The 57,671-nt window shown below is 47.7% G+C and carries 51 protein-coding genes and 1 other annotated feature (1 of these 52 running past the window's edge); of the genes, 7 read left to right on the forward strand and 44 right to left on the reverse strand.

Annotated elements, in window-relative coordinates; genetic code table 11:
* The 7 genes from GPK49_RS12910 to GPK49_RS03220 all read right to left on the reverse strand — a co-directional run.
* Positions 1 to 690, reverse strand: a 690-nt coding sequence (locus tag GPK49_RS12910) for an alanine:cation symporter family protein (protein WP_318283829.1), incomplete at its 3' end; no start/stop codon positions are given.
* 702 nt (positions 691 to 1,392) lie between these two features.
* Entirely contained in the window at positions 1,393 to 2,787 is a 1,395-nt protein-coding gene (locus tag GPK49_RS03195; RefSeq protein WP_215676728.1) for an alanine/glycine:cation symporter family protein, read from the reverse strand.
* A gap of 562 nt (positions 2,788 to 3,349) precedes the next feature.
* A complete protein-coding gene (locus GPK49_RS03200; RefSeq protein ID WP_118582859.1) occupies positions 3,350 to 3,751 on the reverse strand; it encodes a NifB/NifX family molybdenum-iron cluster-binding protein in 402 nt (133 codons plus the stop codon).
* Between the two features lie 22 nt (positions 3,752 to 3,773).
* A complete protein-coding gene (locus GPK49_RS03205) occupies positions 3,774 to 4,601 on the reverse strand; it encodes an Mrp/NBP35 family ATP-binding protein (RefSeq protein ID WP_016407757.1) in 828 nt (275 codons plus the stop codon).
* Positions 4,594 to 4,986: a DUF134 domain-containing protein gene (locus GPK49_RS03210; RefSeq protein ID WP_016407758.1), complete on the reverse strand. Its 393-nt coding sequence runs from the start codon at positions 4,984 to 4,986 to the stop codon at positions 4,594 to 4,596. Before GPK49_RS03210 ends, GPK49_RS03205 begins: the two co-directional genes overlap by 8 nt.
* Positions 4,987 to 5,118: 132 nt before the next feature.
* On the reverse strand, positions 5,119 to 6,480 hold the full coding sequence (locus tag GPK49_RS03215) for an APC family permease (RefSeq protein ID WP_016407759.1): 1,362 nt from the start codon (positions 6,478 to 6,480) through the stop codon (positions 5,119 to 5,121).
* Positions 6,481 to 6,689: 209 nt separating this feature from the next.
* A complete protein-coding gene (locus GPK49_RS03220) occupies positions 6,690 to 7,712 on the reverse strand; it encodes an alpha-hydroxy-acid oxidizing protein (protein ID WP_215676729.1) in 1,023 nt (340 codons plus the stop codon).
* A 166-nt stretch (positions 7,713 to 7,878) separates the two neighbouring features.
* Between GPK49_RS03220 and GPK49_RS03225 the strand changes: the two genes are divergently transcribed.
* On the forward strand, positions 7,879 to 8,181 hold the full coding sequence (locus tag GPK49_RS03225; protein WP_118582856.1) for a hypothetical protein: 303 nt from the start codon (positions 7,879 to 7,881) through the stop codon (positions 8,179 to 8,181).
* A 231-nt stretch (positions 8,182 to 8,412) separates the two neighbouring features.
* Here GPK49_RS03225 and GPK49_RS03230 read toward each other — a convergent pair whose 3' ends face one another.
* From GPK49_RS03230 to GPK49_RS03270, 10 genes are all read right to left on the reverse strand, one after another.
* Entirely contained in the window at positions 8,413 to 9,810 is a 1,398-nt protein-coding gene (locus tag GPK49_RS03230; RefSeq protein WP_444876931.1) for an aldehyde dehydrogenase, read from the reverse strand.
* On the reverse strand, positions 9,779 to 10,990 hold the full coding sequence (locus GPK49_RS03235; protein ID WP_016407763.1) for an iron-containing alcohol dehydrogenase: 1,212 nt from the start codon (positions 10,988 to 10,990) through the stop codon (positions 9,779 to 9,781). The genes GPK49_RS03230 and GPK49_RS03235 overlap by 32 nt, the downstream gene beginning before the upstream one ends.
* Positions 10,991 to 11,076: 86 nt before the next feature.
* Positions 11,077 to 12,765 (reverse strand): recombinase family protein, encoded by a 1,689-nt coding sequence (locus GPK49_RS03240; protein WP_215676730.1) that lies wholly within the window; start codon positions 12,763 to 12,765, stop codon positions 11,077 to 11,079.
* 20 nt (positions 12,766 to 12,785) lie between these two features.
* Positions 12,786 to 13,790 (reverse strand): virulence RhuM family protein, encoded by a 1,005-nt coding sequence (locus GPK49_RS03245; RefSeq protein WP_215676731.1) that lies wholly within the window; start codon positions 13,788 to 13,790, stop codon positions 12,786 to 12,788.
* 83 nt (positions 13,791 to 13,873) lie between these two features.
* Complete coding sequence (locus GPK49_RS03250) at positions 13,874 to 14,050, reverse strand: hypothetical protein (protein WP_154667594.1); 177 nt, start codon at positions 14,048 to 14,050, stop codon at positions 13,874 to 13,876.
* Positions 14,040 to 15,017: a MobV family relaxase gene (gene mobV / locus GPK49_RS03255; protein WP_215676732.1), complete on the reverse strand. Its 978-nt coding sequence runs from the start codon at positions 15,015 to 15,017 to the stop codon at positions 14,040 to 14,042. The genes GPK49_RS03250 and mobV overlap by 11 nt, the downstream gene beginning before the upstream one ends.
* Positions 15,014 to 15,232 (reverse strand): LLM class flavin-dependent oxidoreductase, encoded by a 219-nt coding sequence (locus tag GPK49_RS03260; protein ID WP_118285490.1) that lies wholly within the window; start codon positions 15,230 to 15,232, stop codon positions 15,014 to 15,016. The genes mobV and GPK49_RS03260 overlap by 4 nt, the downstream gene beginning before the upstream one ends.
* A gap of 395 nt (positions 15,233 to 15,627) precedes the next feature.
* Complete coding sequence (locus tag GPK49_RS03265) at positions 15,628 to 17,001, reverse strand: phage/plasmid primase, P4 family (protein ID WP_215676733.1); 1,374 nt, start codon at positions 16,999 to 17,001, stop codon at positions 15,628 to 15,630.
* The gene (locus GPK49_RS13130) at positions 16,973 to 17,143 is read right to left on the reverse strand and encodes a hypothetical protein (protein WP_444876932.1); all 171 of its coding nucleotides are present in this window, start codon (positions 17,141 to 17,143) and stop codon (positions 16,973 to 16,975) included. Before GPK49_RS13130 ends, GPK49_RS03265 begins: the two co-directional genes overlap by 29 nt.
* The gene (locus GPK49_RS03270) at positions 17,119 to 17,592 is read right to left on the reverse strand and encodes a CHC2 zinc finger domain-containing protein (RefSeq protein ID WP_444876933.1); all 474 of its coding nucleotides are present in this window, start codon (positions 17,590 to 17,592) and stop codon (positions 17,119 to 17,121) included. The genes GPK49_RS13130 and GPK49_RS03270 overlap by 25 nt, the downstream gene beginning before the upstream one ends.
* A 316-nt stretch (positions 17,593 to 17,908) precedes the next feature.
* Here GPK49_RS03270 and GPK49_RS03275 point away from each other — a divergent pair, with 316 nt between their 5' ends.
* The gene (locus GPK49_RS03275; RefSeq protein WP_215676734.1) at positions 17,909 to 18,751 is read left to right on the forward strand and encodes a helix-turn-helix domain-containing protein; all 843 of its coding nucleotides are present in this window, start codon (positions 17,909 to 17,911) and stop codon (positions 18,749 to 18,751) included.
* A 518-nt stretch (positions 18,752 to 19,269) separates the two neighbouring features.
* Here GPK49_RS03275 and GPK49_RS03280 read toward each other — a convergent pair.
* The 9 genes from GPK49_RS03280 to rlmD all read right to left on the reverse strand — a co-directional run bounded on the left by GPK49_RS03280 (position 19,270) and on the right by rlmD (position 30,108).
* Positions 19,270 to 22,647, reverse strand: coding sequence for a DEAD/DEAH box helicase family protein (locus GPK49_RS03280; protein ID WP_215676735.1), 3,378 nt, complete (start codon positions 22,645 to 22,647; stop codon positions 19,270 to 19,272).
* Positions 22,648 to 22,651: 4 nt separating this feature from the next.
* A complete protein-coding gene (locus tag GPK49_RS03285) occupies positions 22,652 to 23,638 on the reverse strand; it encodes a DUF4238 domain-containing protein (protein WP_215676736.1) in 987 nt (328 codons plus the stop codon).
* Positions 23,639 to 23,722: 84 nt separating this feature from the next.
* Positions 23,723 to 24,397, reverse strand: a complete 675-nt coding sequence (locus GPK49_RS03290) for a DUF6602 domain-containing protein (RefSeq protein ID WP_118285496.1) — start codon at positions 24,395 to 24,397, stop codon at positions 23,723 to 23,725.
* Between the two features lie 18 nt (positions 24,398 to 24,415).
* Entirely contained in the window at positions 24,416 to 25,183 is a 768-nt protein-coding gene (locus GPK49_RS03295) for a hypothetical protein (RefSeq protein WP_118578221.1), read from the reverse strand.
* A gap of 9 nt (positions 25,184 to 25,192) precedes the next feature.
* Positions 25,193 to 25,384: a hypothetical protein gene (locus GPK49_RS03300; protein ID WP_118301701.1), complete on the reverse strand. Its 192-nt coding sequence runs from the start codon at positions 25,382 to 25,384 to the stop codon at positions 25,193 to 25,195.
* Between the two features lie 9 nt (positions 25,385 to 25,393).
* Positions 25,394 to 26,557: a restriction endonuclease subunit S gene (locus GPK49_RS03305; RefSeq protein WP_215676737.1), complete on the reverse strand. Its 1,164-nt coding sequence runs from the start codon at positions 26,555 to 26,557 to the stop codon at positions 25,394 to 25,396.
* Positions 26,557 to 28,089 carry an HsdM family class I SAM-dependent methyltransferase gene (locus GPK49_RS03310; RefSeq protein ID WP_215676738.1) on the reverse strand — a complete coding sequence of 511 codons (1,533 nt, stop codon included), beginning with the start codon at positions 28,087 to 28,089 and terminating at the stop codon, positions 26,557 to 26,559. The genes GPK49_RS03305 and GPK49_RS03310 overlap by 1 nt, the downstream gene beginning before the upstream one ends.
* Complete coding sequence (locus tag GPK49_RS03315; RefSeq protein WP_015564904.1) at positions 28,086 to 28,313, reverse strand: helix-turn-helix domain-containing protein; 228 nt, start codon at positions 28,311 to 28,313, stop codon at positions 28,086 to 28,088. The genes GPK49_RS03310 and GPK49_RS03315 overlap by 4 nt, the downstream gene beginning before the upstream one ends.
* A 157-nt stretch (positions 28,314 to 28,470) precedes the next feature.
* Positions 28,471 to 30,108 carry a 23S rRNA (uracil(1939)-C(5))-methyltransferase RlmD gene (gene rlmD / locus GPK49_RS03320; protein ID WP_215676739.1) on the reverse strand — a complete coding sequence of 546 codons (1,638 nt, stop codon included), beginning with the start codon at positions 30,106 to 30,108 and terminating at the stop codon, positions 28,471 to 28,473.
* A 133-nt stretch (positions 30,109 to 30,241) separates the two neighbouring features.
* On the opposite strand from rlmD, the gene GPK49_RS03325 reads away from it, so the two are divergent.
* On the forward strand, positions 30,242 to 30,694 hold the full coding sequence (locus GPK49_RS03325; protein ID WP_215676740.1) for a S1 RNA-binding domain-containing protein: 453 nt from the start codon (positions 30,242 to 30,244) through the stop codon (positions 30,692 to 30,694).
* An 83-nt stretch (positions 30,695 to 30,777) separates the two neighbouring features.
* Positions 30,778 to 31,074: a hypothetical protein gene (locus tag GPK49_RS03330; RefSeq protein WP_215676741.1), complete on the forward strand. Its 297-nt coding sequence runs from the start codon at positions 30,778 to 30,780 to the stop codon at positions 31,072 to 31,074.
* A 113-nt stretch (positions 31,075 to 31,187) separates the two neighbouring features.
* On the opposite strand, the gene GPK49_RS03335 is transcribed toward GPK49_RS03330, so the two are convergent.
* From GPK49_RS03335 to GPK49_RS03355, 5 genes are all read right to left on the reverse strand, one after another.
* Positions 31,188 to 31,868: a phosphoribosylaminoimidazolesuccinocarboxamide synthase gene (locus GPK49_RS03335; RefSeq protein WP_016407767.1), complete on the reverse strand. Its 681-nt coding sequence runs from the start codon at positions 31,866 to 31,868 to the stop codon at positions 31,188 to 31,190.
* On the reverse strand, positions 31,789 to 32,070 hold the full coding sequence (locus GPK49_RS03340; protein WP_147365490.1) for a hypothetical protein: 282 nt from the start codon (positions 32,068 to 32,070) through the stop codon (positions 31,789 to 31,791). The genes GPK49_RS03335 and GPK49_RS03340 overlap by 80 nt, the downstream gene beginning before the upstream one ends.
* 88 nt (positions 32,071 to 32,158) lie before the next feature.
* Positions 32,159 to 32,491: a ribosome silencing factor gene (gene rsfS / locus GPK49_RS03345; protein WP_016407768.1), complete on the reverse strand. Its 333-nt coding sequence runs from the start codon at positions 32,489 to 32,491 to the stop codon at positions 32,159 to 32,161.
* Positions 32,488 to 33,741, reverse strand: coding sequence for a nicotinate-nucleotide adenylyltransferase (gene nadD / locus GPK49_RS03350; protein WP_016407769.1), 1,254 nt, complete (start codon positions 33,739 to 33,741; stop codon positions 32,488 to 32,490). Before nadD ends, rsfS begins: the two co-directional genes overlap by 4 nt.
* Before the next feature lie 37 nt (positions 33,742 to 33,778).
* Positions 33,779 to 34,078, reverse strand: a complete 300-nt coding sequence (locus GPK49_RS03355) for a YhbY family RNA-binding protein (RefSeq protein ID WP_215676742.1) — start codon at positions 34,076 to 34,078, stop codon at positions 33,779 to 33,781.
* 208 nt (positions 34,079 to 34,286) lie between these two features.
* On the opposite strand from GPK49_RS03355, the gene GPK49_RS03360 reads away from it, so the two are divergent.
* On the forward strand, positions 34,287 to 34,838 hold the full coding sequence (locus tag GPK49_RS03360) for a cupin domain-containing protein (protein WP_016407771.1): 552 nt from the start codon (positions 34,287 to 34,289) through the stop codon (positions 34,836 to 34,838).
* 60 nt (positions 34,839 to 34,898) lie between these two features.
* On the opposite strand, the gene GPK49_RS03365 is transcribed toward GPK49_RS03360, so the two are convergent.
* From GPK49_RS03365 to GPK49_RS03395, 7 genes are all read right to left on the reverse strand, one after another.
* Positions 34,899 to 35,870, reverse strand: coding sequence for a dipeptidase (locus tag GPK49_RS03365; RefSeq protein WP_016407772.1), 972 nt, complete (start codon positions 35,868 to 35,870; stop codon positions 34,899 to 34,901).
* Positions 35,871 to 35,969: 99 nt separating this feature from the next.
* A complete protein-coding gene (locus tag GPK49_RS03370) occupies positions 35,970 to 36,941 on the reverse strand; it encodes a dipeptidase (RefSeq protein WP_016407773.1) in 972 nt (323 codons plus the stop codon).
* Positions 36,942 to 37,002: 61 nt separating this feature from the next.
* Positions 37,003 to 38,220 (reverse strand): DUF819 family protein, encoded by a 1,218-nt coding sequence (locus tag GPK49_RS03375; RefSeq protein WP_215676743.1) that lies wholly within the window; start codon positions 38,218 to 38,220, stop codon positions 37,003 to 37,005.
* Positions 38,221 to 38,588: 368 nt separating this feature from the next.
* Positions 38,589 to 40,349: a pyruvate kinase gene (pyk, locus tag GPK49_RS03380; RefSeq protein WP_215676744.1), complete on the reverse strand. Its 1,761-nt coding sequence runs from the start codon at positions 40,347 to 40,349 to the stop codon at positions 38,589 to 38,591.
* 54 nt (positions 40,350 to 40,403) lie between these two features.
* Positions 40,404 to 41,369 (reverse strand): ATP-dependent 6-phosphofructokinase, encoded by a 966-nt coding sequence (locus tag GPK49_RS03385; RefSeq protein WP_444876935.1) that lies wholly within the window; start codon positions 41,367 to 41,369, stop codon positions 40,404 to 40,406.
* Between the two features lie 81 nt (positions 41,370 to 41,450).
* Positions 41,451 to 41,699 (reverse strand): trp RNA-binding attenuation protein MtrB, encoded by a 249-nt coding sequence (gene mtrB, locus GPK49_RS03390; RefSeq protein WP_016407777.1) that lies wholly within the window; start codon positions 41,697 to 41,699, stop codon positions 41,451 to 41,453.
* Positions 41,700 to 41,711: 12 nt separating this feature from the next.
* Positions 41,712 to 45,185 carry a DNA polymerase III subunit alpha gene (locus GPK49_RS03395; RefSeq protein WP_215676760.1) on the reverse strand — a complete coding sequence of 1,158 codons (3,474 nt, stop codon included), beginning with the start codon at positions 45,183 to 45,185 and terminating at the stop codon, positions 41,712 to 41,714.
* A gap of 173 nt (positions 45,186 to 45,358) precedes the next feature.
* Positions 45,359 to 45,602 (forward strand) — a binding site (T-box leader).
* Positions 45,603 to 45,703: 101 nt separating this feature from the next.
* On the opposite strand from GPK49_RS03395, the gene GPK49_RS03400 reads away from it, so the two are divergent.
* Positions 45,704 to 46,990: an O-acetylhomoserine aminocarboxypropyltransferase/cysteine synthase family protein gene (locus GPK49_RS03400; protein ID WP_016407779.1), complete on the forward strand. Its 1,287-nt coding sequence runs from the start codon at positions 45,704 to 45,706 to the stop codon at positions 46,988 to 46,990.
* Positions 46,991 to 47,018: 28 nt separating this feature from the next.
* Complete coding sequence (metA, locus tag GPK49_RS03405; protein WP_016407780.1) at positions 47,019 to 47,945, forward strand: homoserine O-acetyltransferase MetA; 927 nt, start codon at positions 47,019 to 47,021, stop codon at positions 47,943 to 47,945.
* A gap of 202 nt (positions 47,946 to 48,147) precedes the next feature.
* Here metA and nifJ read toward each other — a convergent pair whose 3' ends face one another.
* From nifJ to GPK49_RS03435, 6 genes are all read right to left on the reverse strand, one after another.
* Positions 48,148 to 51,678, reverse strand: a complete 3,531-nt coding sequence (gene nifJ, locus GPK49_RS03410) for a pyruvate:ferredoxin (flavodoxin) oxidoreductase (RefSeq protein WP_016407781.1) — start codon at positions 51,676 to 51,678, stop codon at positions 48,148 to 48,150.
* A 619-nt stretch (positions 51,679 to 52,297) separates the two neighbouring features.
* Complete coding sequence (locus tag GPK49_RS03415) at positions 52,298 to 53,314, reverse strand: copper amine oxidase N-terminal domain-containing protein (RefSeq protein ID WP_215676745.1); 1,017 nt, start codon at positions 53,312 to 53,314, stop codon at positions 52,298 to 52,300.
* Between the two features lie 38 nt (positions 53,315 to 53,352).
* Positions 53,353 to 54,366 (reverse strand): L,D-transpeptidase, encoded by a 1,014-nt coding sequence (locus GPK49_RS03420; protein ID WP_215676746.1) that lies wholly within the window; start codon positions 54,364 to 54,366, stop codon positions 53,353 to 53,355.
* 177 nt (positions 54,367 to 54,543) lie between these two features.
* On the reverse strand, positions 54,544 to 56,067 hold the full coding sequence (xylB, locus tag GPK49_RS03425) for a xylulokinase (RefSeq protein WP_215676747.1): 1,524 nt from the start codon (positions 56,065 to 56,067) through the stop codon (positions 54,544 to 54,546).
* 28 nt (positions 56,068 to 56,095) lie between these two features.
* The gene (locus tag GPK49_RS03430; protein ID WP_016407785.1) at positions 56,096 to 57,130 is read right to left on the reverse strand and encodes an NAD(P)-dependent alcohol dehydrogenase; all 1,035 of its coding nucleotides are present in this window, start codon (positions 57,128 to 57,130) and stop codon (positions 56,096 to 56,098) included.
* Between the two features lie 233 nt (positions 57,131 to 57,363).
* Positions 57,364 to 57,671, reverse strand: partial view of a sugar ABC transporter substrate-binding protein gene (locus GPK49_RS03435; RefSeq protein WP_215676748.1) — the final stretch only. Its footprint extends 673 nt past the window's final position; 308 of the gene's 981 nt are visible here — the last part of the coding sequence; its start codon lies off the right edge, out of view; it ends in the stop codon at positions 57,364 to 57,366.

The following is a 57,671-nucleotide window of genomic DNA, read 5'->3' on the forward strand; positions in this document are numbered from 1 at the left end:
TGCACCATTTACGATACAGATTACGATACAACCTACAATGTACAGACCAGCCATTATGGGAATCAGCTTCTCACATACCTTGGAGATAGACTTAACGCCGCCCAGAATAACCAGACCTGTGATAACCATCAGAACGATACCTGTTGCGATTTTAGGAATGCCGAATGTACCGTTCATGGATTCTGCGATGGAGTTTGCCTGTGTCATGTTACCGATACCGAAGCAAGCGATACCTGTAAAGATTGCGAACAAGACACCCAGCCATTTATGACCCAGACCTCTTTCCAGAGCGTACATGGGACCACCGATGAAAGAGCCATCGGCTGCTTTTACACGGTATTTAACTGCCAGAGTTGCTTCACCGAATTTTGTTGCCATACCCAACAGACCTGTGAACCACATCCAGAATACAGCACCGGGGCCACCAATACCGATTGCAGTTGCAACACCTACGATATTACCGGTACCGATAGTAGCTGCAAGAGCTGTTGCCAGAGCTGCGAAGCCGCCGATATCACCGGATGCCTCTGCATCGGGTGTTACGGAAAGTTTGATACCTGTAAAGGTCTTTCTCTGAATGACTTTTGTTCTGATTGTTAACAGCACATGTGTACCAATCAGCAGACACAGCATAATAGGTCCCCACAAGAAATCCTTGATGGACAGCACCACATTGTTAAAAGCTTCCATATAATTCCCTCCCTAAATAATGAATTATAATATTAGAATAATCACGCGGCCTGAATTTTTATTCAGTTTCTTCATAAAAGCTTTTTCAAAGTTTTTTCCTATCCCCACGAATACAAAAAACAGAAAAATCCTTGCTCAAACGGCTCTGAAAAAACTGTATTCAAACTTCAAAACCTGATATTATTTTACCGCATCTCACGCAAAAAACAAGCACTTTTTTCCAGTGAAGCGTGGGGCACATTTTGTCTTTGTGTGCATTTTGCATATCAAAACCACAAAATCGCACGATTTTATATAACAATTTTACAACACCCAAAAACACGCAGCAGACAAATGTCCTTTCCATAAAACAATGCAGTTTGACGCAAACAGTCCCTTCGGATATTGATTCCACCTGTTAAATTGCACAAAAAAACTGCATCTTCCATCGACTTTTGACATTTTTTCTTTTTTTCTAAATTTGTAATTTTTTTCCAATTACCAATTTGTGCAAAATAAACAACAAATCCTCTTCCATATTTCTATCAGAAATGTTATTTTCTTCCAGTTTATGCATTATAATATTCATGCTAATAAACTATTTTTTATCGCATGCATCTGTCCACAAGCAAAAGAACACCCCCTGCGCTTTCGCACAGAGGGTGTGAATTTTATACGTGGGTCATGCTCAATATGAAATCGGATTCTTTTCTGAAAGGAAGATTATTTGTCCAGCTGAGGAGCAACGTCATCCATCCATTTCATCAGACCGCCCATTTCTGCATTCTTATCCCATACATATTTCTTTGTTTCGGAAGCGATAACACCGCTCAGACCAATCAAAGCTACGCAGTTGGGGAATGCCATACAAGCGTTCAGTACGTCAGCAATGTTCCAAACTACATCCAGTGCAGCTACACAGCCTACCAGTACAACAAATGTCCAAACAACACGGAAAGGCATGATGGACTTAACGCCGCACAGGTATACCCAACATCTTTCACCATAGTAGGACCAGCCCAGAATTGTGGACCAAGCGAATGTCAGCAGACCGAATGTCAGAACTGCGGGGCCAACAATGGGGATAGCGTTGAACGCACCTGCTGTCATGTTCGCACCTACCAGACCTTCCATACCTACGGGGTCTTTAATGATAGAGGATACCAGAACCAGACCTGTCAGCAAGCAAACTACAATTGTATCCCAGAATACACCGGACATGGAAATCAGCGCCTGTCTTGCAGGGTTTCTTGTTGCCGCACATGCGTCAACGATAGGAGCAGAGCCCAGACCGGATTCGTTTGTGAACAGACCACGGGATACGCCGGCACGGATACAAGCTACTACTGTTGCACCAACAAAGCCGCCGCCTGCTGCTGCAGGGTTGAATGCGCCTTGTACGATTGCTGCGAAAGCTGCGGGAATATGAGCACCATTGATTACGCAGATTACGATACAACCTACGATGTACAGACCTGCCATCAGAGGAATCAGCTTTTCACATACCTTGGAGATGGACTTAACGCCGCCCAGAATAACCAGACCTGTGATAATCATCAGAACGATACCTGTTGCAATCTTAGGTACGCCGAATGTACCATTCATGGATTCTGCGATGGAGTTTGCCTGTGTCATGTTACCGATACCGAAGCAAGCGATACCTGTAAAGATTGCGAACAGGACACCCAGCCATTTATGACCCAGACCTCTTTCCAGAGCGTACATGGGACCACCGATGAAAGAGCCGTCTTTTGCTTTTACACGGTATTTAACTGCCAGTGTTGCTTCACCATATTTGGTTGCCATACCCAGCAGACCTGTGAACCACATCCAGAATACAGCACCGGGGCCACCAATGCCGATTGCAGTTGCAACACCTACGATATTACCGGTACCGATAGTAGCTGCAAGAGCTGTTGCCAGAGCAGCGAAGCCGCCGATATCACCGGATGCTTCCTTATCCGGTGTTACAGACAGTTTTACGCCTGTGAAGGTTTTCCTCTGAATCCCTTTTGTTCTGATTGTTAACAGCACATGTGTACCAATCAGCAGACACAGCATAATAGGTCCCCACAAGAAATCCTTGATGGACAGCACTACGTTGTTAAAAGTTTCCATTTACAATTCCCTCCCAAAAAATGTAATTGATTATAAGTGCAATAAAATTGCTATTGAAATCTTAACAGTTTCTTTATTCTATCTTAACGTATTCTTTATATCATGGCTAAAAAAATTTTCCGTCCCCACGAAAACGGATACTACGTTGCAATTGAATCTATGAAACCTGTCTTTCGATTTCTGCTTTTTCAGTGTACGCGATTTTCCCTGTAAATTCAAGCATTTTTTTATATCGCAAAAATTAGAAAAAAGCTTCATTTTATTGATTTTACACAGAACCTTCGACAAATTATCACAAAAAAATCATGGAAAACGCACTGTGCTATTGCTCAGTGACAAATGTACTTTTTAACTATATCTTAACAACATCTTTACACCTTTTTGCGATACCCATCGGTAAATCTGCATAAAAAATCATCATTTTTTTAAATTTTTGCAGTATTTTCTCCATTTTTAATTAGTTTACATAACGCAATAATTGTATTTTGTCATTTTGTACAAAAAAAGAGACACTAAAATAGTGTCTCTCCGCCTGCAAAATTCTGTTTTCAGCTTAAACTATTCAGTGGCAGTGACCGCCGCAGTGATGGTCATGCTCGCTACAGTTTTCATGATCGTGGTCATGGTGATGGGTACATTCTACCGCTGCATTGTATTCCAATGTACCGTCCACATACGCCTGCGCCTTCTCATCCGCATTGCCGCTCACACCGCCGCGCAGTTCGATGCCCTTCTGCGCCAGTGCAGCCTTTGCACCGCCGCCGATACCGCCGCAGATGAGCACAGTTACACCATTCAGCAGCAGAAAATCCGCCAGCATGCTGTGTCCACTGCCCATTGTGGGAACAATCTCGCTGTCCACAATCTTTTTATCCTCTACGGTGTAGAATTTAAATTCCTTTGTATGCCCAAAGTGCTGGAATACTTCGCCATTTTCGTAGGTCACTGCAATTTTTGTTTTCATTTTATTCTCTCCCCTGTTTTTATTATCTCATTTTTTCCAGAAAATCTACCATAGGATCCAGCCATTCGCCTTCGTATTCCTCTGCCGCACCTCTGTCGCATTTTGCTGCAATCGCAGGGTCAATGGGCAGCTTGCAGACAACGGGAATATTGTGCTTTGCCGCAATCGCTTCAATCTGGCTTTCCCCAAAAATATGATGGATACCGCCGCAATCGGGACATTTAAAGTAGGACATATTTTCCACGATACCCAGAATGGGCACATTCATCATTTCCGCCATTTTTACAGCCTTATCTACAATCATGCCAACCAGCTCCTGCGGAGAAGTTACAATAATAATGCCATCAATCGCGATAGACTGGAAAACAGTCAGCGGAACATCTCCTGTGCCGGGTGGCATATCGATGAACATATAGTCCACATCCCCCCAAACAACATCCTTCCAAAACTGCTTTACGGTTTCCGCAATAACCGGCCCTCTCCAGACTACGGGGTCTGTGTCATTATCCAAAAGCAGATTAACAGACATCATCTCAATGCCCTTTTTGGATTCGCAGGGCAGAATCCCCATCTGTGTGCCATACGCCTTTTCTGTCACACCAAATGCCTTAGGGATGGAAGGACCTGTGATATCCGCATCCAGAATAGCTGTTTTTTTGCCCCTTCTGTTTGTCAGAACCGCCATAGTAGAGGTTACCATGGATTTCCCAACGCCGCCTTTCCCGCTGACAACAGCAATCACCTTTTTGATTTTGCTGTGTTCATTGGGGGGTACCAAAAAATCCGCCGGTTTTCTGCTGCTGCAGTCAGAAGAACAGCTGCCGCAGTTGTGAGAACAATTTTCACTCATCAAATTCATCTCCTAAATTTCTCTTATTCTTTTCATCCTTCATTTCCTTCCGGCAAAGCTGTCCGCATTTTCGTCCGCAGCCAGCATTTTCCCGTTCGCAAATGTCAATATCTCCGCCTTCGATAAAAAGCATCTTCCCATTTACCAACGCATCCGCCAGCTTCCGCCGTGCATCGTTATAAATGCCCTGCACCGTGGTTCTGGCAATGCCCATCTGCGCGGCACATTCCTCCTGCGTATAGCCTGCCAAATCAATCAGACGGATCGTCTCGTATTCATCCACCGCCATGATGATGCGTTCCTCGCAAAGCTGGCTGCCCATAGGCGCAAAGCTGTTTGTTCGGGGCATCCCACAGACGCGTCTGCACTTTCTTGGTCTTGCCATAGAAACGCCTCCTTATTTTTGACATATACCGCTTTCTCCAGTATACACTTATTCTGACATATGTCAATATTATAATTAAAAAAGTCGTATGTATCTTTTTACATACGACCTTCTCTCTTTTTCTGATCCGCTTTATTCTTCCTCGTGTCCGTAATTTTTCAGCAAAAGCCCGATTCCCATAAGCACCGCAAACAAAATCAGATAGTAAAGCACTGCCTTTCTGAGAGATACAATCGCCGCCAGAACCATAAAGGCACTCGCAATTACCCCCAAAGCAGGCACCACTACGCGATAAAAGAAGCCAAGCTCCTGTTCTTTTTTCATCTGCATCACGAAAATGGGAATATACATCGCATAAATCGTTACAATGGGCAATTCAGAGCTATCGAAGCAGAAGGGACCGAACCAGGGCTTTGGTGCCAGATTTGCACCATAAAAATACGTCAGCCAGAGCATCGCCATCATCAAACCAATCAGTGCAGAGTTTGTCGGCATTTTCGTCACTGTATCCACTACCTTGAACACCTGCGGACGAGGCCCTTCATCCCTGACACCCATGGCATAAAACGCTCTGGTACACGCCATCATCAGCCCGTTCAACGTGCCCAGACAGGAAATGACAACAAAAATGAACAGCAGTGTACCGCCAAGCTGCATGAACACGGTTTCAAACGCAATCCGCGCACCCGTTTCGCCGCCTGCCATCATGACCTCATTTTTGACTGCGCCAGCCAGCCCGATATAATACAGAATATAAACCAGAACCACAAAGGCAGATCCGAAAATCAGCGCCAAGGGCAGGTTTTTCTTCGCATCCTTCAATTCCGCGTTGATGGAGGTTGCACAAATCCAGCCCTCATACGCAAAGCAGGTGCCTACCACTGCCGTAAAAAGAGGATTTTTACTCGTAAAGGTATGCACTGCCGTTGTTGTAAAATTCTCTACCAGAATCCCGTTTTTCAATCCGAAAATCGACCCGAAAATCGCCATCAGAAATAAAGGAATCAGCTTTGCCGCCGTTGTGGTCACCTGCAGTCTGCCTGCCAGCTTCGGCGCAAGCGCATTGATGACATAGCTGCCCACCAGAAACAGCCCTGATAACGTCATAACCTGCGGCCCGACGATTTCCCAGCCCATCAGAACGCCGAAATATCTTGCCGCTACCCACGCCACAACGGATGTCATGGCAGGGAAATAAATCACCGCCGCAAACCATGCAAAAAAATAGGCATATCTTCCCCCTACCAGAACCTCTGCATAATCCACAACGCCGCTGACCTTTTCATGCTTTGTTGCCATCAGCGCAAAATTATACGCGCACAGAATCATCACCAAACCGCCCAAAAGCCACGCCAAAATTCCTAAGGAAAGGTTGCCGCCAGTTGCCGTCAGCACCTTTTCCGCTTTAAAAAATACACCACTGCCGATAACAATCCCAACTACCATGGCAATCGCCGTCAGCAAGCCGTATCTTTTTTCCAAACCGTTATCCATATTGCTTTTTCCTCTCCTGTTTCTTTCACACTCACACGCATATCCGCACCAACGCAGTTATGCTTTGCATTATAAAAGTACCATTTTTTCCCAGAAAAAGCAACTAATTCTTAGAAAACTCATCTTTCTTTTTTCCCCAAGAACACAAAAAAACCCTTCCTTCGTCAGGAAAAGGGTTTTTAGATGTGTCCCAATAAGGAGCCTTGCATTTATACAAGCCTGATTTTATCTCTCGTGATTTCCTGCAAGCTTTTGCAGCTTGTCATCGTCATGGCATCCTTCAGCTCCGCTTTCAGCTTTTCCGTATACAGCTGCACGCCTTCCGCACCACCGCCGTAAGCCGCAATTACATAGGGTCTGCCAATCAGCACCGCATCCGCACCAAGGGCAAGCATTTTAAACACATCATCCCCCGTACGCACACCACCGTCTACAAATATTTTTGTATCCGTGCCGACTACCGCACGAATTTCAGGCAGCACCTCTGCTGTCGAAAGCCCATGATCCATCACTCTGCCGCCATGGTTGGAAACCACAATCGCATACGCACCTGCTCTGACCGCCTTCTGCGCCGCTTCCGCCGTCATAATGCCCTTTACGATAAACGGCAAATTGGTTGCCGCAGCAATCTCTCGCAGCTCCTCCTCCGTTTTCAGCAGCATAGGCGGATTTGCCAGACCTGCATGGGGCAGACCTGCGCTGTCAATATCCATAGCAAAGGCAAGCGGATGCACCGCCTCGACCTCTTTCAGCCGTTTCTTCACCACATCGACCGCCCAAGGCTTCAAGGTAGGAATCCCACAGCCGCCATTCTCCCGAATTGCCTCCAGCGGCTCATAAAAATTTTCCGCCTTAGGGCCGCCGCCGCCAAACGCCAAAATCCCTGCCGCCTTTGCGCCGAGCATCACCGCATCGCAATACAGCCTGTCAGTCATATCTTCTGTATAGGTATACGGAATCAAGCCGATGGGCGCAACGAAAATCGGCGCAGCAAAGGTTTTCCCAAAGAGTGAAATTTCCATATTTCGTTCCTGATTGCCGCCTGTGACATCCATTTCCAGCTTTACATGATCCCCAAGCCATGCCACGTTCCGCTGAAAGGTGCGAGAAGCCCCCTTCCCGGCAGGTCCCGGCATTACGCCCTTGCAGGCAATGCCGTTACATTCGGGGCAAACCCTGCATCTGGGTGCCATTCTTTTTCTTGCGTTTTCCAGAACCTCCTGATAGGTCATATTCTTTCCCTCCTAAAATCCTCCAAGCTTTTTCGCACTCCCTCTGTTTTCATCTGTTGCCGTCCGGGCAAATCATAACACATCTTTCCCCTCCTGCAAACAGAAATTTGCTTTTCTTTGAATAAAATGCTACACTGATAAAAACCGAACCGAAAGGAGCAACTCCATGCTGATTTATATTATTCTGATGCTTGCACTCGCCTATTTTTTTCAGAAGGAAGGGCAGAAGCTTTTAGCAGGCAAATCCAAGCTTCTGGCGGAATTCTGTCAGGATGCCTACGCAACAAAAACCGCCCTCAGCACCCTGCGGATTCTTTGTCTGTCCTCTGCTGTCAGCGGCTTCTGGATGCTGATTGCCTTCCTGCTTTCCAAAACCATCCATAAATTTCTCACGCCCTTTGCCCTGCTTTCCATCCTTTGCTACAGCCTCGGATTCATCCTTGCCATGCTACGGCTCAGAAAGCTGTAAACAAAAACCGAAAGAATCTCTTCCTTAAAATAAAATAGAAATTCTTTAGGTGTGTCCCAGTAAGAAAACATGAAGAAAATGAAATAGCTGAAAGCCTGCGGATACAAGGAAGTTTCCCGCAGGCATCCTTTGACTTAGGCTGTCAAGGGGAACTGACGCAGTAGCCGTAGCTTTCAGCATTTCAGAATGCAAGGTTTCTTATCTGGGCGCACCCTTCGGTTCTTTTTTTATTTATCGCAGGAACAGCCGCAGTAGCAGCCTCTGTATCCTATGATACGGCGCATATCTGACAGGCAGATCCATCCATGTATGCTTATTTACAATACTCTTTTCATGGCTAAAGGTTTCAAAGCTTTTCTTTCCGTGATAGCTGCCCATGCCGCTGCCGCCAACACCACCAAAGCCCATTCTGCTTGTTGCCAGATGGATAATCGTATCGTTGATGCAGCCGCCGCCAAAGGGCACATATCTGAGGAATCGCTCCGCAAGGGCCTTATTTTGCGTAAAAAGATACAACGCCAGCGGCTTTTCTCTTTTACAGATAAATTCCTCCGCCTCCGCCATGCTGTCCACAGGCAGAATCGGGAAAATCGGCCCAAAGATTTCTTCCTGCATCACGGCATCCTCAGCCGTCACATCATCCAGAATGGTTGGCTGAATCTGCATCGTTCTTTCATTCCAGCCACCGCCGAACACCACCTTTTCAGGGTCAATTAAGCCCGTCACGCGGTCAAAATGCTTTTGGTTAATCATCTTCACATACGCGTCATTTTCCGTTGCATCCGCACCGTACATCCGCACAATCCATTTTTTCAGATAAACAAGAAATTCATCCTTGACGCTTCTTTCCACCAGAATATAATCCGGTGCCACGCAGGTCTGTCCGCAGTTTAACAGCTTGCCGAACGCAATCCGCTTTGCCGCCAGCTCCAGCTTTGCGGTACGGTCAACCACACAGGGGCTTTTGCCGCCCAGCTCCAACGTCACAGGGGTCAGGTGCTTCGCTGCCTTCGCCATCACCTCTTTGCCAACCGTCACGCCGCCGGTAAAGAAGATATAATCAAACCTCTGGTCTAGGAGTGCCTGATTTTCTGCTCTGCCACCCTCCACCACAAATATAAATTCCTCCGGGAAGCACGCCCGTAAAATCCTCCGTATCACCGCAGAGGTTGCAGGCGCATAAGCAGAAGGCTTGACCACCGCACAGTTGCCTGCCGCAATCGCCCCAATCAGCGGCTCCATCGTCAGCATGAAGGGGTAATTCCAGGGGGACATGATAAGTGCCACGCCATACGGCTCCTTCACCGTAAAGCTTGTAGCAGAAAACTGCGCCAATGGACTGCGGACATATTTCTTTTTCGCCCAGCCCTCCAGGTGCTTCAGCATATAGGATAATTCTGCCAGAGTCATCCCCACCTCACACATAAACGTCTCTGTTTTGGATTTATTCAAATCCTCGCGCAGTGCTGCGTAGATTTCCTTTTCGTGTTGGCGAATGGCTCTTCCTAAGCGTTTCAATGCCTTTTTTCGGAAGGCAAGCGGAATGGTTCTTCCGCTGCGAAAAAACGCCCGTTGCTTTTCCAGCTTTTTCTGCATCTTATCTCGCTCCCTTCTCCATGATTTTTTCATACATCCCTGCCAGCTCCTTCGCATCCATCAGCACCGGCACAGGATAAAGCGGATTGCCCTCCGCCGCGGCATGCTTCGATAACGCAGGAATATCCTCCCTGCGGATTTCCTTGATTGTTTCGGGAATCTGCATGTAGCGGTTCATTTCCTTTACCCAGAGGATAAAGGAGGCCGCCGCCCTGCGGTCACTCGTATGCTTCGGCACCATCCCGACACAGCGCGCCAGCTTCGCCAGCTGCGGCACACAGGCATCTCCGTATTCCTCTAAGAAATACGGCAAAATAACAGCGTTTGCAAGCCCATGTGCCACGCCGTATTGTCCGCCAAGGGAATGTGCGATTGCATGGACATAGCCCACATAGGATCGCGAAAACGCAATCCCTGCGCAGTATGCCGCCTCCAACATATACGCTCTCGCCTTTTTATTCTGCCCATCCTCATAAGCCTTTCGCAGATTTTCATAAATCAGGCGCACCGCATGCTCTGCCATAAAGCGCGTCTGCTTCGTCGTGCTGCCGCCGATATACGCTTCTACGGCATGCGTCAGCGCATCCATGCCCGTCGTTGCGGTAATGCCCTTCGGCAGTCCCAACGTCACATGATAATCCAAAACGGCATATTGCGGAATCAGGGAAAAATCATTGATGGGATATTTGTGCTTCGTGCCGCTGTCCGTAATGACCGCCGCCAATGTGGTTTCACTGCCTGTTCCTGCCGTTGTCGGCACCGCAATCAATAGCGGCAAAGGCTTGCATATCCGCAATAAACCCTTCATTTTATAAACAGGCTTCCTCGGCTTCACAATTCTTGCTCCCGTTACCTTCGCGCAGTCCATCACAGAGCCGCCGCCAAAGGCAATCATTGCCTGCGCACCGCTTTTCAGATATACCGCACGCGCCTGCTCAATATTCTGAATCGTCGGGTTTGCTACCACTTTGTCATAAACCGCGCAGAAGATGCTTCGCCGCCGCAGCTCCTCCTCTAAGTGCTTTGTCAAGCCAAGTCCACGAATACTTTCATCCGTCACCAGAAGCACCTTAGAAATGTTCCGTTCCTGCAATACATCGGGAATTTGGACAATGCTATGTAAAATTTTCGGTTCTCTGTAGGGCATGAACGGCAATGCCGCACGAAATACACCTTGAAATGCCCTGCAATATACCCGTTCTAACCGTTTCATCTGAATCTCCTTCTTCTTTCGTTTTCCTCATGATACGCGCAAAAAGGTAAAGCGTCAAGCAAAGAAAGTTCTTTGTTTGCTACATATTATTTATTAGGGTTCACCTTTGACAGCAAACAGATAGTCTCAATATGCGTATCATTGTCCAAACTCAAGCTCATATCTTCCGCAATGATTGGGAGCTTGAACTTGATGGACTTGAGCCACTGTCCGTTGGGCTGCCGTTCCTCATAGATCTGGATTTCGGAAAGCAGCGATTCCATGAGCTGCCGCTTTTCCTGATCGTCCATGACGGAATAGAGCTTATCAAAGTAAATCAGCACCTTGTAGATGTTGTCGCCTGTCAGCTTTTCCGCCTCAATCGCCATCTTCTTGGCTCTGGCAGCAACGAGCTGGTTTTCTGTATCCTCGATCTTATCATACATCTTGTAGAGCCGGTCATCAAGGTCTGCTTTGCGTTTGATGTAGTGCCTATCGTCCGGGTCGAGGGAATCGATCTCCTCCATCAGCCGTGCCTTTACGGAATAGCTCTGGCGAAGCTGCTTTTCATGGGCTGCGATCTCCTGCTCAATGGCAGAGGTATCCACCTTCATGCTGATCTTTTCCTGCATCATGGCGGCAAATTTCGGATTACTTACCAGCTTGACGATAACCTCCGCAACGGCGCTGTCCAGCAATTCTTCATTGATCTGTTTCTTGAAGTCGCATTTATGACCGCGCGTCATCGCACGGTGCTTACAGCCATAGTAATAAAAATCCTTGTATTTTGAGCCGTCCGCCTTATGTTTGATGCTTTTGTTTCCATACATTCCTACGCCGCAGACCGGGCATTTCACAATACCAGACAGCAGATGTATTTTTGTATCCTTGCCCCTGTTGACGTGTTCGTATTTTTCCGCTTGAGCCAGCAGCTTGACCTGTGCCTCATGCCATAGTTCCTCGGAGACGATTCCCTCGTGCAGTCCGTCAACCAGCAAATAGTCATCCTGCTCCACCAGCCGGTAATCATTTCGGGTACCATGCACCTTTTCCGTCCGTCGTCTGCCATAAGCGATTTTCCCGCAGTAAACCGGATTTTTCAGAATCCTGCGGATCAACGCAGAATCAAACAGGGGATTTTTCCCGTTTTGCCTTTGGATTTTGTGAATCCCGTGGGTCGCAAGGTATTTTGCAAGACCGTTTGCACCGCTATCCGTATGCACATACTGGTCAAAAATCACGCGGATCGCCGCTGCTTCTTCCTCATTGATGAAAAGCTGTCCCTTTTCCAGCCTGTAGCCATATGGCGCAAAGCCGCCGTTCCATTTCCCTTCACGGGCTTTCTGGATTCTGCCCTCCATCGTCTGCACACGGATATTTTCACGCTCAATTTCAGCCACAGCCGAAAGAACGGAAATCATCAGCTTTCCCGCATCCTTGGAGGAATCGATCCCGTCCTCCACGCAAATCAGGTTAACGCCAAAATCCTGCATGACCTGTAGGGTAGACAAGACATCTGCCGCATTTCTGCCGAAGCGGGAGAGCTTGAACACCAGCACATAGGACACGCCGTCCTTGCCAGACTTGATGTCCTCCATCATCTGATTGAACTGGATTCTGCCCTCTATGGACTTGCCGGATTTTCCGGCGTCCTCATATTCGCCCACAATTTCATAATCGTTGAAGTCGGCAAAGGCTTTCATTCGGGACTTCTGGGCATCCAGAGAGTATCCGTCAATCTGCATGGCGGTGGATACCCGCGTATAGATATAGACTTTTATCTTTTCTTTTTTCATCACGTCTTCTCCACCCCGGCTTACTTTTTATCTGTTTTCTGCTCCAACAGCTTGATGGAATCCAGATAATCGCGCTCAACTTCGCTGAGGGTACGGGCTTTGTATTTTCTGTACTCGCCGGTCGCCTTGTCGATAGCCTGCTTATGGCTGACACTCCCATTGCCAATCAGCAGTTGCTCTCCACTCATAGTCAAAATCCGATCAAGATGCTCTGACCAGTCCTGCATGGTCATTGCCTGCTCTCGCTCTGCCTGACGTTCCGCAAAATCCAGATAGCCGGACACAAGCTGCCCCATAGCACGAAGTTCTTTCTCATTCAGGTAGTTTTTTGCGACAACCGCCTCTCTCAGCGTGGGCTGATTACCCGCAAAGGTGGTCAAGCCCATAAATTCTTTCTCCGCATCGGCGCGTGTGTAAATGACCTCCGCCGCGGTTTGCCCATGAATGGCATAATGAATTTTATTTTGGACTTTCTTGAAAAACTGAACGGAGATTTCCGCCTTGGGATCATAGTCAATACTGGTCGCGTAGATTTCAAGCACCTGACGGTAAAACACCTTTTCAGAAGCACGGATATCGCGGATACGCTCCAGCAGCTCCTTGAAGTATCCGCCGCCGCCCAGATTTTTCAGGCGCTCATCATCCAAAGCAAAGCCCTTTCGCATATACTCCTTCAAAATCCCCGTTGCCCAAATACGAAACTGCACGCCGCGCTGAGATTTCACACGGTAGCCGACAGAAATGATGACATCGAGATTATAGTAATCCACCTGATAAGTCTTACCGTCAGCGGCAGTTGTTGCAAAATTTGCAACAACTGCTTCTCGCTTCAATTCGCCCTCAGCGAAAATGTTCTTGATATGTCTGGAAATGGTAGACTTGTCTCTCTGAAACAACTCTGCCATCTGGTCAATGGACAGCCAAACGGTATCTCCATCGAAGGTCGTTTCGATCTTTGTCAAGCCATCCTCTGTGGTATAAATCATCATTTCAGAATTGTTCTGCTCATTCTCCCAGCGTTCCATTGTCACTTCACCTCGTTTTCTGCCATTGCAGGAGCTTTTGCTCCTGCAATGGCGGTTTGGACACTTATTTCATGACGATTATATCATGCCGCTTTCACAGGTTCAATATCGTTTTCGTGAATATTCTTATCAGCATCATCTTTTTCAGACACGGCTTCCTCTATAACGAGATTGGGCAGCGCGTCAAGATTCAGAACCACGGCATACTTTTCAATCAAATTTGCCAGCAAAGCGGCGAAACCGCTCCATTCATCTACCATAGGCAGTCTCCCTCTCTTTCTCCGTTCTGTGCGTATATGCCGCCAGCACTTCCTTCGGAATACGATCCAGCACGGCGACGGCATCCTCATAATCCCGATGCAGCTTGGCGTCAGCCAGCTTTTTCAAGGTGCTTTCCTGTGTAGCTTTGTCCAGCGACTGCTCCAACTGCTCCGTTTTCTTTTTCAGCTTTTTATTTTCGGCAGTTATGACCGTGAACGCCGTATTGTACTTTTTCAGTGTCGTGTGCATCTGCTCCACAGCAGGAATATACTTGTCCAAAAAAGCGCCGATTTCTGCTGCTTTTCCTTTGGCATTGAACGCATTGACGCATGAAAGCAATTCTTCCAGCTTGGTCTTCTGCTTGGTCAGGCGAGTCATTTCCTTGAATACCCGCGGTGGGATATGGTCGCGTCCGGTTTCACTGGCACTCTCGCCGCGCTCCAGATCGGGGTATTTCTTCACCATATGCTCCCAAAACCTGTCCTGCCACTGCGTCAGCTTTTTCTTGTTGCCGACGATTTCCTTGGCGCTGAGCCGTTTGTCCTCCGTCAGCGGGACAAAGCAAAGGTGCATATGGGGCGTTTTCTCGTCCATATGCACCACGGCAGATATAATGTTTTTCGGGTCTTGGTGTTCCCGGATGAACTCCAGTGCCTCCTGAAAATAGGCTTTGACTTCGCTTTTCTTCTTTCCCTTGAAGAACTCCGGGCTGGCTGTCACCAGCGCCTCCACCACGCGCACACTGTCTGACCTTGTGCGGCAGCCCGCCTCGGCGATCTGCTTTTCCGCTTCTGCGCGGTACTTGCGCTGCGGCGTCACCAGATGAAAATTGAAGTGACTGCGGGACGTGTCCACGTCGGGATTGCTGGCGTATTTCTCCTTGGTGCGCTCGTTGTGGGACTCGATGTGCCCGATCTCCGGCCCCTTGTACTTGGCAAAGCGGAGAATGGCGTACTGTGCTTTCATCGGCGCTCCCCTCGCTTCACCCACACGATGTCGCAGTCCAGCGCGTCGGCAAGCTCGACGACCTCTTTATAGCGGATGCTCTCCCGCTGCAACTTGGCGGACAAATTGGGAACGCTGTCCGACCAGCCATATTCATCATGTAACAGGTCAACAACTTCCTGCATGGTAAAACCGGCGCGAACGATCTGCGCCTTGATCTCATTGCGTACACTCATATTCAAATTTCCTCCAAAATTCAGATGATGAAAAAGCGAAGCCAGCACGCCATTCGGCGCATCCGCTTCGCTGTATCGTGAAAAATTCTATTGTCGTCAAATCCGCTCAGAATCGCCGTTATGATGTCCTGTCCACAGGTGGCACCTATCGACTTTTCTGTTCTGTGTGACTTTACTCTAAAACGTGTGATTCTCCACGCTTCCACGTACTCGCTTTGCTGTTCCGAGAAGCGCGATTCCGTGAAACCATTTCTGCCATCAGGCAAATAATTTACGGATTTCACTTGGCTTGATTTCGTGCCCGAAAATATAGGCTTTGCCGGTCAGAGTTTTTCATATAGCGGCGTTTCAGGAAAGTAAAACGTACATACGTACACGGCGCAGTCGCAGAAAAATCATCGCCAGTCCTCCGGTACGTACGTATGCTCTGAAACATCAGAAAACCCATTTATATTAGGTCTGGCAATCGCTTCAATACCGAAGAAGCCCCATACACGCCGTCCGGCAGCATTGGTGATCTTGTTGCAGTATTCAAGATGGTACTTGCTTTGGTTCGCAATCACACTCTCGCTGAAGCTGCGGCGCTTTAACGGTGTCAGATTATTTTCCTCACACCACATCCGGTAAATTTCGTACAAGTCTTTAGAGCTGATGGTGCAGTCCGCCTTCAGCCGGATATAGCCCTCGGATTCCAGAAAATCAAAGACGTTGTTGCTATCCCGCTTGACTGCCTCCCGATTATCCCGCGTACGCTGGCTCTCTGTGAATTTGAAGTTGTTGGCAACCAGCCGCTGCAAGCCCTCAAACGCCCACAGGAAGATGCCCTCGGCTTCAGCTTTCATTTTCTCCGCAAGGTCGGGATCATCTATCCGTCCCACAGGCTTTTCCCTGGTGGTCAGTACAAGCTGGCGGCGGTAAAATCCGTCGCTTCGGTCATATAGCGCTTGCAGATCGCCATTGGAGAACGCCAGCAGCCGGGCAAACATCCAGCCCTGATAGCTCTGCTTACCCTTGCGCTCCAAATCCATTTTTCCTTGGGCGGTCACGATGGACTTGACATAGTTGGTCTGCCGCAGTGCTTCCATTCGCATATCGTCATCCACACACAACAGAATGTGTTCCAGATCCGCGCGGGCAAACCGGTTTTCAGAAATTTTACCGATGCTGCCGTCCTTCATGTTGCTGCCGAGAAGCGCACCCAGCACAGCTCCGATCTGCGATTTTCCTTCACCACCGTTTCCCTTAATCACCATCATGCGTTGCCCCTTATTGCTGGGAATCAGGCAATAGCCAATAAACTCCTGTAAGGTTGGAATGTCCTCCGTGTAAAGAAGTCCATCCAGAAAGGAAAGCCACCGAACGGGAGCCGGTGCGTCAGGGCGGTATGCCACCGGCAGTCTGCTCCGTACAATGGTCGGTCTGCCCTCGGTGAAACTGCCGTCCAGCTTCAAAGTGCCGTTTGCCAGATGGACTCTATCTGCTTCCGGTGTAAAGTCCTCTACATGAGCTGCTAGCTTCATCACTTCCAGAATGTTGGTGATCTTTCGAGGGATATTGTTCACAGCGCAGCATTTCAGTTTCTCATAGATTTCGCCCCGGAGCGGCAGATCGTCGGTCACCCTGCCGTCCGGCGTGAAGAAAGCACCGTTGGCAAAGATGATTTTCCGGCTGTTCAGAAATTCATCACAGAACAGTGCCTCATTGATATTTGTGCCGTCAAACCAGATAGGCGCGTCTAAATTAGCCGATTTCCGTTTCGTCACGGGCATCCACCTCCTTTTCCGTCCGTTTCAGGCGTTCTTCCAGCCGGTCGATCATGCCGTCCTTTTGAAGCATATCCACGGTTTTCACGCGAACCTCCAACTCCGCAAAGGTTAAAATATCTGTCAGATCCTCGATATAATCGAGCATCTGGCAGGCTTCCACAAAGCGGTCATCAAAAGTATCCTCCGGCGTTTTGGGTGCGTGCTGCACCTTCCAATGCTCCAAAAGATGCAGATAACCGCACAATATCCGCTGACAATGCATTTCCGCTCTCTGGGACGCCTTTGCCAGTGGGTATTGCGGCTTCCGCAGCACTGCCGCGGCTGGGGCTTGTCCGGGTCAATCCCGAAGTCATACACCAGCTTCTTCGCCGCGTCATAGCTGCTCAGGTTGAACAGCTTTGCCACAAGGTCGATCACGTCACCAGTTGCCCCGCAGCCGAAGCAGTAGAGGTAATCCTCGTTCAGCTTCATGCTGGGTGTGCGGTCATTGTGGAATGGACAGCAGACCATGTTGCCACGTTTTACTTCCAATCCATAGTATTCGGCAGCCTCTTTTACGGAAACTGCCATCTTGACTTGTGTAAATAAATCCATACCTGTTTCCTCCTATAAAATAATTGAACTTCGCCGTTCTACCCGATGCCGTTCCTGCCCGAGTCCTTACCCTGGCGTTGTCTCTTCCTTGGTACGCTGAATGCGATACTTCTCTGGAAAGCATATCCTCATCGGACGGTCATGAAATTTTCAAGGTGCTGCGTGGTTTACGTCTAAATTTTAGTAAGAAAACAGGCTCTTTCCCGTATATCCAAGAGGTAGGAAAAGTGGGATGAAAGTAGGATTTTTCCACGCTCTTAGACAAAAGCGAAAAAGCATGATACAATACAGAAAAAGCTGCAAAGGAGGCTGGTGTATGCAGGTTAAGCTGACAATCGGGGAACGTTTGAAGGATTTACGAACAGCACAAAAGCTGACGTTGGAGCAGCTTGCCGCCGAGGTGGGCATCTCAAAATCCGCACTCGGCAAATATGAATCGGATAACGGCAAGGACATCAGCCCGTATAGCATTTTGGTGCTGGCTGACTATTACGGTGTTTCCTGCGACTATCTGATGGGGCGGACGGAAACAAAAAATCACCCAAACACAGCTCTGCATGAGCTGCATTTGGGTGATGCTTCGATTGATGTATTGAAAACGGGCAAGTTCAACCACCGGCTGCTGTCGGAGCTGATCTGCCACAAGGATTTCCAGCGGTTCATGCTGGACGCTGAGATTTACGTTGACCGGATCGCGGATATGCGGGTCAACAATATGAATGCCGTGCTGGAAGCTGTCCGGCAGATGGCATTGATGAAAAATGGCGACGAAAAAAATGACCTGCATCTGCGGACATTAGAAGTGGCGCAGATTCGGGAAGATGAATATTTCGGAAGCCTGATTGCGGATGATCTGAAAGGTATCCTTCGTGACATTCGGAGTGAACACCGCCCCGACACCATGACGGCGGATGAAATCTCCCTTGCAGCAACTATGCAGGATCAGTTACAGGATGCAATGAACTTTGAGGGAAGCTCCGAGGAAAAGAAAGCGAAAGCATTGCTTTCCACATTGGGGATTGATTACGATGCCATCACAATGGAACAATTTGTCAACTTGATCGAGGTACTAAAGCTGTCCAAACACCTGAAAACTCCCATCAGCCAGCGTGGGAAAACGACCATGACCCACGGCAAGGGAAAGCGGAAGAAACGCTGAAACAAAGGCAGCGCTGTGGTGGGACGAAGGCTTTTATATACCTCTGCTTCCTTTTCCGGACAGGCGGATTTTGTTTCTCAAAAATCCTGCGTTTGTGCTGTAGCTCACATCACAAAATCCGCCTGTCCTACTGACGCGAAAAAGCGTTTGCCGCCACCCTCTGCCGCACCGCAGAGTACACCGTCAACCCCTTTCCCGCGTCAGACGGAAGCAAAGGTATAACACACTAGACTTTCCGAGGGAAAGTCGTGTGCCAAGGAAGGCACTGCCCTCCTTTGGAAACCTCCCGCCAAGGGGAACGCTGTTCCCCTCTAGACTCCCTTTGCCAACAGGGATGCTACTCGCCCCTATTGGATGACCCAGAGCCAAAGGGGCTTTGCCCCTCTGGACACCTCGCCTGTCCGTGCAGTGGCTATCCATCCTGCTCCTGCACAATGGTGCCCCCATACCCGAACAGAAAAGACCAGGCACGAAAATCCACCCAGAATAAGGGTGAATTTCCGTGCCTGGTTCATTGTTTATGACGCTGTAATTTGAACCGCGTTTTCTCGAACCTGATTGATAGTCTCCATCAAAGCGGTTCTGGTTTTTGCATCAAACAATTTGATAAAACTGATTGGCTTGTCAAACGGTGGCTTAGTCAGCTCTGCGACATTTTCCATATATCCGTTCAACTCAATATGATTGATGATTTTGTTTACAAAAGCAATCTGCTTTTGATTCAGAGATTGGTCATTGATAAAAGCGGAAAACGCCTGCATAGCCGCTTCATGATCTAGCTTAGCAATCTTGCGAATGAGCAAGCCAAAGGGTGTGTCGCCAAACTCTCGGGCATAATCTTCTTTGCTGCCCAATTCGCTAGTTAGCACCCGCTCCAGTTCCTGATAATCGCCCATAGCCAGCGGAATATTATGGGTCAGCTTATATATGGCCAGCGTATTTCCATGCTCGTTCACATAGCGATTGACCTTGGCACGGTAGTCTTCAAAGTCATAGGCAGCTTCCAGCTGGACGCCCTCCTGACTGTCAATAATCGGGTCAGTCAGCTTGGTGACAATCTGCCTCTGTGCTCCGCCACCTTCATCTAAAAATCGAATCAGCTCCCGCAGCTCCTTCCGAACCTGCTCAAACAGCAAAATATCGTTCGCGTCCCAAAATGCATCGGTGTGAATCTCCTGAAGCATGGGCAACTTTGCCTTGATCTGCGGAATGCTGGCCTTACGCTCCAGTAGGGAAGCGGTGTCGCACAGTTGCTTTTTTGCATACCGGAAAGCGGGCATCTGCTCGATGTGTGCCAGAATTAGGCCATACATGAAATTATCAAACCGCTTTGCAAACTCGTCAGCCTCGTCTGAGCGTACCAGAGGTGCAATCTGTGTGAGCAACTCGCCCTTGTCACCTTCGCTTATGGACACGAGGGCTTCCGGCTTTTTATATTTCTCCACATACTGCATCCGCAATTTTACGGCAATCAGGTCTGAGTTGAGCGCCATCACCTGCTTGTGACAGGTGTTGACAATCTCCTTGCGCCATGCCTGATAATCCTCACCGGCAAAGGTGCTTTCCTGCAGCGCCATGGCGATTTTGATTTGTTTGCCGAAGATGTTTTCCGACAGCGTTTTGGTTTCTCTGGTTTCGTAGCCTTCTTTGTGCTGCCGGAAGTATTCGAAGTTGCCGCAGTAGTCAAAAATCAGAAAGCGCCGCTTGTCGGTATAGGTTCCGTCAATCTGGTCCACGCAGGCCAGCCCTTTGCATAGCCGGGTGCCGCGGCCAATCATCTGCCAGAACTTTGCCTTTGACCGAACCTTTTTGAAAAACACCAGATTGACGCATTCCGGCACGTCGATGCCGGTGTCCATCATGTCCACCGATACGGCAATGTGCGGTTCTTTTTCTGGCTGCTTGAAATCATCAATGATGGTCTGGGCATAGGCGTCGTCGCAAATGACCCGCTGGGCGAAGCTGCCCCGGTACTGGGGGTACAGCTTATTGAACCGCTCCAGAATAAACTCCGCGTGGCGTTTGTTCTGGGCAAACAGGATGGTTTTCCCCAGACGGTCGCCGCCCGCCACCTTGATACCCCGGTCCATCAGGTCTTGCAGTACGATGTCCATGGTGGTTTCGTTGAACACAAATTTATTGAGGGCAGCAGAGGGGATAAAGTCTGGCAACTGACCGTCTTCGATGAAATCATCCTCATATCGCTCTTTGTCCTCTTCGGACAAATCATCATAGGAGATGCCTTCCTCCAGAAAACGGGTCTTGACCTCGTAGTTGTAATAGGGAACCAGCACATGGTCCTGTTGCACCGCCGTTTCATAATCATAGGCATAGGTGGGCACGCCGTGTTCCATCTCGAAAAAGTCGTAGGTGTTCCGATCCACATCGGTCTTCGGCGTGGCGGTCAGACCCACCATGAAGGCATCAAAATATTCGAAAATGGCCCGGTACTTTTTGAAGATGCTCCGGTGGCTTTCGTCAATGATAATCAGGTCGAAGTGCGCCGGAGTAAACAGCTGCCGCCCGTCCTTGGACTTGGTATCATCAATGGCGTTGAGAATGGTCGGGTAGGTGGAGAACACGATGCGGGCATTACGGTCATCCTTATTGGAGCAGAGATTGCACAGAGACATATCTGGCAGATAATTTTTAAAATCGTCCTTTGCCTGTTTCACCAGTGCGGTGCGGTCGGCCAGAAACAGAATGTTGGTCACCCATTTGCCTCGGCTGAGCACATCGGTCAGGCTGGACGCGGTTCTGGTTTTGCCGGTGCCGGTGGCCATCACCAGCAGATGCTTGCGGAACCCCTGCGTAATCTGTTCGCACACCGCTCGGATGGCTTCCTTCTGGTAATACCGGTCAGTGATTTTGTCATCAATGGAAACGCCCATCAAATCCATCCGCTCGGTGCGCCGGTTCATCAGCTTTTGCAGGTCATCCTTGCTGAAAATGCCACTGACCTTCCGTTGCGGGGCGGTCTGGTCATCCCAGAAGTAGGTTTCAAAGCCATTGGTGGTGAACATCATGGGGCGGCGGCCAAATTTCCGTTCCAGACAATCCGCATACAAAACCGCTTGTTTGCGTCCAATGTTTGGGGCCTTTCTGGTGCGCTTGGCTTCCACCACCGCCAGGGGCAGGCCGTCCTTTCCAAACAGCACATAGTCGCAGAAGCCAGGCTGACCTGGCATCCCGGCCATATCCTCCACACGATACTCCTCCTGTACATCAGCATCTGGGCCGGTGAACTTCCAGCCCATCAGTTTGAGGTCCACGTCGATGTAGATTTTGCGGGTCTTGAATTCCGAGAGGTCCTCCGGCTGGAAGGTGCGTTCCTTCTGATGCTGCTCCTTTTCGGCGGTGTATCGGGTGGACATCTGCTCGATTTGCTTGCGCAGCGCCTCGATCTCGGCATCTTTCTGGTCCAGCAGACTTTCCTGTTCCTTGATTTTCCGGGTGTCCACCGCCACCTTTCCGGTGGGGACAAGATTCTTGTCGAAGGTGCGCTCCTGATAGTCCGCGCCATAGCAATAGTCGATCCACTGCACAAACTCAAACAGACCGCGCAGAGAAGCAAGCGCATCACTTGGCTGAACGCTGCGCTCGGTATGTACTGCCAGATTGCCCAACTTGATGATAAAAGGCATCTTGCCCCAAGTGTCGGAGTCCACAGCGAAGCGGAAAGTTGGCTCGTGAATGAGGGATTGCAGATTGTCTTTGTAGGGCATTTTCATGGACTTGTCCGCTGCATATACCCATTTTACTGCCAGCTCCAATGCCTTACGGCAGCCTACTGCACACATGGCAGGAGCAGAAACATAAATTTTCTCAGCTTCCATGCAGGCGGAGGCGAAGAGGGCATATTCAGTTTTGGCTTTGAGAAAGGAGAAGTTAGTCATCACATCATCTCCAGTATTTTATTTCTTTTGAACTCATCATGTCCTCATATTGTTTCAACGCGGTTTCCTTATCTGTATGAAGTAGTTGGTAAACCTGTTCATCATCTTCTTTTTCGGCATCTATTGAAAAATCAATATACGATAATAAGTCTATACGGTTAGAAATTAACAGATCTTTATTTATCTGCTTGCTGTTCATGCGCTTTACACTGTTGTCATCAATTATGATTATTCTGGGAACGCGCTGAACAGTATCGACAAACGCCAAAAATAATTCTGGCGTAATTGGCATACCAAGCAAGTCATATTCTATACCATCTTTTTCACCGTAAATATTGACTACCGGCATATCGCTTGTAACAAATACGGAACCTTTGGCTTTAAAAATACACAGTTGCGATTCCTTCATTGTCTCAGCCAAAGCCCGAGGAAACAAGCCAACATCCGGAGCAATGTTTATCTTCAAAAACTCGTTTGCCAGCATGGCCAGGTAAACATTTTGCGGTACATCAGGAAAAATGTCCTTTACATGTTTAATATGCTGCGGATCGTTTTTGTATTGTGTATCAATAATATAATTTGACAGATGTACAAAAACAGGGTTTCTAAACAGTAGTGATGACATAAATTGCCTTAGTTTATCAATTTCCACCCGCGCCAACTCAAATTCATCTGAATCTCGTAAAGCATTTTTTATCTTTGAGATAATTGTTGCGTATTCGCCTTCCAGTTCGATAAAACTGTTCTCGATCTCATTTGGTGCTGCAAAAACATGAGTTTTGCTATCTGGATCAATTGCAATTTGATCATATAGGTAAGAACGACAGCAAATATTGTCGATTGAAACCATTTTTGCATTTTCATCATTAGCAAAAACAACATAAACTTGTTCTGATTTTTGATTTCTCACAGAAAAGTTTTTTAAGTAAGCCTTGGGGACATAATGTTGTTTTCTCGTGATTTGCTTGTCTAAAACCTCTGTATATTCCATGACAATGTTGCTCCCACCAATATTTCCTATATTCAAATCTTCTCAGCGCTAAAATCGATCAAGAAATCATCATTTTATCTAGCCCTAATTCTGCAAGCTTTGTATTAGCCTCGAAAAATTCTGCATTATTGGAAAATGGCTATCTAGTACATAGAACTGCCGATCTTGCCCATCCTTCAAGAAGAATACTTGTTTATCCCGTGCTGAGCTAGTTAGGCTCTCCCTATGTAAGCATACAAAATAGTCTAATGTCTTTTCTTCTGGAAGCCGTTCCTGGATATATCCTTTTGTACTTCTGTCATATTTATAACCGAACTCTTTATATAATCGTTGTTTTCCAATACGAGTTTTAAAAGCAAACATCGCTAATTTTATATGTTTTGTTTCATCATGCAATTGGAAAAATTTATTTTTTTCAATCGTTTCTGTTAAATCATCCAAGGTAGCATTTCCCTTGACTTCTATAACCATTATGCAATCATTTGGTTCAACCAGGAAAATGTCTCCAGCTAGTTGACGTCTATAAAAATTTTTCCTACATACGATGATGTCACATTGTGGGCTTTGATGATTGGCCCAAGCAATAAAGCCGGTAACAAATTCTAGCATTTGAAACCGTTCCTGGAGACATTTTTTGAGAATGTTTTCTCCACATCTACCCATCTCAGCATGATGTTTTAACTTTTCAGCTATAAAATATTTGCAAAACAGAAGTTCCTCCGAATATTCCTCATATATCTTTGTAACATCTTCTTCCATAATAGACCTCTCACTTGCTTAAAACTTTTGTTTAGAAGTCTTTTTGAGCATTTGATATCCTTCTGTTCCGCTAATTTCAAGCATCGAATATTTCTTTAGCATTTTCTCTAAACTTATACGAATTTGGACAGGGGTATAAGAAGTTAATGCCCCTTGGTTAATGATAGACTTCGTCCAAATTCTTTGCTGATTATAGAGGCTCCAAAAACGATTCATATCAAAATTGGGATTCTGTGCCGCTATTTGTTGCACCATTGCGTTAAGCGTATTTCGATCTGCTTCCGAAACGCCTTGCGGAATCATATTTCCCATAGCAGAAGTGATATTTTGCGCTGTAACTCCGGTACAAGCATTATTAAGATCGGCCACAATAAACTGCGATTCTATATTTGCCAAAACATTTTGTGTTATCTGAAAGGAATTCTTTTGGAAAGCCTTCATAAGCATCTGCTGTTCCTGAATCTCTGACACATACTCATATAGTTGATTCAGTGCTGTATAGCTGGTCGCGTCCATTTTTCGGACAAAGTAATGTTTGTACTTGTTCCAATAATCCGTATCCATCAAGGGTAGTGATTCATAGAACGCCGTTTCGTTTAATTGTCCGTCAACAATGAAAGTAGAGATTTCCCTTAACCGCTCCTGGAATTCATCGATTTGAAGGACGATAAGAGAAGCTGCATCAATCTTTTTCTTCCGTTCCTGCAATATGTAAGTTGCAAGGGCAAAGCTACCTACGATAATAAGCAAAATGTTTGCCCAGTTATCTTTTATAAACTCTAACATACTTTATATTCACCTCAGATACTGGCGTAGTATTTGACTCAAAACCATAACATTTGCTGCTCCAAATAACTCCTCTGCCAACATTTGCTGCTGTTGAGGGGATAATTTTTGAATTGATCTCATTGCCTGAATCAAATCCTGCTTTGCTTTTTTATAATCGTCTGTGGGTTCCATCCCCAGTGTTAATTTATATTCTTCCATTTTCTTACCTCACCCAAAGTATTCCTGCATCAGCGCCTTTTTCAACGTTTCAAGCTTTTCGAGGCTGCGGCTGATGGTGGTTTTTGTTTTCTCCGTTTTGCTGACGAAAGAAGCGAACTGTTGTTGACTTTCTATGTCAGGCAACATCACTTTGAGTTTTTTTATCATTGTTATAGATAAATAGGCAACAGTTGAACCTGCCTGCATGGAATCTATTTGCTTTCTAAATCCTGGCATTGTAAACAGATACGAAATATATAGCGGGGTTACACCATCCATATATCCAGAAAGCCAGCTAATCATCCCGTCTTGAAAGTAAAATCTATCATTTACTTTTACAATATAACATTGCCCAAGTGTTCCTCTTGAAGTTATCAATATATCACCAGGGGCAGGAACTTGTCCTTGCGTCTTGAGTTCTTTATACCGTTCTTCAGGTATATATAACTCAGGGGTAACTGTTCCTGTGGTGATTAGGCTGGTTAAATCAGAAATTCTCCAAAAAGGGACACCAGAAGAAGATTGTTCGCTTTGATAAATACGCTTACTTGAACCTACAGAACATATTTTAGACATCGGCAAAACACGCCAATTTTTGGTGTTAGTTTCTGAATCTCCAAAAATCTCCATAAACCTTGCCTTGATCATCTCATCCAGCTTATCCAGCTGCTGTTGACGTTTCGCAATCAGGTCGCTAACCTTGTCCAGCACTGCTGCAATTTTGTGCTGTTCGTCAATGGGAGGAACAGTTATAGAGACGGCACCAAGAGTTGCTTTATTTAAAGTTGTACCCATAACTGCACGGTTCGTACCTTTTGTCCAATCCTTTGCAGAAAACAAATAGTAAAAATAGTCGGGTAACACTGCGTATTTTCCAGTCGGAATAAATGCCATTATTGCTTCATTGGTATATACAGGCTCTTGGGTAATAGCTGTTTTTCCTAATGAAAGCTTGAAACTCATAATCACGGTGTTGGCCGGAACACTTTTTATTCCACTTTCTTGGACAGCTAATGCAGAAATCCTTTCTTTTGTATCCTCTACATATTTTTGGTAGCTACCTAAATCAGCAATAGATACCCAATCATACTGACCATCAGTCCAGTAATCAGCGTTATTTCGAGATGGCGTTTTTCCCATCTGCAAATCAAATATTTCGTCCAGTCTCGCCATCACAGCATCCCCTCCAATTCTGCCAGCCCTGCGGTGATCTCCAGTTCCAGTTCGTGCAGGTCTGCCATCAGTTCCGTGGTCGAGGGGTACTCCACCGGCACATACTCCACCTTTTTGTACTTGTTGATGGATAAGTCATAGTCATTGTCCGCAATTTCCTGTTTCGGCACAAAAAAGCTCTGCTCCGTGCGCTTGCGGTCAGCTTCCTGGTCCAGATGGTGGAACCGCTCGATGATGTCGGGGATGTCATTCTCCTCCACCTCGCTGCGCTTATCGTCCAAGGAAAAGCCATCGGACTTCATATCATAGAACCAGACATTTTCGGTGCCGCCTGCGCCTGTCTTGGTGAACACCAACACTGCCGTGGAAACTCCCGCATAGGGTTTGAACACACCGGAGGGCATAGAGATCACCGCCCGCAGCTGATGGTTATCTACCAGTTCTTTGCGAATAGCTTTGTGCGCCTTGGAGGAGCCGAACAGCACGCCGTCCGGTACGATGCAGGCGCACTGACCACCCTTTCTCAGCATCCGCAGGAACAGCGCCAGAAACAACAGCTCGGTCTTTTTGGTGTTGGTCACGGCTTTCAGGTTGTCGTTGATGCTTTCCGCGTCCACGGTGCCCTTGAAAGGCGGATTTGCCAGACACATGGTAAACTTGTCGCTGATCTGGTTCTGCTTGGAAACGCTGTCCTTGTAGTCAATCTCCGGGTGGCTGATGGAGTGCAGCATCAGGTTCATCGCAGAAATGCGCAGCATGGTGCGGTCTGTGTCAAAGCCGGTGAAGGCATCCCCAGCAAAGTGCTCCCACTGCTCGGAAGTCATGGTATCCTCGTAGTGGTTGCGAATGTACTCCGCGGCGGAGACCAGAAAGCCTGCCGTGCCGCAGGCCGGGTCGCAGATGGTGTCGTTCGGGGTGGGTTGCAACAACTCCACCATCATTTCCCGGATGTGCTTGGGAGTGCGAAACTGGCCGTTCTGCCCAGCGGTAGCCAGTTTGCCCAGCATGTACTCGTACAAGTCGCCCTGCATATCCAAATCGGCAATGTCATGCTCATACAGGTCATCCAACCCTGTGATGATTTTTTGCAACACCTGCGGCGTAGGAATCAGGAACATCGCATCGCTCATGTACCGGGCAAAGGCCGTCTCATTCTGCACATCACTGCTGGAATCGTCGGCGATTTCCACCAGTTCCCCCTGCTCGGTGAAGTCCGGCAGGCGGCCATGTTTCATGTTTTTGATGGCAGGGAAGACCCGCTGGGAAATTACATTGAAAATATCGCGGGGATCGTTGTTCTTGAATTTACTCCAGCGCATGGACTGTCCAACGGCAGACTGGGGGAAAATCTTCTCCATCTTCTCGCCAGTCATATGCTCAAATTCTTCCGTTTCCAGCTCTTTTTCGTCCAGAGAGCGGATAAACATAAGATAGGTCAGCTGTTCGATGACGGTTAGAGGATTGGTAATGCCGCCCGCCCAGATGTCCGTCCAGATTTTATCTACTTTATTTTTAATCACACCTGTAATCATGCATCTATTCCTCCGTTTTCTGTATCAGGGATAAATTCCATCACGTCTCCGATATTGCATCCCAGCATGGTGCAGATTTTTTCCATGCTGTCCATGGAGACAGGCTCACCTTTACTTAATCGTGCTAAAACATTGGTGCTGATTTTTGCACGGTGCATCATGTCGGTTTTGCTCAAACCATGATCGATCAACTGTTTCCACAGCCGATTGTAACTGATTGCCATCCCGCACCTCCTGATTTTTTCCTATTTACTAGTATAACGGATATTGTGCTAAAAGACAAATAAAAATCACGAAATCGTGAGCTATTGATTGACAAAAACGTGGTCTGGATATTGGAATCCCAGACCACGTTTTGCTTTGAGTAAGACAGGCTTGCCATCAAATCATTTGAAAATGCTTTAGTGCATCCATAATTGCAGCTTCCTTTTCCGGCGGGCACTGTGGCACTTTCGCGTCTTCTTTCTTTGACAGATTATAATTCTGCCCCACATCTAGCCCGCACTTCCGCTTAACCTGGGAGATATACAGGCTGGACACCTTCAGGCCGTGCTTTTCCAGCACATAGGCTTTGATCTCATCATAGGTAGCTTTACTCTCCGCCGATGTCAAATCCAGCTCGTCCAGATTCAACTCCACCTCGATATGCTGCTTGGTGTTGAGTTTGGACAAAAGTACAACCGTCTCCACATGAACCGTTCTGGGAAACATATCCATCAGCTTCACCCGTTCCACCTGATACCCTTCCTGCTGAAAAATCTCCAGATCCCTTGCGAGGGAAGTCGGTTTGCAGGAAACATAAACAATCTCCGGTGCGCCAAATGCAATAATCTTCCCAATCGCCTTCGGGTGAATCCCATCCCTGGGTGGGTCTACAATAATCAGGTCGGGTCTTTCCTTAAGCTCATCCACCATTTTCAGCACATCTCCTGCGAGGAAGGTACAGTTTTCGAGATGATTACGCTTTGCATTTTCATTTGCAGCTACAACCGCTTCTTCAATCAATTCAATCCCTATCACCTTTTTAGAACCTGCTTCAGCCATAATCTGCCCAATCGTACCTGTGCCACAGTACAGGTCGAAAACCGTCTTATCCGCCACATCTCCGGCAAATTCCTTTACAATGGAATAAAGCTTTTCCGCGCCGGCGGAATTCGTCTGGAAGAAGGAATACACGGAAACCTTAAATTCCAGATCAAACAGCTTTTCCATAAAGAAATCTCTGCCATAAAGCAAGCGCATTTCGTCGCTTTTGACCACATCCGCCAGTCCATCATTCACAGAATGCAGAATACCGCAGACGGAGCCGTCCAATTCCAGTCCGAGCAGCATATCCTTAAATTCCTCCACGGAAAAGGGAACCTCAGAGGAAGTCACCAGATTGATTAAAATTTCGCCTGTTGCCGCGCCCTTTCGTACGACCAAATGACGCAGAGAGCCATCATGACGCGCCTTATGATAAAACGGCACCTTTCTCTCCTGAAAGAATTGCAGCGTCCCTTCGATGATTCGCAGATAATCCGCATCGACAATATTACAGTCCTTCAGCGTCACAACCTCATAATAGCTCATGCGTTTGCGCATCCCAAGTGCTAAGTCGCCGTCCTTTTCCTCGTCTCCGAAGGAAAATTCACACTTATTGCGATAGCCCGTCTCGGAAGGCGCAGGCACAATGCCTTCCCAGCTTTGCACACAAATCCCTGCGTTTTCCAACAGCCGTTTTACCTGTCGCTCCTTGAGTCTGAGCTCCTCCTCATGCCGCATGGTCTGATAGGTGCAGCCGCCGCAAAGTGCATAATGGGAACACATTCCTGTTTCTCTTTCCAACGGAGAGCGTTCGATGACCTCCTGCAGGCGCGCCTCCACGCCGCTGCCCCGTTTTTTGAACACCTGTGCCTGCACCTTCTGCCCGGGCACAGCATTTTTCACGATGACCTTTTCTCCTTCGTAATACCCATACGCCTTATTGGGAAAATTCACATCTGCAATCTCCAGAATAATCTCATCTTTTTTCTTCATAAAAGCCTCCAAATTTGTAACCGAATTTTATTTGTATTCCCTTTTTATCTATGATATAATACCCACTATACGCAGTATTTTCTGCGTAAAACAAGTCAAACAATTCATCATTTGAACAGGAGTGTATACAGGAATGTCTGAAAAATTAGAAGTCGGCAGCATCGTAGAAGGTAAGGTTGTTCGTGTCAAGCCCTTTGGCGCTATTGTTTCTCTCGGCAACACGCAGGGCTTGGTGCATATCTCTCAGGTAGCCAACAGCTTCGTTCAGGATATCAATGACCATGTAAAGGTTGGCGATATAGTAAAGGTAAAGGTGCTTTCTATTGATGAAGAAAGCCACAAAATCGCGCTTTCCATCCGTGAGGCTCTGCCTAAGGAGGAACGCCGTCCCAAGTCCAACAAGCCCTTCAACAAGCAGCCCCGCAGACAGAGCGAAGCATCTGCGAACCCTGCGCAGGAATATTTCCGTCCCCAGTCCTCCGTCAATGCGTCTTCTGATTTTGAAGACAAGATGAAGGAGTGGATGAAGCAGGCGAATGACCGTCAGACCAGCCTGAACAAGAGAGCAAACAAACGCTCTTACTGATTTCTGCCGCATATTTGATAAGTTTACCATGAAACAGGCTGTGTTGCAAGAATTTGCACCGCCGGAAAGGAGGAGAAAACGCTGTGACGCTGCTATTTCTCGCAGGTATTTATTTCTTTGCCCGAGGCGTTTTTGCCCTCTATGGTCAAACGATTTTTTATACCAAGCGCGTTCTGGAAAATATTGAAGAAAAGGATATCCCTGCTTATCTCAAGGAGATTGGCAAAATGAATCTTCTGCTCGGCGTTCTGTTCGTCGGCAAGGCGTGTCTGGATATTCCCTTTCCCGGCAGTCGCCCCATTCTGTATGGATGGCTGCTGATTTTGCTGCTTTGCGTATTTTCCATTTCCAAAATCGATACAAAATATAAAAAGCAATAAGCATAAATCCTCTCTGTTCACATGTACAGAGAGGATTTTTTTGTACAAAAAAAGACGGTACTTAAAAAGCACCGCCTGTTTTCGACTTAGAAGTCGGCTTTGCCGACACCCTATTAGCCGTTGATGATCTTTGTCAGTGTAACGGGATCAACATACTTGCCGTCTTTGTATACACGCATGTTACCGGATGCGATTTCGTCAATCAGGATAACTTCATCCTTATTGTAGCCGAATTCAAATTTGATATCATACAGATCCAGACCCAGCTTAGCCAGTTCAGCTGCAACGATTTTTGTAATCTGCAGTGTCTGTGCCTTCATGCTGTCATACATTTCAGCTGTCATGATACCCAGAACAACCAGACCGTCCTTTGTTACCAGAGGATCGCCCAGAGCGTCATTCTTGAAGGTTGTTTCTACATAGCCGCCTTCGATGGGTGTACCGTCTTCGATATATTCGCCGTAACGACGGATGAAGCTACCTGTTGCTTTCAGTCTGCAAATAACTTCCAAACCATGACCGAATACAGTTGCAGGCAGAACTTCCATTGTTACGTTATCCAGATCAGCGGAAACATAATGTGTCTTAACACCTGCTTCCTTCAAAATTTCGAAGAATTTGATGGATGTTTCCAGGTTTGCTTTACCAATGCCTTCAATCTGCAGACCAACAGAGTTTTCGCCGGGGTCAAATACGCCGTCTTTGCCTGTGCAGTCATCCTTGAACTTCAGCAGCACATTGCCGTTTTCCAGTTTGTAAACGTCCTTTGTCTTGCCCTGATAAATCTTTTCCATTATTGTTTCCGTCCTTTCTAACTTTTAACAACACAATTCTAAAGAGATTTATTTCTCCTGACAAATTTACTGTACTGCAAATTTTCGCCATATTCAAGCATTTTTTTTCGCTTCTAAAAATCTTGTCAAATCCATCACCTGAACGCTTTTCTGAGAAAAATTTTTGATACATCCGTTTCGCAAAAACAGCAGTTTTAACCAAAAAAGCCCCCAAGCGGAGGCTTTTCTCTGTAAAAATCAGACTATTTAAAAATTCTATTTTCGTTATAAGTGATGCTTATTGCAAGGAATCAGAGTGCCTTTGCGTCTCCCCATACATGGTCAAGCCCGTAAAACTCTCTTTCCTCTCTGTTAAACAGATGCACCAGAAGATTGCCAAAATCCAGCAGAATCCATGTACCGCCGCTGTAGCCCTCACTATGGTGCAGCTTTACGCCCTGCTGAAACAGCTTCTGCTCCACTTCATTCGCCATCGCATGCAGCTGGTTCGCGTTTTTGCCGCTTGCGATTACAAAGCAGTCCGCAATATTGGAAAGCCCTCTCAGGTCAAGCACCTTGATGTCCTCTCCAAGCTTATCCTCCAGTGCTGCTTCGGCAACCTTTGCCGCTTCTAATGCGTTCATTCCGTTTCCTCCTTTTCCACACAATGCTTATAGTATTCCAATGCCTCCAGAGACAAGGGGTGCAGCAGTCTGCCGCGCTCCTTCACGAAAGCAATGGTGCTTTCCAGAATATATTTCATCGCCATGTCTAAATCCAGATATGCCAAACGTCTGGCTTCCTCCAGACCGTCAAATTTTTCTCTGTTCGGCTCGATATAATCCGCAATGAAAATGATTTTTTCCAGCAGAGACATGCCTGCGCGCCCAGTTGTATGGTAGCGGATGGCATTGAGAATATCCTCATCCGTTACCTGATATTCTCTCCTTGCGACCTCTGCGCCTAAAAACGGATGAATCAAATCAGTCTGTTTTTCCATAATTTCATCCATTTTCACCTTATATTCCTTGCAGAACCGCAGCCGCATAGCTTCTGGGTAATCCTTTGCACAATCATGCAGAAGCCCTGCCACGCGCGCCTTCTGCTGGTCCTGCGGCGTACCGTAGATTTCCGCCAGCTTGACTGCTTCCTCCGCCACGCCCATCGTATGAATATAACGCTTGACCGAAAGCGCAGACTGCAATTTTTCCTGCATTGTTTCCACAGGCAGCATAAATTTCACCTCATCCTCCGCATCATCCTGATACAACCCAAATTTATGAATATAGTCCTCTACCTCCTGCGGCAGAAGATATTTAATCGGCGCACCGCGCTTGGCTCTCTCCCGAATATCAGAAGAGGAAATTGCCAGTGCCGGCACCTCCATATAATGCACCCGACTGGAAAATTTCTCCCTGATTTCGCCAATATCCTGAAATAGCTTCGATTTATCGTAGCCGGGTCTTGTCACCGCCACAAAATCGCACATGCCAAGCAGTCGTTCCGATTCCTTCCATGTCATAATCTGGTGGATGGCATCCGCGCCTGTGATAAAATACAGCCGCACATCCGGTCTGCACATCCTTTTCAGTTCTTCAATCGTATCAATCGTATACGTCACGCCGGCGCGATCAATCTCAATACGGGAAACCTCAAAATTTTCATTTCGCATCGTTGCCAGCACCGTCATCAGATAGCGATGCTCATTATGTGTCACCTTTTTATTTGTCTTATGTGCAGGCTGCCCTGCCGGCATAAAAACCACCTTGTCCACCTTGAAGCGATAGCGAACCGCCTCTGCCGTCACCAGATGTCCATGGTGAATCGGGTCAAAGGTGCCGCCCATAATGGCAATACTTTTGCAATCCCTGAAGTTTGCAATTTCATTTCTCATCTCTGTTCCTTCTTTCCCCGCTGTCGGTTTCGGGTTCTTATTTCTTTGCCTGCGGCAGCTCGATGACAGGCTTTTTCGCCGCACGGTACAGCACAAATTTGTTGCCAATCACCTGTACCACCTCTGCGCCTGTTCTGCTTGCCAGCATTTCTGCCGCCTCTCTTGCACCCAGCATATTATTATCCAGAACACTGATTTTTACCAGCTCTCTTGCCTCCAGTGCATTGTAAACCGTATCTCTCAGTTCAGGGGTTACGCCGTTCTTGCCTATCTGAAAAATTGCGTCCATTCCGTTTGCCATTCCGCGCAAAAAGGCTCTCTGTTTGCTTGTTAACATAATATTCTCCTTCTGTGTATTCTTCCTCAATATAATCCTTCCTATCATACCATACCGACACCTAATTTGCAACGAAAACAACCGAAAATTCAACTTTCTGCCCCTTGCTTTTTCTTCCTCTTTTTTTGAAAAAGAGTTGTACCTCTTGCCCAAAAATGATACAATAAGCGTATAAATTCTTTGAAAAAATCATGGGAGGGCAATAAAAATGGAGCTTATGATCGGTGGAAAACTAAAACAGCTGCGCTTAGATAAAAAGCTAAGTATTGCCGAGCTTTCCAGGCTTTCCGATGTCAGCACAGGTCTCATCAGCCAGATTGAGCGCGACCTTGTTGTTCCCTCTGTTACCAGCCTTTGGCGGCTTGCCAAAGCATTAGATACCAATATCAATTATTTCTTTTACGAAGAACCACACGAGGAGCAGCTGATTATTCGCAAGGGTTCGCACCGCACCATCGTCACCCACCATGACAGCAGCTTTTATAAGCTTCTGCATACCAATCGAGATGACCGCGCACTGGATATGATGGTAATTACCTTAAAAGCAGGCTACACCTACGATAAAAAGCCCCTCTGCCACGAGGGCGAGGAATGTGGCTATGTGCTGAAGGGCTCCTTGACGGTCTATCTCAATGGCAAGGATTATGTCCTGCATGAGGGGGACAGCATTTATTTCAACAGCACCCTGCCCCATAAATATATCAATAACGGGGATGAGGACTGCATTTCCATCTGGGCAATGACCCCCAAATTCTTCTGATATCTGCACACAAAAAGAGACTGCTTTCACAGTCTCTCTTTTTTATGTCATTTCTCTTTTTTAGCCCAAAACTCTCTGAATCAGGTTTGTCCAGTTGCCGCCGCTAATCATTTCCAGATCCTTTTCTGTGAAGCCCGCTTTTCTCAGCTTTTCAATCAGAACAGGAACCTCGGAGCAGTCCTTCATGCCCTTCAGACGGGAGTCATCCTGATCGCTGTAGCTCTTCATGGAATCGGAATCCAAGAAATCAAAGAAGTCAAAGCCGAAGCCCAGATGTTCTACACCAATCTTATCTGCGATATAGGTAGCATGGTTTACCAGATGGTCAACATCCTGCTCTGCCTTGTTGTCGCTGATAAAATCACCGAAGGCATTCAGCCCAACCAGACCATTGGTATCTCTGATTGCTCTCAGCTGATCATCTGTCAGGTTTCTTGCTGCGCTTGCCAGCGCCTTCGCATTGGAATGAGATGCCAGAATAGGGCCTGTTGCCAAATCAATGACATCCCAGAAGGATTTTTCATTGATATGAGAAACGTCCAGAATCATCTTCTTTTCCTGCAGCTTCTTAATTGCCTGCTTGCCCAGTTCGGTTACACCCCTGTTGGGGTCACCCTTTACACCGGTTGCCAATGCATTTTCTTCATTCCATGTCAGCATTGCATGACGCGCACCCAGGTCATACAGCTCATCAATCTTGCTCAAATCTTCGCCGATGCCTGCCAGACCCTCGATCCCCAGCAGGATTGCAAATTTGCCTGCTGCTTCTGCCGCCTTCAGCTCCTCCACATTATGAATCAAAACAAATTCCTTTGTTTCAGCCATTTCTCCCTTGATGCCCTTAACGATAGCTTCCATTTCATCCTTGGGTGCGTGCCCATTGTAGGTATCTGCCCAGATAACGAAGCATGCACCGCCGATGCCGCCCTTACGCAGTCTGTCCAGATGATGATTCTTCAATACCTGTGTTTCGCCTGCTTCTCTTTTATATCTTACATCGCTGAAAATGTCACTATGTCCATCAAAAATCATACTGTATCCCTCTTTTCTCATCTTTTGCCTTGTTTTTGCTTATAAAAATGCCGGGAAACCCCCTTGGCCCCCGGCAAATATTCATTTTTTATACGCAGCTCAGCCAATGACTCTCTGAATCAAATTCATCCAGTTACCACGACAAATCATTTCCAATTCCTTGTCGCTGAAGCCTGCTTTCTTCATTTTTTCTACCATAGCAGGAACGTGTGTGCAGTCCTCCAGACCTACTGTAAAGGTATTTTCCTGATCACAGAAGGAGCCGGCAGCTTCGTCATCCAGAAATTCACAGAAGTCAAAGCCAAATGCCAGATGCTCTACACCGATTTTATTTGCAATGTAGTCTGCATGGCGAATCAAACCATCTACGGTCTGTTCCTTCACATCCTTGTCAACCAGCATATTGAAGGAGTTCAGCCCAACAATCCCGTTTGTATCTCTGATTTCCAGAAGCTGGCAGTCTGTCAGATTTCTGACTACATCTGCCAACGCTCTTGCATTGGAATGGGATGCCATCAAGGGGCCGCCGCCCACCTTTGCCATGTCCCAGAAGGTACGTTCATTTGTATGGGAAACATCTACCAGCATGTGCTTATCATGCAGCTTTCTGACAGCCTTTTTGCCCAGCTCGGTCAGCCCTCTGTTGGGGTCGCCCTTCGTCCCTGTAGACAAATCGTTCTGTTCGTTCCAGGAAAGCATTGCATGACGGCAGCCGAAATCATACAGCTCGTCAATCTTATCCAGATCCGTACCGATGCCGGAAAGCCCTTCCAGTCCGGGCAGAATATAAAACTTGCCTGCTTTTCTTGCTTCTTCGATTTCCTTCAGGTTCTTTACAACAACCGCTTCTTCACACTCAGCCATTTCGTCCTTAATGCAGTGCATCAGCTCTCCCAGTCTCTTTGCAGGATCTGCATCATAGGGAGGATCAATCCACAGAACAAAGCAGCCGCCTTCGATGTTGCCCTTTCTTAAACGAGGCAGATGGTGATTTTTCAGAACCTGCGTTTCGCCCTTCAATCTGCGAACCGTTACGTCTGTAAAAATATCACTGTGTCCGTCAAAAATCATAATTCTTGCCTTCCTTCTTTTCTTTCTTCCAATTCTATTTCTATTCTCTGTTCGCTTTTGCTTATGCGCCCAAGAAGTTACCTACGATAGTACCGAAGTATGTACCTACAACGTAGCCCAGAGTACCTACCAGCATGATAGGACCTACCAGCTTAATCCAGCCCTGAGAGATTGCCATAGCCGCCGCTGTTGTGGGACCGCCGATGCAGGCGTTGGATGCCAGAATACAGTCCTCCAGGTCAAATTTCAGCAGCTTGCCGAATACGAAGCAGAACAGCATGTTTACGATTACCATGATTGCACAGAATACCAGCAGCAGAGGTGCATTCAGGAAGATAGCCTTGATGGATGCAGGTGCGCCGATTGCAAAGAAGAACAGGTAAATCAGGTATGTACCCAATTCCTGAGAACCGGACAGACCCTCCAGGGGTTTGGAGAAAATTGTCGCGATAATCATTGTAATGGTTGTCAGAATCAGATACTTGTTGCCGAACAGACCGCCAATCAGGTCTGTGATTATGCCGTTGCCGGAAGGGAACGCTGCGGAAATGAGACCTGCGATTTCTGTGGAAACCCAAACAACGATTACGCTGATTGCAAAGTTGATTGCAATGTCACACAGAGAGATGGGTTTCTTTGCCCAGAATGCAGCCGCCTGTGTTTTTGCAGCCTCATCCACACCTCTTGCATTGATTTCATCAATATGAGGATGTGTGAATTTTGTCTTAAAGAACTTCAGTGTAGGAATCATGATCAGTACAAAGAAGTACAGAGTCATCAGCAGGTTATCCGCTACAACCGCTGCGGATGTTGTGTCGCCGGGTACCTCAAATGCACTTGCCATTGCAGCAAAGTTTACAGTACCGCCGATGTAGGAACCTGTCATCATAGCAGCTACGCCTGCCAGATCCTTTACATGGTTGCCCAGCACCTTGAAGCCCAGGATTGCACCAACGGATGTACCGATTGCACCAATCATAAAGATAACCAGAATCTTACCTGCTTCTCTACCAATCTTACGAATGTCGCAGCTCAACAGCAGCATGGGGATTGCCATAGGAACAACATAGCCCCATACGATATCGTCGAACCAAACGCAGTTTGTAGGGATGATACCCAGGTTTGTCAAAACCAGTGCGCCAATCAAAGCAACGATCGCACCGGATACTTTAGATGCCCATTTCCATGTCTGTTCTGCATAGATAGAGAATGCAGCCCAACCGCAGGTAATAGCCATCAGCGCCCATGTATTGTCAGCGCTAATCAGTGGTGTACTCATAATAATAGCCTCCTTTGAATACATAAGATTTTTTGTGATTCAAGAACATTGTGATGTATGATAGCGGGTGTATGTATATTAAAACACTTCAATATCTTGAATCTACATGGTATATGTTAACACCCTGTTAAGAATTCGTCAATTCACTATTTCGACAAAAAAACCCTTGAAATATCGTTCTTTTGTACAAATATTCATCCAAAAGTCATAAAATAATTCCTTCGCACAAGGATGTTTGTTTTTTATTTGTGTACATTTCATTGGTAATATTTTCATTCAGTATTTTGATGTAATAAAGCGCACAAAAAAAGCAGGATAAATCTGATTTTTCAGATTCAACCTGCTTTCCAATTTATTCCTGCTGTTCCTTATTCTTCCTTCGGAATCCCTTTGTAAACAAATCCCTTTTCCGCATCTACCGTAATCAGCGAATGAGCAGGAATAAAGTCAACCACCTTCGCATTGCAGACAATTACAGGAATATCCAGTGCCATCCCTGCAACCTCCGCATGGCTGTTTACATTCTGATCCAAAGGCCCGACCACGATTGCCGCCGCCTTACGGATATAGGGCATAAAGCTGCTGTCCGTTGCCGTTGTCACCAGAATGTCCCCCTGATGGAAGGTGCGCTCCACGCCGTCCCTTGCGGTAATGACTCTGGCTGTGCCTGTTGCCCTTTTCGTGCCAACGCCCTTGCCCTTGCAAAGCACATCCCCCACGATATCCACACGCAGGGTGTTCGTTGCGCCGCTAAAGCCAAGGGGCATCCCCAATGCGGAAACAACCGTATCGCCGTTTTTCAGCAAGCCGCTTTTCACTGCGATTTCCAAAGCCGTATCAAATACACCGCCACGGGGCAGCTCTCCTGTATAAAGCATCGGCTTGCAGCCCCAGATGAGGTTCATCTGCCGCCAAACCGTTTCGTCCGATGTGCTCGCAATGAGCGGGCAGGCAGGGCGATAACGGGAAATCATTCTCGCCGTAAAGCCGGATTTTGTTACCGTTGTGATTGCCGCCGTTTTCAGTTCTGCCGCTGTTGCACAAGCCGCCATGCTGATCGCATTTGTAATATTCACTCTCGCCGGCTCTGTCGTATTCGCAAGCTTTGCCGCATAATCCACAGCACTTTCCGCCTTCAGTGCGATTCTCGCCATCGTTGCAACCGCCTCCAGAGGATATGCCCCTGCCGCCGTTTCGCCCGAAAGCATAATGGCATCACTGCCGTCAAAAATCGCATTTGCAACGTCATTTGCCTCTGCTCTAGTCGGGCGAGGGCTGTGTACCATGCTCTCCAGCATCTGCGTGGCAGTGATAACAGGCTTTCCGATACGGTTCGCCTTCGCAATCAGGATTTTCTGCACCAAAGGTACCTCCTCCGGCGGAATTTCTACGCCCAGATCCCCTCTGGCAACCATAATCCCGTCAGAAGCCTCCAGAATTTTATCAATATTTTCCACGCCCTGCTGATTTTCAATCTTGGAGATAATATGCATCTGTCCGCCGCCGTTTTCCTCAAGCACTCTGCGGATTTTCAGCACATCCTCCGCCGAGCGGATAAACGATGCCGCCACAATATCAAAGCCGTTCTCCACGCCGAATTTCAAATCCTCAATATCCTTTTCCATCAGGGAAGGCAGGTTCACCTCCACCCCCGGCAGGTTTACGCCCTTGCGGGATTTCACAACACCGCCGTTGACAACCTTGCAGACAACATCCGTTTCCGTAATATCCTCTACCTTCAATTCAATCAGCCCGTCATCAATCAGAATTCTGGAGCCTCTGTGTACATCCTTCGGCAAGTCTGCATAGGTCACCGAAACAATATTCACATCCCCCTCCACCTCTCTGGTGGTCAGGGTAAAGGTTGCATCCTCCTCCAGTCTCACCTTATCCTCCTTGAAGGTTTTCACGCGGATTTCGGGCCCCTTTGTATCCAGAATCAGGGGGATGGGGGCGTTCAGCTCCTCTCTCGCCTGTTTCAGCTTCGCAATCGTTTCCGCGTGGGTTTCGTATGTCCCGTGGGAAAAATTGATTCTCGCGGCATCCATACCGTTCTGAATCAGCTGCTTCATAATTTCCACATCATTTGTTGCAGGCCCCAATGTGCAGACAATTTTCGTTTTTCGCATATTGCGGCACCTCCTTTTTTCTGTCGTATTTTTTCATTTCAATTAGAAATTCAATCAAATCGAAAGAATTTTGATTACATCGTAAATTTCGGGGTCTAATTCCTTGTCCATCTGTAAGGACTCCAGCAAATCCAGAATCTCGTAGCGTCCTCTGTTATAGGCAACCGCAATGTTTTCCCTGCCCTCCAGAATTGCCTTCACCGCATGATAGCCCATCATAGATGCGTGCATGCGGTCGGTCGCCGTCGGGCTGCCGCCTCTTTGCAGATGTCCCAGAATGGTCGCTCTGGTCTGAATCCCAGTAATCTCCTGAATATCCTGCGCCAGCTTCTGCGTACCGCCAACGCCCTCTGCCACTACTACTAGATTATGGCGTTTGCCGATACTTCTATTCTCCAAAATCTGCTGAATCACTCTGTCGCTGTTGATGTTTTCCTTCTCCTCAGGAAACATAACCTCCTCAGCGCCGCCGCACATGCCGCACCATACAGCAATGTAGCCGGCATCTCTGCCCATCACCTCTACAACGGAGCATCTTTCATGGGAATTGGAGGTATCTCTCAGCTTATTCAGCGCATCCATACCGGTATTGACCGCCGTATCAAAGCCAATCGTATATTCCGTCCCCTTCATATCCAGGTCAATCGTCGCAGGAATCCCCACACCATTAACCCCTCTTTTCACCAATTCCGCCAGACCGCGGTAGGAGCCATCCCCACCGATGACAACCAGTGCATCCAGTCCCAAAATCTTATAGATTGCCGCCGCCTTATCCAGCCCCTCGTCCGTCATCATTTCGGGGCAGCGTGCCGTATGCAGAATCGTGCCGCCAAGGTTCAGCACATTGGAAACATCTCTGCTGTGCATTTCCTTAATTTCGCCGCCAATCAGCCCTGCATAGCCCTTGCGGATACCTACAACATCCACATCATAATATTTTGCCGTTCTGACAACCGCACGAATTGCCGCATTCATGCCGGGCGCATCGCCGCCGCTGGTCAGTACGCCGATTTTTCTGATTTTCTTTTCATTCTTCCGTTCTACCATCTGAATTCCTCCTCATCCTCCGCCAAAAACTTCCACACAAAATCCTTTGTGGCATTATTTTTTCTCAATATCGACTTCGCCTGCCCGAATCATGCCGAACTGCGTATAAACCTCTGCTTTCCCTCTGATTTTCATGGCAGAGGTATTCTCCGTAAACTGCGCAATCAGAACCTCACCCTGATCCAGCTTTTCCGTATGATGAATCTTTGTCACCTCGCCACGGGTCACGCCAATGATATTCACACCCTTTTCCAGTGCCTTCACACAAATATAGGATGTATCTGCTCCGATTTTTTCAGCCATACGCTTTCCTCCTCAATATTTCAACGCAACATTTTTTTCGCCAAGCAGCTGCCGCAGCTCCTCGCAGAGGGCATCCTCACCCGTCACCCAGTTTATGCGGTCTGCCTTCATTTTCTGTCTCGTTTTCTCATCATAAATATATACCGGCACATCCCCGTGATATTTTCGGAGAATTGCCGTAATCTGTCCGAAGGGAACGCTCTGCCCTGCCGCAAGCTTCAGCCATACGGAGGACGGAATCTCTGCCGCCTCGTTCTGCTCCAGATTTTTGATATCCGCTGCAATCACCTTGCCCTCGCCATCTGCGGAAACACTCGCCCTGCCGTGAATAAGCAGTACCGCGTCCTCCTGCAAAAGCGGCGCACATTTTTCATACACCTTCGGGAACACCACAATCTCCATGCTCCCTTGGAAATCCTCCAGTGTGATAAATGCCATCTTATCATTATTTCTGGTATATTTCACAGAAACCCCTGCAATCATCCCACCAACGATTACCTTCGTGCTGTCCTCTATCTGTGTATGGTGCGAGCCCTCCTCATCCGGCAGAAAATCCATGCTTGTATTGCTGATTTTCCGCCGCAGCTGTTCCTCATATTCCGCCAGAGGATGTCCGCTGACATAAATCCCCAAGGCTTCCTTTTCCATAGCAAGCTTCTCCTTCGGCGGAAATTCCCGAATGGAAGGCAGTTCATCCGTCTGCTGAAAGCTTTCGTCACCGCCCATGTCAAACAGGTTCAGCTGTCCTTCTATATTATTCTTTCTGGCATGTCCGATTCCTGCAAGTATCTCTTTATAAATCGCCATGTACTGACTGCGGAAACCGCCGAAGCTGTCCAGTGCGCCGCCCTTAATCAGTCCTTCAATGCCGCGCACGCTCCATTCTCCGCCCTCCATGCGGTTGCAGAAATCCGTCAGAGAGGTGAATTTACCGTTTTTTTCGCGCTCCGCAACCAGTGCATCCACCGCACCCTTGCCGATATTCTTGATTGCCGCCAACGCAAAGCGAATCTTCCCATCGGATACGGAAAACTGCCGATATCCTTCGTTGATATCGGGGGGCAGAAGCTGAATCCCCATTTTCTTACATTCCTCGATATAGCCGCTGACCTTCGCCGCATTGTCCATCACGCTTGTCATCAGTGCCGCCATGAATTCCACGGGATAATGCGCCTTCAGCCAAGCAGTCTGATAGCCAACCACCGCATAGCAGGCAGCATGGCTTTTATTAAAGGCATATTTTGCAAAGTCCGTCATTTCATCAAAAATCTTTTCTGCCGCTTCTATGGGAATCCCGTTTTTCACACAGCCGGGCACCTCGTCCCCATCCCCATGGATAAATTTTTCCCGTTCCTCTGCCATCACGGATGCCTTTTTCTTACTCATCGCACGGCGCACAAGGTCACTTCTGCCAAGGCTGTAGCCTGCCAGATCCCGCACAATCTGCATTACCTGCTCCTGATACACGATACAGCCGTAGGTGTTTTCCAGAATCGGCTCCAGCTTCGGATGGGTATACTGCACCTTGCCGCCTGCATTTTTCCCCTTGATATATTTCGGGATAAAATCCATCGGCCCGGGGCGATAAAGCGCAATCCCCGCAATCATATCCTCCAAACAGCGTGGCTGCAGCTCTCGCATAAACTGCTTCATACCGCCGCTTTCCAGCTGGAACACGCCCTCTGTTTTGCCTTGGCAAATCATGTCATACACCATAGAATCATTTTCGGGCAGCTCCTCCATGTTTAACCGAATCCCGTGGATACGCTCAATTTCCTGCACTGCGGACTGGATCACCGTCAGTGTCCGCAGTCCCAAAAAGTCCATTTTCAGCAGTCCCAGCTCCTCCAGAATCGTCATGGTGTACTGGGTATTGATCTGCCCGTCATTCGCACTCAGCGGTACATATTCCATAACAGGCTCACGGCAGATAACCACGCCGGCGGCATGGGTAGAGGAATGGCGCGGCAAGCCCTCTAAGCGCAGAGAGGTATCAATCAGCCGCTTCGTATCCGCTTCCTCCTCATAAGCATGCTTGAGGTCGGGGTTCATTTTCAGCGCCTTTTCAATCGTAATCCCCAGCTCTGCCGGAATCATCTTGGAAATGCGGTCAACATCCGCATAGGGCATTGCCAGCGCGCGCCCAACGTCCTTGATTGCCGCTCGCGCCGCCATCGTCCCGAAGGTAATAATCTGCGCCACATTTGCCTCGCCATATTTGCGGATGACATAATCAATCACCTCCTGCCGCCGTTCATAACAGAAGTCAATGTCAATATCCGGCATGCTGACACGCTCAGGGTTCAGAAACCGCTCAAAAATCAGATCATATTTCAACGGATCAATTGTTGTAATGGAAAGGCAGTAGGAAACCATGCTCCCTGCCGCAGAGCCGCGCCCCGGCCCAACAATAATGCCGTTATCCTTCGCATATTTGATAAAATCCCAAACGATCAGGAAGTAATCCACATACCCCATATTTTCAATCGTGGTAAGCTCATATTCCAGCCGTTCCTTCCATTCTTCCTTCGCCGCAGGGTATTTCTTTGCAAACCCTGCATAACAAATCTCGCGCAGATAGCCTTCTGCCGTTTTCCCATCGGGTACATCAAAGCGTGGCAGCTTCAATTCATGGAACGTAAAGCTCACATTGCACCGCTCGGCAATCCTTGCCGTATTGGCGCAGGCCTCAGGTGCAAAGGAAAACAAATCATACATTTCCTTCGGGCTTTTCACATAAAACTGGCCGCCCTCATAACGCATCCTGTCCTCATCCAGAACCGTTTTCCCCGTCTGGATGCAAAGCAGAATATCATGCGGCTCTGCGTCCTCTTTATAAATATAATGGCTGTCATTTGTACAGATGAGCGGAATCTCTGTCTCTCTGCTCATCCGCACCAACGCCTCATTCACAATTTTCTGCTCCCGAATCCCATGATCCTGCAATTCCAAAAAGTAATTGCCCTCCCCGAAAATATCAAGATATTCCAGCGCGACCTCCTTCGCCTTCTCATAGGATACATTCAGAATATTTCTGGGTACCTCCCCTGCCAGACATGCGCTTGATGCAATAATGCCCTTGCTGTATTTCCGCAGAAGCTCCTTATCCACACGCGGCTTATAATAAAACCCTTCGGTAAAGCCATAGGAAACCAACTTAATCAGATTATGGTAGCCCTCATTATTTTCAGCCAGAAGAACCAGATGATAATAACCGCCGCCCTTGCCCTCCTTTGTGAAGCGAGAGCCCTCCGCCACATAAACCTCACAGCCGAGAATCGGCTTGATGCCGGCCTCCAGTGCCGCCTTGTAAAATTCCACCGCACCATACATCGCACCGTGGTCGGTGATGGCAATGCTGTCCATCCCCAGCTCCTTCACCCGCTGCACCAGCTCCTTTATCTTGGCAGAGCCGTCCAGAAGGCTGTATTCCGTATGAACATGAAGATGCGTAAATGGTTTCTTCTCCCGTTCTCTTTCCTGCATTTCCAATTTCCGCACCTCCTTTGTTTTCTAAAAATCTCTTTTCCTATCGTTTCAGTATATCATATTTTTCCACGCAGAAAAACGCCCTAGCCCGGAAAAAATTCTTTTTTCTCTCAAAAAAACAGTTGACAAATGTCTTTTGGATGTTATAATAGTCCTCAACAACTTGATAGCAAAAAGCGATGACGAAGAGGACTGAGTGTCTGCGTTTTCAGAGAGTCGGCGGTTGCTGTGAGCCGATAACAATTTCATTCAATAGTCTATGGCTTCTGAGCTGGAGGTTCGAAAATACAAACGTATCGGTAGGCTCCTCCCGTGACTGCTGCGTAAAAGCATAGGGCTTGTTTGAGCCCGAAGAGGTGGCATATTTTATATGCAATTTGAGTGGTACCGCGGTTTATACTGGCCGTCTCAAGGTTTTTCCTTGGGACGGCTTTTTTATTACCTGTTGCCTGTCCTCGCATTTGCTGCAACCAACATCAACTTTATTTTATATTTTTACTAAGGAGGAACGAAGCATGAGTGAATATCGTATCGAAACAAAATGTGTACAGGGTGGCTATACCCCCGGCAATGGGGAGCCCAGACAGATTCCCATTTACCAGAGCACCACATTCAAATATGACACAAGTGAGCACATGGGGCAGCTTTTTGATTTGGAGGCATCCGGCTATTTCTATTCCAGACTGCAAAACCCCACCTGCGATCTGGTTGCGGCAAAAATTGCTGCGCTGGAAGGCGGCACAGCAGCAATGCTGACCTCCTCCGGACAGGCGGCAAATTTCTACGCCGTATTCAATGTTGCAAATTGCGGGGATCATGTCGTTGCATCCTCCACCATCTACGGCGGCACATTTAACCTTTTCTCTGTAACCATGAAGAAAATGGGCATCGATTTCACCTTCGTTGCGCCCGACTGCACAGAGGAAGAACTTGCAGCGGCATTCAAACCCAATACAAAGGCAGTCTTTGGCGAAACCATCGCAAACCCCGCCTTGAGTGTTCTGGATATCGAGCGTTTCGCAAATGCTGCACACGCACATGGCGTTCCTCTGATTATTGACAACACCTTTGCAACCCCCATCAACTGCCGTCCCATCGAATGGGGTGCGGATATCGTTACCCATTCCACCACAAAATACATGGACGGTCACGGCGCGGCTGTCGGCGGCTGTATCGTAGACAGCGGCAATTTCGATTGGTTGGCACATGCCGATAAATTCCCCGGTCTCTGCACTCCCGATGACAGCTACCACGGCATTACCTATGCGGAAAAATTCGGTCAGGGCGGCGCATTTATCACAAAGGCAACCGCACAGCTGATGCGTGACTTCGGCTCTACCCAGTCTCCCCAGTCTGCCTTCCTGCTGAATCTGGGTCTGGAAAGCCTGCATGTGCGGATTCCCCGTCACTGCGAAAACGGCTTAGCTGTCGCAAAATATCTGAAAAACCACGATTTGATTTCCTATGTCATCTATCCCGGTCTGGAAGGGGATAAATATTACGAAACAGCGAAAAAATATCTGCCGAACGGCTCCTGCGGCGTTGTCAGCTTTGGCGTAAAGGGCGGCAGAAAGGCGGCGGAAGCCTTCATGGGGCATCTGAAAACAGCCGCTATCGAAACCCACGTTGCAGATGCACGCACCTGCTGTCTGCACCCCGCAAGTTCCACCCACAGACAGATGACAGATGCAGAGCTGGCGGCTGCAGGCGTACCTGCGGATATGGTTCGCCTGTCCTGTGGTCTGGAAAATGCACAGGATTTGATTGACGATATCGCACAGGCACTCGAAGCTATCAGATAAGCATACGAAAGAAACGGAGATTATAGCAATGCCCATTAAAATACCCAATGAATTACCCGCAGCCAAGGTGCTGACCGATGAAAACATTTTTATCATGACAGAAACGCGTGCGATCACACAGGATATTCGTGCTCTGAAGATCCTGCTGTTAAACCTCATGCCGACAAAAATCGATACCGAAACACAGCTTTCCCGTCTCTTGGGCAATACCGCCCTGCAAATTGAGCTGGAGCTGATTCATACCAGAAGCCACGAATCCAAAAACACACCGGAGGATCATCTGCTTGCCTTCTATAAAACCTTCGATGAGGTAAAGGAGCAAAACTGGGATGGTCTGATTATCACAGGCGCGCCCATCGAACAGATGGAATTTGAAGAGGTGGAATATTGGGACGAGCTGGTGGAAATCATGGAATGGAGCAAAACCCATGTCCACAGCACCTTCCATATCTGCTGGGGCGCACAGGCAGGTCTGTATTATCATTACGGCATCAAAAAGCACATGATGCAGGATAAAATGTTCGGCGTATTTCCGCATAAGCTGGATAAAAAGACCTCTATCCTCTTCCGTGGCTCGGATGATATCTTCTATGTCCCCCATTCCAGACATACCACTGTCTACCGCGAGGACATCGAAAAGGAACCGCGCCTGAAAATCATTGCATCCTCTGATGAAGCAGGGGTATACGCCATCCATAATGACGGCGGCAGTCAGATTTTCATTATGGGACATTCGGAATATGATCCCCATACCCTGGAAAAGGAATACCTGCGGGATAAAAACGCAGGACTTCCCATCGAAGTCCCCAAAAATTATTATCCCAACGATGATGATACACAGGAGCCTCTGGTAACATGGAGAGCGCATGCAAATCTGCTCTACTCCAACTGGCTGAATTATTTCGTCTACCAGACCTCCCCCTATGATATCACGCAGATTAACCAAAACCAGTAATACGCCAAAAGGAGCCTTTCGGCTCCTTTTTTTATGTGCTGCGTTCTATTTAATATCTGCTAAAAGCCCTCCTATCAGTCTGTTTTTTGCCTTTCATCCCGAAGCTGCTTTCCTTTTCCTCATACATAAATTCATCATACATAAAAAAGACGAGATATATTTCTATATCTCGCCTTTTGATTATGCGTAATCGCTCAAAAGATTAGCCCTGAGCCAGCTTTTTGTAGCCTTCCAGTCTTTCTTTTGCTGTTGCTTCTGTCTGTTCGAACAGTTCTTCAGCGATTTCAGGGAAGGTTCTCTGCAGAGAGCTGTAACGAACTTCGCTCAGCAGGAATTCTCTGAAGTTGCCTGTAGGTTCTTTGGAGTCCAGAGTGAAAGGATTCTTGCCTTCCTTCTTCAGTTCAGGGTTGAATCTGTACATCTGCCAGTAGCCTGCTTCAACTGCACGTTTGATTTCGTTCTGAGCACCGGACATGCCGCCCTTCAGACCGTGGTTGATACAAGGAGCGTAAGCGATGATCAGGGAAGGACCATGGTATTTTTCAGCTTCTACCAGAGCCTTAACCAGCTGGTTCTTGTCTGCGCCCATAGCAACCTGTGCAACGTATACATAGCCATAGGACATAGCCATCATACCCAGGTCTTTTTTCTTCACTCTCTTACCGGATGCAGCGAACTGAGCAACTGCACCAACGGGTGTAGATTTGGATGCCTGACCGCCTGTGTTGGAGTAAACTTCTGTATCCAATACCAGAACGTTTACATCTTCGCCGGATGCCAGTACGTGGTCCAGACCGCCGTAACCGATATCGTAAGCCCAGCCGTCACCACCGAAGATCCACTGAGACTTCTTAGCCAGCTGATCCTTGTTTTCCAGAACATAAGCAACGATGTTCTTAGCTTCTGCATCTGCGCCGTTGTAAGCTTCCAGAGCAGCAACCAGAGCCTTTGTAGCTTCCTTGGAAGCCTCGCCGTCGTTCATTGTTTCTACCCAAGCATCAACAACACCTGCAACGGATGCATCGATTGCTTTCAGGTTTTCCAGTCTATCCTTCAGGCCATTTCTCATGTGCTTAACTGCGGAAGCCATACCCAGACCATATTCTGCGTTGTCTTCGAACAGGGAGTTTGCCCATGCAGGACCATGACCGTCTTTGTTTGTTGTGTAAGGCATAGAAGGTGCGGAACCACCCCAGATGGAGGAGCAGCCTGTTGCGTTTGCAACGTACATTCTGTCACCGAACAGCTGAGTTACCAGTTTTGCATAAGGTGTTTCACCACAACCTGCGCAAGCGCCGGAGAACTCAAGCAGAGGCTGTTCGAACTGAGAGCCCTTAACGGATTCCTTGCTCATAGGGTTAGCCTTATGTGCAACTTCGTCCATAGCGAAATCCCAGTTAGCAACTTCAGCTTCCTGTGTTTCCAGAGGCTTCATTTCCAGAGCCTTGTTAGGAGCAGGACATACTACTGCACAGCTGCCGCAGCCCAGGCAGTCCAGAGAGGAAACCTGCATTCTGTATTTCAGACCTGCAAATGCCGCGCCGCCCTTTGCTTCTACAGCCTTGAATGCTGCGGGAGCCTTAGCCAGTTCTTCGTCTGTTACCAGAATAGGTCTGATTGCAGCGTGAGGACATACATAAGAGCACTGGTTACACTGGATACAGTTTTCAGCGTTCCATTCGGGTACGTTAACTGCAACACCACGTTTTTCGTAAGCAGCTGTACCTGTAGGGAAGTGACCGTCTTCTCTGCCGGAGAATGCGGATACGGGCAGCTTGTCGCCTTCCTGTGCGTTCATGGGTTCAACGATATTCTTAACGAATTCTGTTGTCTTTCTTGCTGCTGCAGCTTCTGTATCTTCTGCAGTTGCCCAGGAAGCAGGGATTTCAACCTTAACAGCGCCGTCTACACCACGGTCAACAGCAGCATAGTTCATGTTCAGGATTGTGTCACCCTTCTTACCATAGGATTTTGTGATAGCTGCTTTCATGTATTCTACAGCCTGATCAATGGGGATGATGTTAGCCAGCTTGAAGAATGCAGCCTGCAGAACTGTGTTGATTCTGTTGCCCAGACCGATTTCGCCTGCGATAGCTGTACCATTGATGATGTAGAAGTTTGCATTCTTAGCAGCCAGCTGTCTTTTCAGTTTTGCGGGCAGCTTTTCATCCAGTTCGTCTACAGTCCATGTTGTGTTCAGCAGGAATGTACCATTGGGGTTCAGTTCTGTAACCATGTCGTACAGATGAACATATTCCTGTTTGTGACAAGCAACGAAGTCTGCTGTTTTTACCAGATATGTAGATCTGATGGGTGTATCACCGAAACGCAGGTGAGACTGTGTAATACCACCGGATTTTTTGGAGTCATAGCTGAAGTATGCCTGTGCATATTTGTCTGTATGGTCACCAATGATCTTGATGGAGTTCTTGTTTGCACCTACAGTACCGTCAGCACCCAGACCCCAGAATTTGCAGGAGATTGTGCCGTCGTCACCTGTAACGTTAACTTCTTCGCCAACTTCCAGGGATGTGTTTGTCACGTCATCCACGATACCCAGTGTGAAGTGGTTTTTGGGTTTATCCAGTGTCAGGTTTGCATATACTGCCAGGAACTGTGCAGGTGTAACGTCCTTGGAACCCAGACCGTAACGGCCGCCAACTACAACAGGAGCGGATTCTGCTTCAAACAGTGCTGTACAAACGTCCATGTACAGAGGTTCGCCCTGTGCGCCGGGTTCTTTTGTTCTGTCCAGAACAGCGATCTTCTTCGCTGTTGCAGGGATAACCTCCAGCAGCTTTTCTGCTACGAAGGGACGGAACAGATGTACCTTAACCAGACCAACCTTTTCGCCCTTTGCTGTCAGGTAGTCGATTGTTTCTTCGATTGCTTCACAAGCGGAGCCCATAGCGATGATGATTCTGTCAGCATCAGCTGCACCATAGTAGTTGAACAGTCTGTAATCTCTGCCTGTGATTCTGCTGATTTCGCCCATGTATTCTTCTACTACTGCGGGCAGAGCATTGTAGAATTTGTTTGCTGCTTCACGGCCCTGGAAGTAGATATCGGGGTTCTGAGCTGTACCTCTGATAACGGGATGTTCGGGGTTCAGCGCATTTCTCTTGAATGTGTTTACTGCATCCATATCAATGATCTTTGCCAGTTCATCATAGTCGATGCATTCAATCTTCTGGATTTCGTGAGATGTACGGAAACCATCGAAGAAGTGCAGGAAAGGTACACGGCCTTTGATTGCGGACAGGTGTGCAACGCAAGCCAGGTCCATAACTTCCTGTACGGAGTTGGAAACCAGCATAGCGAAACCTGTCTGACGACAAGCCATAACGTCGGAGTGATCACCGAAGATGGACAGTGCATGTGCAGCCAGAGCACGTGCTGTTACGTGGAATACGCAGGGCAGCAGTTCGCCGGCAATTTTGTACATATTAGGGATCATCAGCAGCAGACCCTGAGATGCTGTGTAGGTGGTTGTCAGCGCACCGGCTGCCAGAGAGCCGTGTACTGTACCGGAAGCACCTGCTTCGGACTGCATTTCTACTACTTTAACTGTCTGACCAAAAAGGTTCTTTTTACCATTCGCTGCCCAGTCGTCTGTTTTTTCAGCCATGGGAGAGGAAGGTGTGATGGGGAAGATACCGGCAACTTCTGTAAACGCATAGGAAGCGTATGCAGCAGCTTCGTTACCGTCCATCGTTTTCATTACTTTAGACATTTCTTTTTCTCCTCCTTTAAAATTTAGAGAGTTCTGTTTATTCCGAGGGATATCCCCCGTCTTTCATCTTTTGCAGCCATCAAAAATGGCGGCTCACCCTTTTTTCGGTATATAAAGAAAGTTTATCAATCACGTTGTCTTACAACAGTAAATTTCTCCTATACATCCGAAACGGGATTTTTTACGTAATTATTATACAATTAAATCTTTTTCATTTCAACAGCAAAATGAAAAAACCCCCGTTATGTTTCTAACAAGATACTTTTTGTGATGTTGCTTACATGTCTTATGTTTTTTAAAATATTTTTATGCAAAATTATTTTTTGTTGACGATTATTATTTATTTTAATGTCTGACAACATTAAAAATTGTACAAAAATTTATACCGTAAAAATATTTATCAAAAGAAGTTTGTGAATCAAAAAACAAGCAGCTTGTATACAGTGTATAAAATAGAATACATAGCTTTCCTCTATCTTTTTTTGCATTTACCAATTCGACAGGATAAACTGTCAAATCAGAAAATAAGATGTCTGATTTCATGATTTCAAACTTTTTTCTTTCTTCTTTCAAAAAATAAAAAAGAGAGTGGATTTTGGCAAATTCCGCTCTCTCTGCTTTATTTTGTAAATATGCCCTTATACTTTTTCCGCCAGATACTCTGCTCCGCCTTCAGCGGTTCTATCGTCTGTCCGCCCTCCGCATTGCGTCCAATCAAAATCAGCTCGCCATCTGCCGTCAGATAGAACTGCTCCGCCGTCCAATCCTCACCTGCCTGCGCCTGTGCCGCCTCCAAAGAGGTCTGCGTCAGCATATCCGCAAGCGTTACGGCTCTCTGCCCCAGAAGGTCAAGGTTTTTTGCAAAGCGCACAGGCATGCCGTTCCTCGTCCCTTCCCAGAGAATCGAAAGAAAATCCTTCGTGCAGAAGCCCGTTGTCACCTGCACCTGCAAAAGGCTGTCCGCCGTATTTTCCTCCGCCATAAATGCTGTAATGTAATCCTGCATCTGCTGCATCAGGGAATCATTCAGGCTTTTTTCGTAATTCGCATCATTCAGCCCCACAATGACCGGCACATCCACAGAATATCCGCCGTTTTCCTCGTCCGCCGTCAGCTCCTTCACTGCCACTACAGGCTCCGTCCCATCCTTCATTTCCAACGTCACCTGCTTGGTTTCGTGATTAAAGCGAACCTCCCCCGTATAGTACGCCGAAATAACCTCCTCGTCCACATACAGGCAGCCGTTAATCATATTCGGTTCCTCCGGCAGCGTTACCGCATACCCATTCAGAACGGCATCCCGTTCCCCGGAACGCACGCGCAGCGTTCTGCCGCGGTAGGAAATCGCCGTTTGTTTCTTTTCCGTATCCCATTTTACCGTTCCGCCCAGCGCTTCCATGGTATTGCGCAGGGGCAGCAGAAGCTTCTCTGTATCCTCAAAATAAAGCGGCATATTCTCCATATTTTCCAACGTTTTTACGCCGTCTTCTTCCTGCTCCGTTTCATTTTGTGCCGAGGTTTCCGTTGCCGTCACCTCTATTTTATTCCGCGTAATCAGCGTCATGGAAAGCGTCAGCGCCCCTGCCAGAAGCACTGCACCTGCCGCCGCAATGATTGCAACCTTTTTTACTGTCATAATTCTCCCTCTCTCTGCTTTCGCTCAGAAAGTATTTTTTAATTCTGCATCATAAAAAATGCCGCCAGCTTTTCAGGAAATGTTGCCTCATCCTTGATCTCCGGCACTCTTTCAGGCAAATCCTTCCCCAGAAGAATTTCCTTTTCGTCCAGACGGATCGTGATATGCTTCGTATCCTTATCCCAGTGCATTTCCGCACCAATCAGATTTGTTAAGTCGCGCAGCTTATAATATGCCGCATCACCCTTTGCTCGCCCCTCTATCTCCTTTGTCTCTCCGTCATAGGAAACCTTCACGGCATCGTATTTCACCTGATTGCCATCCGCAGAAAGGCCTATTTCCCTATCCAGAAAAGCGAACAGTTGCTTTGCATTTGACGCAGAAATGTAGTACGCCCCCTTTTCATAATAGAGCTCAATTCTGTCATCTGTCTCTGCCGTCTGCAGCTGCATCTCCTGCATTGTTCCCTTTCTCCAGGGGTTTGCGGCAGCAGGGTCTGTCGGGTCCCAGCCGCGGCGTACCGTATCGTTTCTGTTGACCTTCGGCACAGCGGCAGGCTGCAAGGGCTCCTTCACCTCCCCGCGATACATTCTCACGGTTATACCAATCGGACAGTTGTCATAAATCCATTTTACATCCCGCACCGTCAGGCGGATGCACCCTGCGGATGCAGTTGTCCCCAATTTGTTGAATTCATCATATTCCAATGTGGTTTTGTCCTTTTCAAAATAAGGTACAGAATGAAAGAGATACGGCCCCGTAATGCGTGTGGCATACTGCCCCCACACATTCCCGTATAATGCACGCCATTCGTATTTCGCACTCGTCCGGAATGTCCCTTCGGGGGTATCCGTGCCGCCGCTGCATCGAAACGCCTTAATGGGAACGGTATAATTTCCTGCCGCATCCTTTTCATATACCGTCACCACATTCGCCGTCAGGTTCACCGTTATATAATAGGGGCTTTTCGTTTTTTCTGCCGCAAATGCTGTGCCGCATAAGCCAAACAGCAGCAAACAGAATACCAATATGCCCAAGCTTCGTTTCTTCATGGTTCTTCTCCTTTGTTACACAGTTGCTTCAATTGCCGAATTTTTCTCTTTTTACATTATAAAAAAGGATTGCACAAGAATCAAGAAACACTTTCTTAAAAATCGTTGAATTTTTGAGAAATCTGCAAAAAAAAAGAACAGGGAACGTCCTTTTCAGGCAATTCCCCGTCTGTTTATTTAAATATTTTTCAAATCCTTAAAGCTTTGGAACAGGGTTCTGTAAAGCTCCTTATACAGCGTGAAGTATTTCGCATACGCACCATTCGCCGCCATATTCGGCTCGGAACTATCTTTTTTCCGCACCAGCGCATCACAGGCCGTCTCCAAATCGGAATAAATGCCTGCGCCAACGCCTGCCAAAATCGCCGCACCCAATGCGCCGCCCTGGTCAGACTGCACCGTGCTTACCGAACAGCCGTACATATCTGCCAGCATTTGTCTCCAGAAGGGGCTTCTGCCGCCGCCGCCGCAGATCATCATATCCTCGATGGGTACGCCCATCTCACGGAACACCTCAACACATTCCCACTGGGAGAAGGAAATCCCCTCCATCACAGAGCGAATCAAATGCGGTCTTTCGTGCATGGCAGAAAGTCCAAAGAACACCCCTCTGCAATCCGGATCGGGATGCGGAGAGCGTTCCCCCATCAGGTAAGGCAGGTAAATCAGCTTTTCAGAACCGATAGGCACCCTTGCAGCCTCTGCCGTCATAATTTCATAAGGGTCTACGCCCTTTTCCGCAGCCTCTGCCATTTCCGGCGTGCAAACGTGATTGCGCAGCCATTGCAGAGAAAGCCCTGCCGCTTGTGTGCAACTCATTACCGTCCATTTGCCGGGTACAGAGGCACAAAGCGTATGCACTCTGCCCTTGGGATCAAGTGCCATTCGGTCGGAAACCGCATAAACCACCGCAGAGGTACCAATCGTGGTGAATGCCTTCCCTTGAGAAACAATGCCTGTCCCAATCGCTGCCGCAGGGTTGTCCCCCGCACCGCCAACCACAATCGTGCCTGCCGCAAGTCCTGTCAGCGCCGCCGCCTCCTGATGCACCTCGCCGGTTACATCCTGCGATTCATACATCTTGCCAAGCAGTCTTTTTTCAATGCCAAGTCCCTCCAGAATTTCATCCGACCATGTCCGCTTTGCAACGTCCATCAGCTGCATGCCGGAGGCATCGGAAACCTCCGTGGCATATTCGCCCGTCAGCTTATACCGAATATAGTCCTTCGGCAGAAGGATATGCGCGCATTTTGCGTACAGCTCCGGCTCATGCTTTTTCACCCAGAGGATTTTTGCCGCCGTAAAGCCGGTTACCGCAGGGTTCGCCGTAATCTGAATGATTTTTTCCGCACCCAGCATACGGTTCATATCCTCGACCTCTTCGCCCGTTCTCTGGTCGCACCAGATAATCGAGCGGCGCAGCACCTCGCCGTTTTCATCCAGCATAACCAGTCCGTGCATCTGTCCGGAAAGCCCAATGCCCTTGATATCCGCCGCATCCACGCCGGAGGCTTGCAGCACCGCCTGCACACCCTGCACTACTGCGTTCCACCAGTCCTCAGGCTCCTGCTCTGCCCAGCCGTTCTGCTCCTGATATAAGGGATATTCAAATGTTTTTGCTGTGATTGGGTTGGCATCCCTGTCAAACAGAACCGTTTTCGTGCCGGAGGTACCAATATCAATCCCCAGTAAATATTCCATAGTCACACCGCCATTTCTTTCGCATGTATCACAGCTTGATAACAGCCTTTACCACATTTTCCTTATCGTTGATGGCAGCCTCGTATGCCTCCTGAATGTGTTCAAAATCGAATTCATGGGTTGCTACCATGCCGATGTCAATGCCGTTTGCAACTGCGGAAATTGCCTTTGCATACAGATTTCTGTAACGGAATACGGATTCGATTCTTGCTTCCTTTGCCATAATCTGACCAAAGTTGAATTTTACTTCGGGGTCAGCCGCCATACCCACCAATGTGATAGTACCGCCCTTCTTTACCAGATAAGGTGTCTGTGCGATGGTAACGGGAGAGCCTGCTGTTTCAAATACCTTTTCAATCCCTACGCCGTTTGTAAATGCTTCTACTTCCTTCAGCACATCCTTTTCCTTCGCATTGATTACTCTGGTTGCGCCCAGCTTCATTGCGTAGTCCAGACGCTTCTGCGCCATATCTACCACTGTGATATCCGTTGCACCGCAAGCCTTACAAGCCAGCAGTGTCATCAGACCGATGCAGCCGGAGCCAAGGATAATGCACTGGTCGCCCATGCCAACCTTGCCCTGGTGTGCCGCATGCAGACCAACAGCAAAAGGCTCAATCAGTGCGCCTTCCTTTGTGGACATCCCTTCGGGCAGCTTGAAGCACATATCCGCAGGGAATGTGATATAGTCCTCATTGCAGCCCTGCACAGGAGGAGTTGCAAGGAAAACAACATCGGGGCACAGGTTATATCTGCCGGATTTACAGAATTCGCAGTGACCGCAGGTGATACCGGGTTCTAATGCAACCTTGTCGCCCACCTTCAGGTCTGTTACGCCTTCGCCCAGTTTTTCTACAACGCCGCCTGCTTCATGACCCAACATCAGTTCGCCGTCAACCACAAAGTCGCCGCATCTGCCGTCCTTGAAATAATGCACATCGGAACCACAAATCCCAACATATTCAATCTTCACCAGAACCTCGCCCGCCTTGGGTTCGGGAACGGGGGTTTCTCTGATTTCCATTTTGTTCAATCCAACCATATAAGCTGCTCTGTTTTTCATCTTTTATCTCCTCGCTTTCGCTTTATTGAAATACACAGTTTTATCAGTTTTCGGGAACCTCTCCTGCGAGACTCTCTCCCTTTTATGATAACAGTATAGACGGAATTATGCAAGAATTACGCGCCTTCCAAAATACAGTTTTTCATGAAAAAAATAGAGGTATCACTCCCGGAAAACCCGAAAATGATACCTCATATTTACAAATCAATCACGAAAAACAGATTTACCTTCTATTATTCTGTAATCTGACCGTTCTTTTTGTACATTTCAACGTATTCGTCTACGTTGTCAGCAGTAATCAGAACTTCTTCGATATCTGTGTCGATCTGTGTTTCTTCGCCTGTCAGCAGCTTGTGTACTGTGTCAAGGTTCAGAGCAGCCAGGTCGATTGCAGACTGCAGGCATGTAGATGTCATGGAACCATCCTGAATCAGCAGGCAAGCCTCTGCTGTACCGTCAACGCCGTATACCAGCATGTCTTTGTAAGTGGGGTTGCCCTTTACAACCTCCAGCGCACCTGCTGCCATGTTATCGTTCATGG

This window comes from Clostridium sp. MCC345, assembly GCF_018785345.1.
GTDB lineage: Bacteria > Bacillota > Clostridia > Lachnospirales > Anaerotignaceae > Anaerotignum_A > Anaerotignum_A faecicola.

What these genes read in the sequence shown, in the direction of transcription:
- GPK49_RS03195 (WP_215676728.1), bottom strand. Translation starts at nt 2,787, where the DNA reads ATGGAAACTTTTAACAACGTAGTGCTGTCCATCAAGGATTTCTTGTGG.
- GPK49_RS03200 (WP_118582859.1), bottom strand. Translation starts at nt 3,751, where the DNA reads ATGAAAACAAAAATTGCAGTGACCTACGAAAATGGCGAAGTATTCCAG.
- GPK49_RS03205 (WP_016407757.1), bottom strand. Translation starts at nt 4,601, where the DNA reads ATGAGTGAAAATTGTTCTCACAACTGCGGCAGCTGTTCTTCTGACTGC.
- GPK49_RS03210 (WP_016407758.1), bottom strand. Translation starts at nt 4,986, where the DNA reads ATGGCAAGACCAAGAAAGTGCAGACGCGTCTGTGGGATGCCCCGAACA.
- GPK49_RS03215 (WP_016407759.1), bottom strand. Translation starts at nt 6,480, where the DNA reads ATGGATAACGGTTTGGAAAAAAGATACGGCTTGCTGACGGCGATTGCC.
- GPK49_RS03220 (WP_215676729.1), bottom strand. Translation starts at nt 7,712, where the DNA reads ATGACCTATCAGGAGGTTCTGGAAAACGCAAGAAAAAGAATGGCACCC.
- GPK49_RS03225 (WP_118582856.1), top strand. Translation starts at nt 7,879, where the DNA reads ATGCTGATTTATATTATTCTGATGCTTGCACTCGCCTATTTTTTTCAG.
- GPK49_RS03230 (WP_444876931.1), bottom strand. Translation starts at nt 9,810, where the DNA reads ATGAAAAAATCATGGAGAAGGGAGCGAGATAAGATGCAGAAAAAGCTG.
- GPK49_RS03235 (WP_016407763.1), bottom strand. Translation starts at nt 10,990, where the DNA reads ATGAAACGGTTAGAACGGGTATATTGCAGGGCATTTCAAGGTGTATTT.
- GPK49_RS03240 (WP_215676730.1), bottom strand. Translation starts at nt 12,765, where the DNA reads ATGAAAAAAGAAAAGATAAAAGTCTATATCTATACGCGGGTATCCACC.
- GPK49_RS03245 (WP_215676731.1), bottom strand. Translation starts at nt 13,790, where the DNA reads ATGGAACGCTGGGAGAATGAGCAGAACAATTCTGAAATGATGATTTAT.
- GPK49_RS03250 (WP_154667594.1), bottom strand. Translation starts at nt 14,050, where the DNA reads ATGGTAGATGAATGGAGCGGTTTCGCCGCTTTGCTGGCAAATTTGATT.
- mobV (WP_215676732.1), bottom strand. Translation starts at nt 15,017, where the DNA reads ATGAAAGCACAGTACGCCATTCTCCGCTTTGCCAAGTACAAGGGGCCG.
- GPK49_RS03260 (WP_118285490.1), bottom strand. Translation starts at nt 15,232, where the DNA reads ATGAGTGTACGCAATGAGATCAAGGCGCAGATCGTTCGCGCCGGTTTT.
- GPK49_RS03265 (WP_215676733.1), bottom strand. Translation starts at nt 17,001, where the DNA reads ATGCCCGTGACGAAACGGAAATCGGCTAATTTAGACGCGCCTATCTGG.
- GPK49_RS13130 (WP_444876932.1), bottom strand. Translation starts at nt 17,143, where the DNA reads ATGCTCGATTATATCGAGGATCTGACAGATATTTTAACCTTTGCGGAG.
- GPK49_RS03270 (WP_444876933.1), bottom strand. Translation starts at nt 17,592, where the DNA reads ATGGATTTATTTACACAAGTCAAGATGGCAGTTTCCGTAAAAGAGGCT.
- GPK49_RS03275 (WP_215676734.1), top strand. Translation starts at nt 17,909, where the DNA reads ATGCAGGTTAAGCTGACAATCGGGGAACGTTTGAAGGATTTACGAACA.
- GPK49_RS03280 (WP_215676735.1), bottom strand. Translation starts at nt 22,647, where the DNA reads ATGACTAACTTCTCCTTTCTCAAAGCCAAAACTGAATATGCCCTCTTC.
- GPK49_RS03285 (WP_215676736.1), bottom strand. Translation starts at nt 23,638, where the DNA reads ATGGAATATACAGAGGTTTTAGACAAGCAAATCACGAGAAAACAACAT.
- GPK49_RS03290 (WP_118285496.1), bottom strand. Translation starts at nt 24,397, where the DNA reads ATGGAAGAAGATGTTACAAAGATATATGAGGAATATTCGGAGGAACTT.
- GPK49_RS03295 (WP_118578221.1), bottom strand. Translation starts at nt 25,183, where the DNA reads ATGTTAGAGTTTATAAAAGATAACTGGGCAAACATTTTGCTTATTATC.
- GPK49_RS03300 (WP_118301701.1), bottom strand. Translation starts at nt 25,384, where the DNA reads ATGGAAGAATATAAATTAACACTGGGGATGGAACCCACAGACGATTAT.
- GPK49_RS03305 (WP_215676737.1), bottom strand. Translation starts at nt 26,557, where the DNA reads ATGGCGAGACTGGACGAAATATTTGATTTGCAGATGGGAAAAACGCCA.
- GPK49_RS03310 (WP_215676738.1), bottom strand. Translation starts at nt 28,089, where the DNA reads ATGATTACAGGTGTGATTAAAAATAAAGTAGATAAAATCTGGACGGAC.
- GPK49_RS03315 (WP_015564904.1), bottom strand. Translation starts at nt 28,313, where the DNA reads ATGGCAATCAGTTACAATCGGCTGTGGAAACAGTTGATCGATCATGGT.
- rlmD (WP_215676739.1), bottom strand. Translation starts at nt 30,108, where the DNA reads ATGAAGAAAAAAGATGAGATTATTCTGGAGATTGCAGATGTGAATTTT.
- GPK49_RS03325 (WP_215676740.1), top strand. Translation starts at nt 30,242, where the DNA reads ATGTCTGAAAAATTAGAAGTCGGCAGCATCGTAGAAGGTAAGGTTGTT.
- GPK49_RS03335 (WP_016407767.1), bottom strand. Translation starts at nt 31,868, where the DNA reads ATGGAAAAGATTTATCAGGGCAAGACAAAGGACGTTTACAAACTGGAA.
- rsfS (WP_016407768.1), bottom strand. Translation starts at nt 32,491, where the DNA reads ATGAACGCATTAGAAGCGGCAAAGGTTGCCGAAGCAGCACTGGAGGAT.
- nadD (WP_016407769.1), bottom strand. Translation starts at nt 33,741, where the DNA reads ATGAGAAATGAAATTGCAAACTTCAGGGATTGCAAAAGTATTGCCATT.
- GPK49_RS03355 (WP_215676742.1), bottom strand. Translation starts at nt 34,078, where the DNA reads ATGTTAACAAGCAAACAGAGAGCCTTTTTGCGCGGAATGGCAAACGGA.
- GPK49_RS03360 (WP_016407771.1), top strand. Translation starts at nt 34,287, where the DNA reads ATGGAGCTTATGATCGGTGGAAAACTAAAACAGCTGCGCTTAGATAAA.
- GPK49_RS03365 (WP_016407772.1), bottom strand. Translation starts at nt 35,870, where the DNA reads ATGATTTTTGATGGACATAGTGACATTTTCAGCGATGTAAGATATAAA.
- GPK49_RS03370 (WP_016407773.1), bottom strand. Translation starts at nt 36,941, where the DNA reads ATGATTTTTGACGGACACAGTGATATTTTTACAGACGTAACGGTTCGC.
- GPK49_RS03375 (WP_215676743.1), bottom strand. Translation starts at nt 38,220, where the DNA reads ATGAGTACACCACTGATTAGCGCTGACAATACATGGGCGCTGATGGCT.
- pyk (WP_215676744.1), bottom strand. Translation starts at nt 40,349, where the DNA reads ATGCGAAAAACGAAAATTGTCTGCACATTGGGGCCTGCAACAAATGAT.
- mtrB (WP_016407777.1), bottom strand. Translation starts at nt 41,699, where the DNA reads ATGGCTGAAAAAATCGGAGCAGATACATCCTATATTTGTGTGAAGGCA.
- GPK49_RS03395 (WP_215676760.1), bottom strand. Translation starts at nt 45,185, where the DNA reads ATGCAGGAAAGAGAACGGGAGAAGAAACCATTTACGCATCTTCATGTT.
- GPK49_RS03400 (WP_016407779.1), top strand. Translation starts at nt 45,704, where the DNA reads ATGAGTGAATATCGTATCGAAACAAAATGTGTACAGGGTGGCTATACC.
- metA (WP_016407780.1), top strand. Translation starts at nt 47,019, where the DNA reads ATGCCCATTAAAATACCCAATGAATTACCCGCAGCCAAGGTGCTGACC.
- nifJ (WP_016407781.1), bottom strand. Translation starts at nt 51,678, where the DNA reads ATGTCTAAAGTAATGAAAACGATGGACGGTAACGAAGCTGCTGCATAC.
- GPK49_RS03415 (WP_215676745.1), bottom strand. Translation starts at nt 53,314, where the DNA reads ATGACAGTAAAAAAGGTTGCAATCATTGCGGCGGCAGGTGCAGTGCTT.
- GPK49_RS03420 (WP_215676746.1), bottom strand. Translation starts at nt 54,366, where the DNA reads ATGAAGAAACGAAGCTTGGGCATATTGGTATTCTGTTTGCTGCTGTTT.
- xylB (WP_215676747.1), bottom strand. Translation starts at nt 56,067, where the DNA reads ATGGAATATTTACTGGGGATTGATATTGGTACCTCCGGCACGAAAACG.
- GPK49_RS03430 (WP_016407785.1), bottom strand. Translation starts at nt 57,130, where the DNA reads ATGAAAAACAGAGCAGCTTATATGGTTGGATTGAACAAAATGGAAATC.